This window comes from Streptomyces sp. NPDC037389 (assembly GCF_040636475.1).
Lineage (GTDB): Bacteria > Actinomycetota > Actinomycetes > Streptomycetales > Streptomycetaceae > Streptomyces > Streptomyces hesseae.
In genome coordinates, this window is the sequence record NZ_JBEZUS010000018.1 from 1 (window position 1) to 57,082 (window position 57,082).

Sequence of the window (57,082 nt, forward strand, 5' to 3'; positions counted from 1 at the left end):
GGACGGGCTGACAAAGTCAGCCCGTCCGGCGTTTGAGGACCTACTCCTCCTCGGCGGCGTCCGAGGACTCCGCCGCCCCCGACCCCTCCTCCAGCAGCCGCTGAAGCTGCCGCCCCAGCAACCGCTTGAACTTCCTCTGCTGCGGCCGCTTTCGGTCCAGGACCGCGACCTCCAGCTGCTCGGCCGTCAGCGTCCGCTCGCTCCCGTTCGTGTCGCGGGCGAGCGACTCGACGGCGAGCTTGAGCGCCTCGCCCAGGGTCATCCCGTCCCGATGCCGCTGGTCGAGATAGCTGCTGATCTGGTCCGCGTTGCCGCCGACCGCCACCGAGCCGTGCTCGTCGACGATCGAGCCGTCGTGCGGCAGCCGGTAGATCTGGTCGTCCTCGGGGGCGGCCCCCACCTCGGCGACGATCAGCTCCACCTCGTACGGCTTCTCGCCCGCGCTGGAGAAGATCGTGCCCAGTGTCTGCGCGTACAGATTCGCCAGGCCGCGGGCCGTGACGTCTTCACGGTCGTATGTGTAGCCGCGCAGATCGGCGTAGCGGACGCCGCCGATGCGCAGGTTCTCGAACTCGTTGTACTTGCCGACCGCCGCGAACGCGATCCGGTCGTAGATCTCGCTGACCTTGTGCAGCGCGCGGGACGGGTTCTCGGCGACGAAGACAACGCCATCGTTGTACTGGAGGACCACGACGCTGCGGCCGCGCGCGATGCCCTTGCGGGCGTACTCGGCGCGGTCGGCCATGGCCTGCTGGGGTGAGACATAGAACGGCGTCGACACCGCTATCCGTCCCTTTCTGTGGGTGACGAGGACATCGGAAGCACGGAAGGTCGCTCAGAGGGTCACAGCAGAGCGGCCCGCGGACCGTCCGGCTCCTCGAGCCGGCGCTCGTGGATGGCACGGACGATCTCCGAGCACTCCGCCTCGGTGAGCTTCCGGAGACCCTCGTCGGTGATGACGATGACGATCGGGTAGATGCGGCGCGCGAGGTCGGGACCGCCGGTCGCGGAGTCGTCGTCGGCGGCGTCGTAGAGCGACTGGACGACGAGCGTGGCGGCCTGCCCCTCCGTGAGGTCGTCACGGAACAGCTTCTTCAGCGAACCGCGCGCGAACAGCGAGCCGGAGCCCGTGGCCGCGAAGCCGTGCTCCTCGGAGCGCCCGCCGGTGACGTCGTAGGAGAAGATGCGGCCCTTCTGCCGGTCCACGTCCCAGCCGGCGAAGAGCGGCACCACGGCCAGACCCTGCATGGCCATGCCGAGGTTGCTGCGGATCATCGTCGACAGGCGGTTCGCCTTGCCCTCCAGGGAGAGCGAGACCCCTTCGACCTTCTCGAAGTGCTCCAGCTCCAGCTGGAAGAGCTTGACCATCTCCACCGCCAGCCCGGCCGTGCCGGCGATGCCCACGGCCGAGTAGTCGTCGGCCGGGAAGACCTTCTCGATGTCCCGCTGCGCGATGACATTGCCCATCGTGGCCCGGCGGTCACCGGCCAGCACCACTCCCCCGGGGAACGACGCGGCGACGATCGTCGTGCCGTGCGGGATCTCCAGCGTGCCCTGCACAGCGGGCAGCTGGCGGTTGCGCGGCAGCATCTCGGGCTGGTGCGCGGCGAGGAAGTCCATGAAGGACGACGAGCCGGGCGTCAGGAAGGCAGCCGGTAGACGCCCGATGCTACGAGGGTTGGCTTCCACACGTTTCCTTCCAGGTAATCGGCTGCACGCCTGGCGGCGTCCGGCCGGTCTTTGAGTTGGCCCAGCGCTGCGTTGCAGCTGAAGCACAGTACGCCACGCACGGCACCCGTTTCGTGATCATGATCCACGTGCTCCGGACGAGCAGCAAGGCAGATCGCACATACCCCACCCTGCTGTTCCATCAGGGCCCGTAGCTCCTCCTGGGTGAGACCGTACTTACGACGGAAGTAGCTGTCGCGATTCCGGCGCGCCCTGCACTCACGGCAGTAGCTCGACCATCCGTCCGAAGACGTCTTGTTCCGTTCCCATTCGCTGTGCGGCTTGATCTGCTCACAGTCCGGGCAGCGCTTGTGCCCAGGCGGCACCGACACCTTGGCGCGCACCGTGCGCCCCTTCGCCTCCTGGCGTAGCCGATAGCCCTCCGCTTGACACTCGCGGCACTGACTCTGGAGCCCGTCCTTCAACAACCTGTGGATCGCGAAGGCCGCTCGCGGCTTGCGCTCGCCACACCGCGAGCAGCGCTTCGCTTGTTGTGCGTCAGTCACTCCCCCACCCCTTCGCCTTCAATTCGAAGGCAAAAGGCCTCTACTGCCCACCCTTTTGCACGAAACTTCGAACGAAATCCTCAGCATTCTCTTCCAAGACATCGTCGATCTCATCGAGCACAGAGTCCACGTCGTCCGACAGCTTCTCCTGGCGCTCCTTGAGGTCCTCGGATACCTGCGCGTCCTGCGCCTGCTCCTCGACCTCCTCCGTCGCACGCGTGGCCTTCTGCTGTCCGCCGCCGGTGTCCTTGGTCGCCATACCCCTCACCCCGCTCGGTTTCGACGTACACGTACACGAGACGTTCAAGATCCGACCCTACAAGCAGGGTCGGGGATCGGCCCTGCACTTGCTACAACGTCCCGGAGCCACCGGGATGATTCCCGTTTCCCCCGGCCCTTAAGACCCCGCCGGGGCCCCGCTCAGCCGCCGGACAGCACCCGTACCAGTTCCTCGGCCGTGCGGCAGCGGTCCAGGAGCTCCTTGACGTGGTTGCGGGTGCCCCGCAGCGGCTCCAGGGTGGGGACGCGCTGGAGGGAGTCACGGCCCGGCAGGTCGAAGATCACCGAGTCCCAGGAGGCGGCGGCCACGTCGTCCGCGTACTGCTCCAGGCAGCGGCCCCGGAAGTAGGCCCGGGTGTCCTCGGGCGGGGCGGTGCGGGCGCGGGCCACCTCGGCCTCGTCCAGCAGCCTGCGCATCTTCCCCCGGGCCGCGAGCCGGTTGTACAGGCCCTTGTCGGCGCGCACGTCCGCGTACTGGAGGTCCACCAGCTGGAGCCGGGCCGCGTCCCAGCCCAGGCCGTCGCGGCGGCGGTAGCCCTCCAGCAGCTCCAGCTTGGCCACCCAGTCCAGCTCCCCGGCCAGGCTCATCGGGTCCCGCTCCAGCCGGCCCAGGACGTCCTCCCAGCGGGAGAGGACGTCCTTGGTCTGCTCGTCGGCGTCCACGCCGAAGCGGTCCTCCACGTATTTGCGGGCCAGCTCGAAGTACTCCATCTGGAGCTGGACGGCCGTGAGCGTCCGGCCGCTGCGCAGCGTGACCAGCCGGCGCAGCGAGGGGTCGTGGCTGATCCGGTGGAGGGTGCGGACGGGCTGGTCGACGGCGAGGTCGGCGGCGATGAAGCCGTCCTCGATCATGGAGAGCACCAGGGCGGTGGTGCCGAGTTTGAGGTAGGTGGAGATCTCGGAGAGGTTCGCGTCGCCGATGATCACGTGGAGGCGGCGGTATTTCTCGGCGTCGGCGTGGGGCTCGTCGCGGGTGTTGATGATGGGCCGCTTGAGGGTGGTCTCCAGGCCCACCTCGACCTCGAAGTAGTCCGCGCGCTGGCTGATCTGGAAGCCGTGCTCGTGGCCGTCCTGGCCGATGCCCACGCGGCCCGCGCCGGTGACGACCTGGCGGGAGACGAAGAAGGGGGTCAGGTGGCGGACGATGTCCGAGAAGGGGGTCTCCCGCTTCATCAGGTAGTTCTCATGGGTGCCGTAGGAGGCGCCCTTGTTGTCGGTGTTGTTCTTGTAGAGGTGGATGGGCTGGGCGCCGGGCAGCTGGGCGGCGCGTTCGGCCGCTTCCGCCATGATGCGCTCGCCCGCCTTGTCCCACAGGACGGCGTCCCGGGGGTTGGTGATCTCCGGTGAGCTGTATTCCGGGTGGGCGTGGTCCACGTAGAGCCGGGCGCCATTGGTGAGGATGACATTGGCCAGGCCGATGTCCTCGTCGGTGAGCTGGCTGGCGTCCGCGGCCTCGCGGGCGAGGTCGAAGCCACGGGCGTCCCGCAGCGGGTTCTCCTCCTCGAAGTCCCAGCGGGCACGGCGTGCCCGGTGCATCGCGGCCGCGTAGGCGTTGACGATCTGGGACGAGGTGAGCATGGCATTGGCGTTCGGGTGGCCGGGGACGGAGATCCCGTACTCCGTCTCGATGCCCATTACTCGCCGTACGGTCATGCGGCCCTCCTTGCCCGGCGGCGCCCCCGGGTGGGGTCGGCGCTCCAAGTACCGCTGCGCTTCCGGTCCGTGTACGGTCCCCGATCCCCCACTGCGCTTCGCGGTGGTACCGAAGAGCCTAGAACGGCTTTGCGGCGCTGGGGAGATCATTACAGTCATTGCTCGGGTTGGTGCCCCGCGCGGACGGCGGCATGGTCGGCGTCCCACGAGTGGTGCAACGCGTGGTGCAAAACGCGTCCGGCTGCGGACGCCCCCTCTCCTTCCCCGCCGGAACGGTCGGGGAAGGCACAGCGACAGGGACATCCGCAGCCGGACGGCGGTGTTACAGATACTGGCCGGTATTGGCCACGGTGTCGATGGAGCGGCCGGTGTCCGCGCCCTGCTTTCCGGTGACGAGGGTGCGGATGAAGACGATCCGCTCGCCCTTCTTTCCGGAGATCCGGGCCCAGTCGTCCGGGTTGGTGGTGTTGGGCAGGTCCTCGTTCTCCTTGAACTCGTCCACGCAGGCGGCGAGCAGGTGGGAGACGCGCAGACCCTTCTGGTTGTGGTCGAGGAAGGCCTTGATGGCCATTTTCTTGGCCCGGTCCACGATGTTCTGGATCATCGCTCCGGAGTTGAAGTCCTTGAAGTAGAGGACTTCCTTGTCACCGTTGGCGTAGGTGACCTCCAGGAAGCGGTTCTCCTCGGATTCGGCGTACATCTGCTCGACGACCGACTGGATCATGCCCTCGACCGTGACCCTGGCGTCCCCGCCGTGCTCGGCGAGGTCGTCGGCGTGCAGCGGGAGGGTCTCGGTCAGGTACTTCGAGAAGATGTCCTTGGCGGCCTCCGCGTCCGGACGCTCGATCTTGATCTTCACATCGAGGCGGCCGGGGCGCAGGATCGCGGGGTCGATCATGTCCTCGCGGTTGGAGGCGCCGATGACGATGACGTTCTCCAGGCCCTCCACGCCGTCGATCTCGGAGAGCAGCTGGGGGACGATGGTGTTCTCCACGTCCGAGCTGACCCCGGAGCCGCGGGTGCGGAAGAGGGAGTCCATCTCGTCGAAGAAGACGATCACGGGGGTGCCCTCGCCGGCCTTCTCCCTGGCCCGCTGGAAGATCAGCCGGATGTGCCGCTCGGTCTCGCCGACGTACTTGTTGAGCAGCTCGGGGCCCTTGATGTTGAGGAAGAAGCTCTTCCCCGCGGGCTTTCCGGTGACCTCGGCGACCTTCTTGGCAAGGGAGTTGGCGACGGCCTTGGCGATGAGCGTCTTGCCGCAGCCGGGCGGGCCGTAGAGCAGGACGCCCTTGGGCGGCCGCAGTTCGTGCTCCTTGAAGAGGTCGGGGTAGAGGTAGGGGAGCTCGACGGCGTCGCGGATCAGCTCGATCTGGTTGCCCAGACCGCCGATCTTCGTGTAGTCGATGTCCGGGACCTCTTCGAGGACGAGCTCCTCGACCTCGCTCTTGGGGATGACCTCGTAGACGTAGCCGGAGCGGGTCTCCAGGAGCAGGGCGTCGCCGGGGCGGATGGTGGTGTCCAGCAGGGGCTCGGCGAGCCTCACCACCCGCTCCTCGTCGGTGTGCCCGATGACCAGGGCGCGTTCGCCGTCCTCCAGGATCTCCTTGAGGGTGACGATGTCGCCGTGGCGCTCGAAGGCCATGGCGTCGACGATGTTGAGCGCCTCGTTGAGCATGACCTCCTGTCCGGGCCGGAGGTCCTCGACGTCGATGCTCGGGGAGGCGTTCACCCGGAGCTTGCGGCCGCCGGTGAAGATGTCGGCCGTGCCGTCCTCGTTGCCCTGAAGGAAGACCCCGAAGCCGGCCGGGGGCTGGGCCAGGCGGTCGACCTCCTCCTTGAGGGCCACGATCTGGTCGCGGGCCTCACGGAGGGTGTTCGCGAGCCGTTCGTTCTGCGCGGACACGCCGGCCAGGTTCGTCTGGAGCTCGACGATCCGCTCCTCGAGAATCCTCGTGTGACGCGGAGAGTCGGCGAGCTTGCGTCGCAGGACGGCGATCTCCTGCTCGAGATAGGCAACCTGGCCCGCGGGGTCGTCAGACCCTCGTCCCGGCCGGATGCCGCGGTTCATGTCGTCGTCGTGGGCTGCCACGGTCCTCACCTCCTCCAAGGGGAGCTGGACGCTTCCTGACCCTACCTGGGCCGGTGCAGGTTGAAACCCCTAGATCACAAACCCGGTCGGAGTGTGTCCGATCTTCACCCTTGCGCACGTCCTCACGTGAGGGGGATACCCACCCATCAACATCGGAAAGCGGGCGGTTGTATCGTCGACTCGGTCAACACCCGTCAGTGCTGGCTCCAATTGATTCACGAACGCAGGAAACGGCAGGCGAGATGACCGTGCAGGAAGAAGAGCTCGAAGTCTGGATCGACCAGGACCTCTGCACCGGCGACGGCATCTGCGCCCAGTACGCCCCCGAGGTCTTCGAGCTCGACATCGACGGTCTCGCCTATGTGAAGTCCGCCGACGACGAGCTCCTCCAGGACAAGGGTGCCACCACCCCCGTGCCGCTGACGCTGCTGAACGACGTCCGCGACTCGGCGAAGGAATGCCCCGGCGACTGCATTCACGTGCGCCGTGTCTCCGACAAGGTCGAGGTCTTCGGCCCGGACGCCGAATAACGGATCGTCACGACATGTGACGGATCAGACGCTCTTGGCGACCGGCAGGGCTGTGAGGACGAACTCGCCGTCCCTCCAGTGCCACTTGACCGCCCTGCGCAGGTCCGGGCAGCAGCGCGGTACGCCTGCGCGGGAGTAGCCGAGCAGAGTGGCCGAAACCGTCCGGCCGGTCGCGTCGAGGCCGGTGACGCTCATCCCCTCCTTGGGGTCCACCAGGGTCGCCACGACCCGGGGCGCCCCGCCCCGGGCGGCCGGGGCCGCGAGGACGTACACCCCGCTGGGCCGGGTGCCCGCCCCGGAGCCGCAGCGCACCTCGACGGCCGTCTCCGGCCGCCCGTCGCCGTCCAGGTCGGAGGTGGCCCGCCGGACCACCTCCGGGCGGAAGGGACCGCAGTCGACCGGGTAGCGCGCCGCGCCCGGGTCGGGAGCGGCGGCGGGCGGGCCCGCCGGCGCCTTCGCGGGGGCCGTGGCTCCGGCCGTGGCGTCGCCGGGGCCGGCCAGGGCGGCACCCAGGATCACCGCGGCCAGCGCGGCGGCGGTGGCCAGCCAGTGCGCGGGGCGGGACCGGGTGTGCGGGAGGGGACCGGAGTCGTCGGAACGGTCGGGACCTGCCGGGGGCTGCACGCGCGCTGACTCCTGCCGAAGGCTGCGGGGACCGGGATCGTCCGCATCGTGCCACACGGCCGTGGGCCGGTGAACGGCGGGCGGGGCCCAGAGGATCACCCAACGCACGTGCGCCGCCGCCGAGTTCCGCGGGAGCGGAGCACGGCGACGGCGCGCTGGTGGTTCGTACGGGCGGGTCAGCCCTTGTTGGGGCCCTCGTAGTCGTCGCCGTAGGCGCCCTTGGCGGGACGGCGGCGGCGCATCGGGGGCTCCACGCCGTCGGCGAGGCGACGGGCGGTGACGAGGAAGCCGGTGTGGCCGATCATCCGGTGGTCGGGGCGGACCGCCAGGCCCTCCACGTGCCAGTTGCGGATCATCGATTCCCAGGGCTGCGGCTCGGCGAAGCAGCCGATCTCGCGGATGGACTCCACGGTCCGCGCCAGCTGGGTGGTGGTCGCCACGTAGCAGCAGAGGATGCCGCCGGGGACGAGCGCCTTGGAGACGGCCTCCAGGCACTCCCAGGGGGCGAGCATGTCGAGGATCACGCGGTCGACGTCCGTGTCGGACAGATTGTCCTGGAGGTCGCCGACGGTCAGCTGCCACGCGGGGTGCGGGCCGCCGAAGTAGCGCTCGACGTTCGCCTTCGCGATCTCTGCGAAGTCCTCACGGCGCTCGTAGGAGTGCAGCATGCCCTGATCGCCGATGGCGCGCAGCAGGAAGCTGCTGAGCGAGCCGGAGCCCACTCCCGCCTCGACGACGCGCGCGCCGGCGAAGATGTCGGCGAAGGCCAGGATCTGCCCCGCGTCCTTGGGGTAGACCACGGCGGCGCCGCGGGGCATGGACAGGACGTAGTCGGGGAGCAGGGGACGCAGCGCGAGGTACGCGACGTTCCCCGTGGTGCGGACAACACTGCCCTCGGGAGCGCCGATCAGCTCGTCGTGGGGGAAGGAACCCTTGTGGGTGTGGAAATTCTTCCCGGCCTCGAGCGTGAACGTGTAGTGGCGACCCTTGGGGTCGGTGAGCTGGACCTGGTCCCCGACCTGGAAGGGCCCGCGACGGCGGGCGGCACCGGTCGGTTCGGACATGTGACCAGCCTACCGGTTGCCCTGCGGGCCGCCGACCACTCGTGGTCGCTTTCCCGGGGCGCCGCCCCGGACCCGCTACGACGTGGGCCTGGCCATCGCCGCCACGAACGCGCGCTCCACGTCCGCCGCGGACAGCACCCCGTAGACCTCCCCCGTGTCCTCGACCACCAGGTACTCGGACGCCGGTGTGGCCCGCAGCACCTCCAGGAGCTCCTCGCCCGAGAGGTCGGCGGAGAGCCGTGTGCCGTCGGTGAGGTCCTGGGCGAGCGAGCCGGTGGCGACCCAGGGGCGGCGGTGTTCGGGGACGCCGCCGATGGCGGCCTCGCGGACCAGCGCTCTGGGGGTGCCCTGTCCGTCGACGACGACGAGGGCGCGGGCCCCCGCCTCGTTGGCCCGGCGCAGGGCCTCGGACAGCGGCGTGGCGGCCTCGACGGGCACGGCGCGCCGGGTGAGCGTGCGGGCGCGCAGCTCGGGGAGGTGTTCGCGCAGCCGGGCCATGCGGAGGCTGTTCCCGGCGCCGGTCCAGATGATCGCGGCGAGGATCGCGGCCAGCAGGGCGTCGGTGAGGGTGTCCATGCCGCCGAGGCCCTCGGTGTCGCCGCCGTGGGTGAGCAGGGGCAGGCCGACGAGGACGGCGACGGCGAGGGCGCGGCCCACCCAGGCGGCGGCGACGGTGCCGGTCATGGGCTTGCCGCTGATCTTCCAGACGACGGCGCGGAGCATCCGGCCGCCGTCGAGAGGCAGGCCGGGGAGCAGGTTGAAGGCGGCGACCAGGAGATTGGAGATCATCAGCCCGGCGAGCAGCACGCCGGGCACGGTGCCGGGCTCGACGGCGAGCATGGCGAGGTAGAAGACGCCCGCGAGGACCAGGGAGAGCAGCGGGCCGACGAAGGCCAGGACGAATTCGCGGCCGGGGGTCTCGCTCTCCTTCTCGATCTCGGAGACGCCGCCGAAGAACTGGAGCTGGATGCGGCGCACGGGGAGCTTGAAGCGCAGGGCCGCGACCGTGTGGGCGAGCTCGTGGACGAGCACGGAGGCGTAGAAGGCGACGGCGAAGAAGAGGGCGACCAGATAGCGGACGCCGCCGAGCTCGGGCAGGACGCGGTCGAGCTGGCCGCCGAAGACCCAGGTGATCAGCGCGGCGACGAGGAACCAGCTGGGGGCGACGTAGACGGGCACGCCGAAGGGGCGGCCCATGAGGATCCCGCCGCCCGTCTCCGGCGGGCGCTGCGGCTTGCGGTCCCCGGGCCCGGCCCCGTGGCCGGCGCCCCCCGCGCCGGAATGGCCCTGCCCGCTGTCGTCCACGGTGTCCCCTCGTCCCGTCCGGCCCTGGTCCGGAGCCGGTGTGTTCTCCCGATCATGCAGTGTGATGGGGCTTACCGTCGATGGTATGCGGCCGACTGTCGGTGACGGGCCGTAGGGTCTGTGTCATGGATACCGCCTCCGAGAACCCCGCCGGGCGGGCCGGCGCCGCCCGGCCGGCCTCGCTGTCGCCGTCCCGTGCGGCCGATTTCATGCAGTGCCCGCTGCTCTACCGCTTCCGGGTGATCGACCGGCTGCCGGAGAAGCCCAGCTCGGCGGCCACGCGGGGCACGGTGGTGCACGCGGTGCTGGAGCGGCTCTTCGACGCCCCGGCGGCCGAGCGCACGGTGCCCCGGGCCCGGGGGCTGGTGCCGGGCGAGTGGGAGCGGCTGCTGGCGGCGAAGCCGGAGCTGGCGGAGCTGTTCCTGCGGGAGGACGGCTCGCACGACGCGGACCTGCTGGGTACGTGGCTGGCGGACGCGGAGCGGCTGGTCGAGCGCTGGTTCACGCTGGAGGACCCGACGCGGCTGGAGCCGGCCGAGCGGGAGCTGTTCGTGGAGACGGTGCTGGAGGACGCGGGGCCGTCGGGCCTGAAGCTGCGCGGCATCGTCGACCGGGTGGACGTGGCGCCGACCGGTGACGTGCGGATCGTGGACTACAAGACGGGCAAGGCCCCGGCCCCGCGGTTCCGGGAGACGCCGCTGTTCCAGATGATGTTCTACGCCCTGGTGATCTGGCGGCTGCGCGGGCGGATCCCGCGCCGGCTCCAGCTGGTCTACCTGGGCAGCGGCGATGTGCTGACGTACGACCCGGTGGAGGCGGAGCTGCTGGCGGTGGAGCGCAAGCTGCGCGCCCTGTGGGAGGCGATCTCGCTGGCCACGGAGACGGGCGACTGGCGGCCGCGGCCCACCAAGCTGTGCGGCTGGTGCGACCACCAGGCGGTGTGCCCGGAGTTCGGCGGCACTCCCCCGCCGTATCCGCTGCCCGTCGTCCCGGCCCCGCGGGCGGCGGAGGGCGATGGTCCCGCTGCCCCGGCGGACGGTGCTCAGGGCAGAATGGACGAGGTCTAACGAAGGAGTGTTCCTGTGGCGATCCGCGTCCTATTGGTCGACGACCAGCCGCTGCTGCGCACCGGCTTCCGCATGATCCTGGAGGCCGAGCAGGACCTCGCGGTCGTCGGGGAGGCCGGGGACGGTCTGCAGGCGCTGGAGCAGGTGCGGGCGCTTCAGCCCGATGTGGTCCTGATGGACATCCGGATGCCCCGTATGGACGGTGTCGAGGCCACCCGGCAGATCACCGGCCCGGAGCGGAACGGCCCGGCGAAGGTGCTGGTGCTGACCACGTTCGATCTGGACGAGTACGTGGTGGAGGCGCTGCGGGCGGGGGCCAGCGGCTTCCTGCTGAAGGACGCGCCCGCCCATGAGCTCGTCCAGGCGATCCGGGTGGTGGCGGGCGGCGAGGCCATGCTGGCGCCGAGCATCACGCGCCGGCTGCTGGACAAGTACGCCGGGCATCTGCCGTCGGGCGAGGAGCCGCTGCCGGACACCCTCCACACGCTGACGGACCGCGAGGTCGAGGTCCTGAAGCTGGTGGCCCGGGGGCTGTCGAACGCGGAGATCGCCGCGGATCTGTTCGTCAGCGAGACGACGGTCAAGACGCATGTGGGCCATGTGCTGACGAAGCTGGGTCTGCGCGACCGGGTGCAGGCGGCGGTCTACGCCTACGAGAGCGGTCTGGTGCGCCCCGGCGCCCAGTGAGCGCGGCGGCCCTGTGAGGCGTACGGAAGCGCCCCGGTGCACGAGAGGATCGTGCACCGGGGCGCTTCGTTTCGGCGTGGGGCAGGGTCAGCCCTGGGCGCCCTTGCTGATCTCCCAGAAACGGAAGACGGTCGAGGAGTCGAGGGTCCACTGGAGACCGGAGATCCGCGCGTTGGCGACGGCGTACTGCTTGCCCTGCCACAGCGGGAGGACGGGGACGTCCTGGGCCACGGCGTTCTGGAGCCTGGCGAAGTCGCTGACGGTCGCCGCGCGGCTGCCCTGGGCGGCGGTGGCCGGCAGGATGCCGGAGATGTCCTTCGACTGGTAGTTGTTGGCGAGGACGTTGTCCTCGCCGAAGAACGGCGCGGTGAAGTTGTCGGGGTCCGGGTAGTCGGGGATCCAGCCCTTGACGTAGACGCCGTACTTGCCGGCCGCGATGTCCTTCTCGTACTGATCGAAGGGCACGCTCTGGACGTCCGCCTCGAACAACCCGCTGGCGTTCAGCTGGTTGGCGATCTCCTTGAACTCGGCCACGGTGCCCGGGCCGTAACGGACCGGGGTGGCCCACAGGGTGAGCTTCACCTTGCCGTTGACGCCCGCGGAGGCCAGGGCCGCCTTGGCCTTCTCGGGTTGCGGGCGGTCGCCGTAGACGTCGAAGAACGGCGTCTTGTGGCCGGTGATGCCGCTGGGGACGACCGAGTACAGCGGCTCCGCGGTGCGCTTGTAGACGTCGCGGACGAGGGCGCTGCGGTCGATGAGGTAGGCGATGGCCTTGCGCACGCCGACCTTGCCGACCACCGGGTCCTTGGTGTTGAAGACCAGGTGCTGGACCTCGGCGCTGTTGCCCTCGACGACCTTGACCGCGCCCTTCTCGCCGGAGGCGGCCTCGAGGTCGGCGAGGTCCTTCATGGCGAGGCCTCGGTAGGCGAGGTCGACGTCGCCCTTCTGGACGGCGGACTTCAGCTCCTCCTGCCCACCGTGGAAGAACTTGAGGGTCATGCCGCTGTTCTGTACGACGGCGGGGCCCTTGTAGGAGCCGTTGACCTTGAAGACGGCCTTGGACTTGTCGTAGGAGTCCAGCTTGTAGACGCCGGAGCCCACGGCCTTGCCGTCGGTGCGGAGCTTGTCCGCCGGGTACTCCTTGTGGTCCACGATCGAGCCGGCGCCGGAGGCTATCTTCAGCGGGAAGGTGGCGTCGGGGCGCTTGAGCTGGAAGACCACGGTCGACTTGTCCGGCGTCTTGATCTCCTTGATGGAGGAGAGCATCGAGGACGCCGGACCGTCCTTGTCGTTGATCTTCAGCGTGCGGCGGAAGGAGAAGGCGACGTCCTCGGAGGTGAGGTCGTTACCGTTGCTGAACTTCAGCCCGTCCTGGAGCTCGCACTGGTAGACGGTGCTGTTCTCGTCCTTGAACTTGCAGCTCTTGGCGGCGTCCGGCTCGGGCGTGGTGCCGCCCTTGGGGAAGCTCATCAGCGACTGGAAGACGTTGTTGAAGAGCAGCCAGGTGCCGGGGTCGTAACCGGAGGCCGGGTCGGTGGTCGTCACCTCGTCCGACATCCCCATGACCACCGACTCCCCGGTGCCGGCCGCCTTGCCGTCGTCCGAACCGCACCCGCTCAGCAGGGCGGCGGCAAGCCCCGCGCCAAGCGGGGCGGCGAGCCACTGGTCACGTTTCCTCACGTGCGCATTCCTCACAGTTCTTGGTTCGCTGACGGGATGTCTTGAGCTGTAACGCGTTCTGTGGAGCAGATGAAGCAGGTGGAGCTGGTGAAACAGGTGGTGCGATGGAGCTGTCGGTGATCCGGTAAGACTCCCCGGTGCCCGGCGTTACACGCCGCGCCCGAGCTCCCACGGCTGGAGTTCGGCGGCCGCGTTGAGGGCCCACTCCGCGCCGGTGATCTTGTCCCCGGCCGCGACGTACTGCTTGCCCTGCCACAGCGGGAGCACCGGGACGTCGTCGGCGACGATGTCCTGGGCCTGCTGGAAGAACCGCGCGGCCGCGTCACGCTGCGAGGACAGCCGGGACTGCGGGATCAGCTCGTTGATGATCTTCGGGTTCTTGTAGGGGGACCCGAGGAAGTTGTCCTTGCCCACGAACGGGTCGACGAAGTTGTCCGGGTCCGGGAAGTCGGGGAACCAGCCGATGCCGTAGACGGCGTACTTGCCCTTGGCGGCCTCGGGGCGGAAGTCCGCCCACTTCACGCCCTGGAGCTTGACGTCGAACAGGCCGCTGTTGTTGAGCTGCTTCTGGAGCGACTTGAAGGACTTCTCGGTGGCCTCGCCGTAGTGGTCCGTGGCATAGGTGAGGACGAGCGGCACCGCCGAGGTGACGTTGGCGCCGCGCAGGATGGTCCTGGCCTTCTCCACGCTGGGCTCGCCGTACTTGTTGGAGAAGGAGTTCTGGTGGCCGGCGACGCCGGTGGGCACGATCGAGTACAGCGGCTCGTTCGTCCGGTGGTAGTCGTCGCGGGTCAGCGCCTGGCGGTCGACGAGCTGGGCCACGGCCTGGCGGACGGCCTTGTTCTTGACCGTCGAGTCGTCGGTGTTGAAGGCCAGGAAGCTGGTCTCGGCGCCGGGGGACTCGTGCAGCCGGACGCCCTTGTCGGCGGCGGTGCGCAGGCGGTCGATCTGCTCGGGCAGCAGGGCCCGGTTGATCACATCGATGTCGCCGTCCTTGAGCGCCTTCTCCATCGACGCGGAGTCGTCGAAGAAGCGCATCTCGACCTTGTCGTTCTGCAGCTTCAGCGGGCCCTGGTAGTCGTCGTTCCGCGTGAAGGTGACCTTGGCGACGCGGTCGTCCTTGACCTCGGTCTTGATGGCGTACGGGCCGGAGCCGACCACCTTGAAGCCGTCGTCCAGCTTGTCCTTGGCGTAGGACTCGCTGTCGACGATGGCCGCGGCGGGGGTGGCGATCTTCTGCGGGAAGGTGGCGTCCGGCGTCTTGAGGTGGAAGACGACCTCGAGCTCGCTGGGGGTCTCGACCTTGTCGATGTTGCTCAGCAGGGAGACCGGGCCGTTCTCGAAGTTGATCGCCCGGGCGCGGTCGATGGAGAACTTGACGTCCTCGGCGGTGAGCGCGTGCCCGTTGGTGAACTTCAGGCCCTTGCGCAGCGTGCAGCGGAACTGCTCGCTGTTGCGGTCCCCGAACGAGCACCTCTCGGCGGCGTCGGCGACCGGCCCGGCGCCCGAGCGCGGCAGGCGCAGCAGCGTCTGGAAGCCGCTGTGGAGGACGTTCCACACGCCGACGTCGTACGCGGCGGCCGGGTCGAAGGGCGCGGGCGCGTCGGTGGTCTGCTCGAACCGGTCGGTGGTGCCGATGACGATGGCCTTGTTCCCGCCGGATCCCGCGCTCCCGCCGCAGGCGACGAGTACGGGTGCCAGCAGGCCTGCCACGGTGGGCAGGACCAACGTCTTGCGGTTCATTGTCTGGGGTTCTCCCTGTGGTGCGTTCGGCTGCCCGGACCCTACCGATACCGGATGGGCGGTCATACGGGCAGCCGTGAAGTTCTCGCGAAGAGATTAGTGCGGATGGCCACCGCCGCCGGAACACGATGAAGTCGATGCGATATCACACCGTGATAACGAAAGACGGATGTCCGATATCCGGACGCCGGAACGATTCCGGCACGGGATGATCAATCCGGACACAAGGGTGCGCTTCAGCCCGCGTGAAAGCCCTTCCGAGGGCATACGGAACCCCTCGGAGGGTCTCGGTCCGGTGACCAACGTCACTTCCGGATCGACTTCGGCGGCCGGGTGAATTCAGCCAGCGCATTCGTCACGGAAAACAATCGTTCAAGCGCCCAGAGTTTCTTCACCCGCGAACGGGCCTTGAACGCGCCGCGTTCAGACCGTGATCAATCCGCGCAGAAAAGAGAGATCCACTTCTTCCAGGGAGCCCACGACCGTACGGCCCGCGGCGGCCGGGATCGGCGCCACCGAGGGCACCGCCACCACCCGGCAGCCCGCCGCCTCGGCGGCGGTCACGCCCGTCATGGTGTCCTCCACCACCGCGCAGCGCGCCGGGTCGGCCCCCAGCCGCGCGGCGGCCAGCAGATACGGGTCCGGGTGCGGCTTGGTGCGCGCCAGCTCGTCGCCGGCGACGGTCAGGGTGAAGTGCTCCGGGCCCAGGCTGTGGAGCACCCGGTCGATGATCTCCCGGTGGGAGGCCGAGACCAGGGCCGTCGGCACCCGGTGGGCGGCCAGCTCGGCGAGCAGCCGACGGGCGCCCGGCATCAGCGGCACGCCCTGCCCGATCATCTGGGAGAAGCGTGTGTTCAGCAGCGCGGTGAGCTCGGCGAGGGCGATCTTCGCGCCCGTCGCCTTGATCAGGAAGGAGGCGCTGCGCGTCATCGGGCCGCCGACGACCACCTCGCGCCACTCCTCCAGCAACTGGTGGCCGAGCTCGGCGAAGACCGCCGACTCCACCTCCCACCAGAAGCCCTCGGTGTCGACCAGCGTGCCGTCCATGTCGAGCAGGACCGCCTGCAGGGCCGATGCCGCCGAACGCGTGTCGACCGCGGGAACGCTGCTGGTCATCCGCACACCTCCTGGGGGACGAGAAGGCCGGCCCCCCACCCTCCTCGGGTGGCGAACCGGCCTTCACCGGGCAGACAAGTGTACGGCGGATCATTACGGCGCGTCGCGTCAATAACCCGCGAATTCCGTCGTCGGCGGGGCCTCACGGGCCCGGGAGCGGGCGGTGCGCCCCGCCGGGGCCCTGGGCCTCAGCCGTCGCCCTCCGCGCCGTCGGTGCCCTCCTCGGGGGCCCCGGTGGCGCCGCCCTCCTCGTCCTTGGCCGGGTCCTTGGCCGGGTCCTTGGCCGAGGGGCGCGGCGGCCGGGTCCGGCCGCTGGCGGTGTCCCGGAGGTACGAGGCGTCCCGGCCGCCCTCGGTGAGCCCCGGCTCGGCCGCGACCCCGCCCGGCTGGCCGGGCCCCGGCTGGCCGTCGCGGCGGCGCAGATAGCGCTCGAACTCCCGGGCGATGGCCTCTCCGGAGGCCTCCGGCAGTTCGGCGGTGTCCCGCGCCTCCTCCAGGGACTGGACGTACTCGGCGACCTCGCTGTCCTCGGCCGCCAGCTGGTCGACGCCCAGCTGCCAGGCGCGGGCGTCCTCCGGCAGCTCGCCCTGCGGCACCCGCAGGTCGATCAGGTCCTCCAGGCGGTTGAGGAGCGCCAGGGTGGCCTTGGGGTTGGGCGGCTGGGAGACGTAGTGCGGCACGGCCGCCCAGAGGCTGACCGCGGGGACGCCCGCGTGGGCGCACGCCTCCTGGAGGACGCCGACGATCCCGGTCGGGCCCTCGTAGCGGGACTCCTCCAGATCCAGGGTGCGGGCCAGGTCCGGGTCGGAGGTGACCCCGCTGACCGGTACCGGCCGGGTGTGGGGGGTGTCGCCGAGCAGCGAGCCCAGGATCACCACCATCTCCACGCCCAGCTCGTGGGCGAAGCCCAGGATCTCGTTGCAGAAGGACCGCCAGCGCATGCTCGGCTCGATGCCGCGTACCAGCACGAGGTCACGCGGGGCGCCACCGGAGGCGCGCACCACGGACAGCCGCGTGGTCGGCCAGGTGATCTTACGGATGCCCCCGTCCAGCCAGATCGTGGGCCGGTTGACCTGGAAGTCGTAGTAGTCCTCGGCGTCGAGCGCCGCGAAGACCTCGCCCTTCCACTCCCGGTCCAGGTGCGCCACCGCGCTGGATGCGGCGTCACCGGCGTCGTTCCAGCCCTCGAAGGCACAGATCATGACCGGGTCGATCAGCTCGGGAACCCCCTCAAGCTCGATCACCCAGCGCCTCCTTCCGACCGGGGCTCACGGGCGCCGCCCGTGCCACCGCCGGTTGCCGTTCCGTGCAGTTGCGTTCGTCTTGCGTGTGCCCCAAGCCTACGACTTCGGCGGCCCCCCTTCGCAGCCCCCAAGGGGGAGGGACTTTCAGCCACGTGCTCCCCATCCGGCCCGGTAGGCGTGCCAGTCGGCGTCGGTGGCCGCGAAGTCCACGTACAGCGCCAGCCCGAAGTTCCGCCGGCGGTGGTCCTCGCGGCCGAGCCCCAGCCGGGCGCCGCGCACGGCGGCCGCGGCGGTCTCGGCCCGGCTCTGATGGCCCAGGTTGTCCGTGTGGTAGAAGGGCACGCCCATCAGCAGGTCCGTGCCGGCCGGGGTGGCCTGGAGGGCGAGCCTGGTCTGCTGGGCGACATAGCCGCCGTAGAGGTTCTCCCAGGGCAGCGCGGTGTCGTAGGACATGACGGCGATCTGGTCGACCCGGCGGGCGACGTTGCCGAAATAGCTCTGTGTCCACCACTTGGGGCTGCCGAACGCACCCGACGCGGAGTGCATGGAGGGCAGCGGGTCTATCTGCTGCGCGGCGACGGACAGCGGTCCGCCCTCCGAACGCACCGCCGGGCGCAGGGAGTCCAGCAGGGTGAGGAAGTCGCGGTCGCCGGTGCGCACGGGTTCGACGTCCAGGTGGACGCCCTGGAATCCGGCCCGCATCACCTGCCGGGCGCTGGCGACGACGGCGTCGCGGGCGGCCGGCGAGCCCAGCCACAGGCCGCCGCCCTCGCCCTGGCGGACCAGCTTGTTCCCCAGCCACGCCTGGACCCGGACGCCGGGCAGTTCGCGGTGGACGGCGTTCAGCAGCCAGCCGGCGTTGCGGTACGCCGAGGCGGGCAGGGTGCCGTCGTGCTCCAGCGGCCCGGCGTGCACGTACAGGTCGCGGATGCCGGTCCCGGCGATCTTCCGGCGGAGCCGGGCGAGGTCGGCGTCGCCCTTGCGGCCGTCGATCCAGGCGTGGCCGAGCCAGAGGGCGTCCTTGCCCCGGGTGACGGCGTCGTCGGCGGGCGCCCCGGCGTACGAGGCGCGCAGCGCGCTGCCGGCCGCGACGACCGGTACGAGGACGAGCAGGGCCAGCCCCAGCGCCACCCGCACGGCGACGCGGCGCCATCGCGGCCCGCGTCGCGCGGTGGTCTTCTTCGTGGCCGGCTCGGCCTGTTCCATCGCTGCCCTGTTCATGTGTTCGTCCCCCTCTTCCCTCCAGGGGACGTGCCGGGGGCGGGCGTCGGTTGCCTGTTTCCGCGCATACGTGCGGAAACGGGGAAACGCGGAGAACGGGGAGCGGTGCCGGGCACCGCTCCCCGTTCCGGGGTGTGTTCGCGTCAGCGCTTGTCGCCCAGCATGTCCTTGACCTTGGCGCGGACGTCCTCGTTGTCCAGGCCGCGGATGGTCAGGGTGGTGCGGCGGCGCAGCACGTCGTCGACCGTCTCGGCCCACTCGTGGTCGCGGGCGTAGACGACCTGCGCCCAGATCTCCGGGCCGTCCTCGTGGATCCGCTCGCCGAGCTCGGGGTTCTCGTTGACCAGGCGGGCGATGTCGAAGGACAGCGAGCCGTAGTGGGTGGCGAGGTGACGGGCGGTCAGCGGGTCCATGCGGCTGCCGGGCTCGCGGTCCACGAGCAGGCGGTGGGCGACCGCGTTGGGGTTGGCGACACCGGGCAGCGGGGTGCGGCGGACCAGGCTGGAGACGGGCTCCATGTCCTCGGTCAGCGGGCTGCCCGGGACCTTGGCCAGCTTGGCCATGACCGTACGGCCGATGTGGCGGTAGGTGGTCCACTTGCCGCCGGCGACGGAGAGCATGCCGCCCTTGCCCTCGGAGACGACCGTCTCGCGCTTGGCCTGGGCCACGTCGCCCGGGCCGCCGGGCAGCACGCGCAGACCGGCGAAGGCGTACGTCATCAGGTCGCGGTCGAGGTCGGCGTCCTGGATGGAGAACGCGGCCTCGTCGAGGATCTGCTGGATGTCCTCCTCGGTGGCGCGCACGTCCGCCGGGTCGCCCTCGTACTGGGTGTCGGTGGTGCCCAGCAGCAGCTGGTCCTCCCACGGCAGGGCGAAGGTGATGCGGTACTTGTCGATCGGGGTGGCCATGGCGGCCTTCCACGGCGACTTGCGCTTCATCACGATGTGCGCGCCCTTGGAGAGGCGGATCGACGGCGCGGCGCCCTTGTCTTCCAGCTTCCGCAGGTGGTCCACCCACGGGCCGGTGGCGTTGAGGACGACGCGCGCGTCGATGCCGAACTCCGTGCCGTCGACACGGTCCTTGAGCTCCGCGCCGGTCACCTTGCCGTGGGTGAAGCGCAGGCCGGTGACCTCGGCGTGGTTGAGGACGACCGCGCCGGACTCGACGGCCGCGCGGACCGTCATGACGGCGACCCGGGAGTCGTTCATCTGGTGGTCGTAGTAGACCGCCACGGCCTTGAGGTTGTCCGTGCGCAGACCGGGGTTGTCGGCCTTGGCCTTGGCCGGGGTGATGACCTTGCCGACGCCGTCGCCGAAGGCGGACAGCGCCGAGTAGGCGAACACACCGGCGCCGAGCTTGGCCGCGCCCACCGGGCCGCCCTTGTAGACGGGCAGGTAGAAGGTGAGCGGGTTGACCAGGTGCGGGGCCACGTCCTTGGCCAGCACCCGGCGCTCGTGGTGGTTCTCCGCGACGAGCTTGACCGCGCCGGTCTGGAGGTAGCGCAGACCGCCGTGGACGAGCTTGGAGGACGCGGAGGAGGTGGCGCCGGCGAAGTCACCGGCGTCCACCATCGCGACCCGCAGTCCGGACTGCGCGGCGTGCCAGGCCACCGAGGTGCCCAGGATGCCGCCACCGATCACCAGGAGGTCGTATGTCGCCTTGGACAGTCTCTCCCGGGTCTCGGCTCGGCCCGGGTTGGCACCGGCAGCCGGGTGCGTTCCCAGGGTCGGAACGCTCTGCGGGGTTGTCATGATTACTCCTCGTCCTCGATCCAGCCCATGGTCCGCTCGACGGCCTTGAGCCAGCTCTTGTACTCGCGGTCACGCGTGTCCGCGTCCATGCGGGGGGTCCACTCGGCGGCCCGGCGCCAGTTGGCGCGCAGTGCGTCGGTGTCCGGCCAGAAACCGACGGCCAGGCCGGCGGCGTAGGCCGCGCCGAGGCAGGTGGTCTCGGCGACCATCGGGCGCACCACGGGGGCGTCCAGGAAGTCCGAGAGCGTCTGCATCAGCAAGTTGTTGGAGGTCATGCCGCCGTCGACCTTGAGCGCGGTGAGCTCGACGCCGGAGTCCTTGGTCATGGCGTCGGTGATCTCGCGGGTCTGCCAGGCGGTGGCCTCGAGTACGGCGCGGGCGATGTGCGCCTTGGTGACGTAGCGGGTCAGGCCCGCGATCACACCGCGCGCGTCGGAGCGCCAGTAGGGGGCGAACAGGCCGGAGAAGGCCGGCACGAAGTAGGCGCCGCCGTTGTCCTCGACGGAGCTGGCCAGCGTCTCGATCTCGGCCGCGCTCTTGATGAGGCCCATCTGGTCGCGCATCCACTGCACGAGGGAGCCGGTGACGGCGATGGAGCCCTCGAGGGCGTAGACCGGCTTCTGGTCGCCGATGCGGTAGCCGACGGTGGTCAGCAGGCCGTTGTAGGACTGGACGGGCTCGTCACCGGTGTTCATCAGCATGAAGGTGCCGGTGCCGTAGGTGGACTTGGCCTCGCCCTGCTCGAAGCAGGTCTGGCCGAAGAGGGCCGCCTGCTGGTCGCCGAGCGCGGAGGCGACGGGGACGCCGGCGAGGGCGCCGTCCTTGGCGGTGCCGTAGACCTCGGCGGAGGAGCGGATCTCCGGCAGCACGGCGGCCGGGATCTCCATGGAGGCGAGGATGCGCTCGTCCCACTCCAGGGAGCGGAGGTTCATCAGCATGGTGCGGGAGGCGTTGGTGACGTCCGTGACGTGGACGCCGCCCTCGGCACCGCCGGTGAGGTTCCAGATGACCCAGGAGTCCATGGTGCCGAAGAGGATCTCGCCGGCTTCCGCGCGCTCGCGCAGGCCCTCGACGTTGTCCAGCAGCCAGCGGACCTTGGGGCCGGAGAAGTAGGAGGCCAGCGGGAGGCCCGTCTCACGGCGGAAGCGGTCCTGGCCGACGTTGCGGCCGAGCTCCTTGCAGAGGGCGTCGGTGCGGGTGTCCTGCCAGACGATGGCGTTGTAGACCGGCTCACCGGTGTTCTTGTCCCACATCAGCGTGGTCTCACGCTGGTTGGTGATGCCGATGGCCTTGACGTCGGCGGCGGTGATGCCCGCCTTCTCGACGGCGCCCGCGACGACCTCCTGGACGTTGGTCCAGATCTCCTTGGCGTCGTGCTCGACCCAGCCCGGCTTCGGGAAGATCTGCTCGTGCTCCTTCTGGTCGACGGAGACGATGCGTCCGTCGCGGTCGAAGACGATGCAGCGGGACGAGGTGGTGCCCTGGTCGATCGCGGCGATGAACGGGCCCTGGGCGTGGGTGCCTGTGGTCTCGGTCATTGGGGGTGTGCTCCTGAAGTCGGAAGGGTCTCGGCGGGTGCTGCTCAGAACGCGATCTTGTGGATGCCTGCGGCGAGGGCGGCGCCGATGATCGGGCCGACCACGGGGACCCAGGCGTAGCTCCAGTCCGAACCGCCCTTGTTGGGCAGCGGGAGCAGCGCGTGCACGATGCGCGGGCCGAGGTCACGGGCGGGGTTGATGGCGTAACCGGTCGGGCCGCCGAGCGAGAGGCCGATGCCGACGACGACCAGGGCCACCATCAGGGTGCCCGTGCCGCTGACGGCCAGGCCCTTGGTCAGGCCCATGGTCAGGATGAACAGCACCAGCACCATCGTGGCGATGATCTCGGTCAGCAGGTTCTGCACCGCGTTGCGGACCTCGGGACCGGTGGAGAAGATGCCCAGCACCGGGCCGGCCTGCGGCTCGGCGGTCTGGTCGACCATGCCCTCGTGGGGGTTGAGGGACTTGACGATCTCCGGGTCGGTCAGGTGCGCCTGGAACTGGCCGTAGTAGGCGAGCCACACCAGCGTGGCACCGGTCATCGCGCCCAGCAGCTGGGAGCCGATGTACAGCGGTACGTCGCTCCAGTCGACCGCGCCGTCGAAGGCGAGGCCGAGGGTGACGGCCGGGTTGAGGTGCGCACCGGACTTGGCGCCGATGTAGGCGCCGGCCAGTACGGCGAAGCCCCAGCCGAACGTGATGGCCAGCCAGCCGGCGTTCTGTGCCTTGGAACGCTTCAGGGTGACGGCGGCGCATACGCCGCCGCCGAGCAGAATCAGCACTGCGGTACCGATGAACTCACCGGTGAAGATGTCGGAGCTGGACACCCGCGACTCCTTTGTCCTTCGTCCAGGGGAAGACGAACCGCGGGTTTCCGGCGGTCCGAGCCCTCCGTGAGGGCGGCGATCGGTCCCGTGGCACTGCACACCATAGCGAATATTGTCGGTAGGTGTTCGACAATGCCGACCGATGCACGGCAGTTTTCTGCACGGTTAAGGGCACGTCAAGGGTTCTGTGACCGGAAACTCTCGGCCAACTGGCCGTAAATTTACGTTCGGATACCGACCGGTAACGACCTGGTCTCAGCGGCCTCGAAGAGCCGCTCCCCAAACGCTTTTGCGAACCGGACGGACCGTTTTCCCGGGGGCCGCGAACGCGGGTGCGACCCCTTTCGGAAAAGCGGTCTTCAGAAGCGGCCGGCGCCGAGATCGCGGGAGACGGCGCGGGCGCAGTCGCGCACCGCCGCGACCAGCCGGGCCTGGAGCTCGCCCGCCTCGCAGACGCGCTCGACGGCGCCCGTGATGCCCACCGCGCCGACCGGCATCCGGCGCCGGTCGTGGATGGGGGCCGCGAGCGAGGCCACGCCCGCCCAGGTCTCCTCGACGTCCGACGCCCAGCCGCGGGCCCGGGTCAGGTCCAGCACGCCCTCCAGGTCGGGCATGGCCGTCACCGTCCGCGGGGCGAACGCCTGGCGCTCGGCGTCGGCGACCTCGGCGTGCGCCACCGGGTCGTAGGCGCACAGCACCTTGCCCAGCGCCGTGCTGTGCAGCGGCTGCATCGCGCCGACCTCCAGCACCTGACGGCTGTCGTCGGGCCGGAAGACATGGTGGATGATCAGGACGCCCTGCTGGTGGAGCACGCCGAGATAGACGCTCTCGCCGCTGGAACGGGCCAGGTCGTCCGCCCAGACCAGGGCGCGCGCCCGCAGTTCGTGGACGTCCAGATAGCTGTTGCCCAGCCGCAGCAGCTCGGCGCCGAGCTGGTAGCGCCCCGAGGCGGGGTCCTGCTCGACGAACCCCTCCTGCTGGAGGGTGCGCAGGATGCCGTGGGCGGTGCCCTTCGCCAGGCCCAGCGCGGAGGCCACGTCGGACAGGCCGAGCCGTCGCTCACCGCCCGCGAGCAGCCGCAGCATCGCCGCCGCCCGCTCCAGTGACTGGATGGTCCGTGCCATCGAGCACCCTCCTTACACACCCGCGCCGCCCGGCTGTATCCGTTTGTATCCGTTCGGCAATGCTGAACACTATCGGCCGATGCCGACCAGGGGATACCCGACAGCAGGCCAGACCATGATCACCGACAGGGCTCGTACGGCCGAATCCGGCCGCAGGACCCGGATCGGGCCGACGGTCCACCGGATGGTCCAGACCGTGGACGCCCCTCGGCCTCCCGGCCCCCCGACGGCTAGGCTGGCGACGTGCGCCCTCTTCAGCGAGGGCGCAAAGCCGACAGCCGTCGCACACCCGGGAGCACATCCATGGCCTCGCTTACGCCATCGACCGTCCGTTCCGCCCGAATCGCGCAACTGCGCGAGGCCCTCGCCACCCGCGTGGTGGTGGCCGACGGGGCGATGGGAACGATGCTCCAGGCGCAGGACCCCAGCCTTGAGGACTTCCAGCAGCTCGAAGGCTGCAACGAGATCCTCAACGTCACCCGGCCGGACATCGTGCGCTCGGTGCACGAGGCGTACTTCGCCGTCGGCGTGGACTGCGTGGAGACCAACACCTTCGGCGCCAACCACACGGCCATGGCCGAGTACGACGTCGCGGACCGCGTCCACGAACTGTCCGAGGCCGGCGCCCGCATCGCCCGCGAAGTGGCGGACGGGTACACCGCCGACGACGGCCGGCAGCGCTGGGTACTGGGCTCGATCGGTCCCGGCACCAAGCTGCCCACCCTCGGCCACATCGGCTACGCCACGCTCCGCGACGGCTTCCAGGCCAACGCGGAGGGCCTGCTCGCCGGCGGCGCCGACGCCCTGATCGTCGAGACCACCCAGGACCTGCTGCAGACGAAGGCGTCGATCCTGGGCTCCCGGCGCGCCATGGCGGCCACCGGCCTCGAGGTGCCGCTGCTGTGCTCGATGGCCTTCGAGACCACCGGCACCATGCTCCTCGGTTCCGAGATCGGCGCCGCGCTGACCGCGCTGGAACCGCTCGGCATCGACATGATCGGCCTGAACTGCTCGACCGGCCCCGCCGAGATGAGCGAGCACCTGCGCTATCTCACCCGCCACTCCCGCATCCCGCTGCTGTGCATGCCGAACGCGGGCCTGCCGATCCTCACCAAGGACGGCGCCCACTTCCCGCTCGGCCCGGAGGGTCTGGCCGACGCGCAGGAGAACTTCGTCCGCGACTACGGCCTGTCGCTCGTCGGCGGCTGCTGCGGCACCACCCCCGAGCACCTGCGCCAGGTCGTCGAACGCGTCCGCGGCGTCACCCCGCCCGAGCGCAGCCCCCGGCCCGAGCCCGGTGCCGCGTCCCTCTACCAGACGGTCCCCTTCCGCCAGGACACCTCGTACCTGGCCATCGGAGAGCGCACCAACGCCAACGGCTCGAAGAAGTTCCGCGAGGCCATGCTGGACGGCCGCTGGGACGACTGCGTGGAGATGGCCCGCGAGCAGATCCGCGAGGGCGCCCACATGCTCGACCTGTGCGTGGACTACGTCGGCCGCGACGGCGTCGCCGACATGGTGGAGCTGGCCGGCCGCTTCGCCACCGCCTCCACCCTGCCGGTCGTGCTGGACTCCACCGAGGTCGACGTCATCGAGGCGGGCCTGGAGAAGCTCGGCGGCCGCGCGGTGATCAACTCCGTCAACTACGAGGACGGCGACGGCCCCGAGTCCCGCTTCGCCAAGGTCACCCGGCTCGCGCGGGACCACGGAGCCGCCCTCATCGCGCTCACCATCGACGAGGAGGGCCAGGCCCGGACCGTCGAGAAGAAGGTCGAGATCGCCCAGCGGCTCATCGCCGACCTCACCGGCAACTGGGGCATCCTCGAGGACGACATCCTCATCGACTGCCTGACCTTCACCATCTGCACCGGCCAGGAGGAGTCCCGCAAGGACGGCGTCGCCACCATCGAGGCCATCCGCGAGCTCAAGCGCCGTCACCCGGCCGTACAGACCACGCTGGGCCTGTCGAACATCTCCTTCGGCCTCAACCCGGCCGCCCGCATCCTCCTCAACTCCGTCTTCCTGGACGAGTGCGTGAAGGCCGGCCTGGACTCGGCGATCGTCCACGCGAGCAAGATCCTGCCCATCGCCCGCTTCGACGAGGAGCAGGTCACCACCGCCCTCGACCTGATCCACGACCGGCGCGCCGAGGGCTACGACCCGCTGCAGAAGCTGATGGCGCTGTTCGAGGGCGCCACCGCCAAGTCCCTCAAGGCGGGCAAGGCCGAGGAGCTGGCCGCCCTGCCGCTGGAGGAGCGGCTCCAGCGCCGCATCATCGACGGCGAGCGGAACGGCCTGGAGGCCGACCTCGACGAGGCCCTGGGGGCCCGCAGGGCCCTCGACATCGTCAACGAGACGCTGCTGGCCGGCATGAAGGTCGTCGGCGAGCTCTTCGGCTCCGGCCAGATGCAGCTGCCGTTCGTGCTCCAGTCGGCCGAGGTGATGAAGGCGGCGGTGGCCCACCTCGAACCGCACATGGAGAAGTCCGACGCCGACGGTAAAGGCACGATCGTCCTGGCCACGGTGCGCGGCGACGTCCACGACATCGGCAAGAACCTCGTCGACATCATCCTGTCCAACAACGGCTACAACGTCGTCAATCTCGGCATCAAGCAGCCGGTCTCGGCCATCGTCGAGGCCGCCGAGGAGCACCGCGCCGACGTCATCGGCATGTCCGGCCTGCTGGTGAAGTCCACCGTGATCATGAAGGAGAACCTGGAGGAGCTCAACCAGCGCAAGCTGGCGGCCACCTACCCGGTGATCCTCGGCGGGGCCGCGCTCACCCGCGCGTACGTCGAGCAGGACCTCCACGAGATCTACGAGGGCGAGGTCCGCTACGCCCGGGACGCCTTCGAGGGCCTGCGCCTGATGGACGCGCTCGTCGCCGTCAAGCGCGGGGTGCCGGGCGCGACGCTGCCGGATCTCAAGCAGCGGCGCGTACCCAAGCGGGACGTGGCCGTACCGGAGGTGAAGGAGCCCGAGGGCGCCGTCCGCTCGGACGTGGCGGTGGACAACCGCATCCCCGAGCCGCCGTTCTGGGGCACGCGCGTCATCAAGGGCATCCCGCTGAAGGACTACGCGTCCTGGCTGGACGAGGGCGCGCTCTTCAAGGGCCAGTGGGGCCTGAAGCAGGCCCGCACGGGCGGCCCGACCTACGAGGAGCTGGTCGAGACCGAGGGCCGCCCCCGGCTGCGCGGCTGGCTGGACAAGCTCCACACGGAGAACCTGCTGGAGGCGGCCGTCGTCCACGGCTACTTCCCGTGCGTGAGCAAGGGCGACGACCTCATCCTCCTCCACGAGGACGGCACCGAGCGCACCCGCTTCACCTTCCCGCGCCAGCGCCGCGGCCGGCGCCTGTGCCTGGCGGACTTCTTCCGCCCGGAGGAGAGCGGCGAGCCGGACGTGGTCGGCCTTCAGGTCGTCACGGTCGGCTCACGGATCGGCGGGGCGACGGCGGAGCTCTTCGCGTCGGACTCCTACCGCGACTACCTGGAGCTCCACGGCCTGTCGGTGCAGCTGGCGGAGGCCCTGGCCGAGTACTGGCACGCGCGCGTCCGGGCGGAGCTGGGCTTCGGGGGCGAGGACCCGGACGACGTGGAGGGCATGTTCGCCCTGAAGTACCGGGGCGCCCGCTTCTCCCTGGGCTACGGGGCGTGCCCCGACCTGGAGGACCGCGCGAAGATCGCGGCCCTGCTGGAGCCGGAGCGGATCGGGGTGCACCTGTCGGAGGAGTTCCAGCTGCACCCGGAGCAGTCGACGGACGCGATCGTGATCCACCACCCGGAGGCGAAGTACTTCAACGCGCGTTAGCGCGGTGGAGGGGCCGGGGGTCCGGGGGTTGCCCCCGGGTGAGCACGGCAACGCGCGGTAGGGGGAGCCGTCTCACACCTTGGGAGGACGCCGGGAGCGGCCGCGCCGCCTAGCGTGACGATCATGTCGATGATCACTACACGCAGGTCGCTCCTGGCGGCCGCGCTGCTCACCGCCTTCGTGGCCCCGCAGATACCGTCCGCCGCCGTCGCGGCGTCCCGTCCGGCCCCCGTCGGCGAGGTCCCCGCACCGGCGACGCGGGCACCGATCGGCACGCGGACGCTGCACCTGGTCGACACCTCGCGGACCGACCCTTGGAAGCCGGCCGCCGGCCACCGTGAGCTCATGGTGTCGCTGTGGTACCCGGCGCTCCCCTCGGCCGGGCCCAAGGCCCCCTACGTATCAAAGGAGTTGTCGAAGAAGGTCCTCGGCACCGAGGCCGCCGCCTGGGTGCGCACCCACGCGATCCTCAACGCGCCGGTCGCCCCGAAGGCGCGGCCGCTCGTCGTGCTGTCCCCCGGCTTCGGGATGAGCCGCTTCACGCTCACCGCGCTGGGCGAGGACCTGGCCTCGCGCGGGTACGCCGTGGCCGCGGTCGACCACACATACGAGGCCCCGGTGCAGTTCCCCGACGGCCGTATCGAGGACTGCCTGCTGTGCGGGAAGCCGGACGCGGGTGCCGTGATATCCAACCGCGCCAAGGACATCTCGTTCGTCCTCGACCGCCTGACGGCCCCCGGCAGCGGCCTGCGCGTCGACCGCGACCGCATCGGCGTGGCCGGTCACTCGATCGGCGGGGCGAGCGCGGTGGAGGTCGCGCGCACCGACCGGCGGGTGAAGGCCGCGGTGAACATGGACGGCAACTTCTTCAGCGAGCCGTCCACCGACCTGAAGCGCCCGGTCCTGCTGCTGGGCGCCCAGCGGGCCGGCGACGCGGAGAACCGGGACGACTGGGAGCGGACCTGGCGGCATCTGACCGGCTGGAAGCGCTGGCTCGACGTCGCCCAGGGCGGCCACCTCACCTTCACCGACGGGCCCTGGCTGGTGGAGCGCTTCGGCATGCCGCCGGCCGTCCCGCCGGAGGCCGTTCCCGGTTCCTTCGGCACCCTGAAGGCGGACCGGGCGACGGCCCTCACGCGGGCGTACGTGAACGCGTTCTTCGACCGGCACCTGCGCGGTGTGCGCAGCCCCCTGCTGGAGCGGCCGTCGGCGGCGTACCCCGAGGTGACGTTCCTGAAGTAGGGCTCAGTCCCCCGGCCCGAACCACCGCTCCAGCGCCGCGAGAAGCGACGCGTCACCGCCCGCCGGGCCCGCCCAGCACACGTGCCCGTCCGGCCGGACCAGCACCACCTCGGCGCCGTCGACGCCCTCGGGCGCCGGCCCCGCGTCGACGCGCCCGGCCCACCCCCGCGCCGCCCCGCCCTCGGGTCCGAGCAGGGCGCCTCGCCCCGCCGCCAGGCGGACGGGCAGCCGCGCGCCCAGCAGCGGGTGCCCGGGCGCGTCCGGCATGTCGTAGCGGATGTCGATGCCGGAGATCATTCCGGCGATCCGCCGGTTCGCCTCGGGCATCGCGAGGACGTCGCCGAGGATGCCGCGCAGGGCGCGCACGTCGTCGTCCGGCCACATCAGGGCGCCCTGGGCCCGGGTGTTCGCCAGGACGCCCTCGCCCACGGGGTGCCGTTCGGAGTGGTAGGTGTCCAGGAGCCGTTCGGGCATCCGCCCCTGGACGACCGCGGCGAGCTTCCAGCCGAGGTTGAAGGCGTCCTGCACTCCCAGGTTCATGCCCTGGCCGCCCGCCGGGAGGTGGACGTGCGCGGCGTCGCCGGCCAGCATGACGCGGCCGGTGACATAGCGCTCGGCCTGCCGGGCGGCGTCGGTGAACCGCGACGCCCAGCGCACCTCCAGGAGTTGCGGCCGGAAGCGCTTCGCGGTCGCCAGCGCCGCCCGGACCTCGTCGTCGGGGACCGGGTCGTCCCGGTCGTGCTTCTGCTGCTCCGGGCCCGCGAAGAGGAAGCGGTGGACGCCGTCGCCGAGCGGGATCAGGAACACGTCGTCGCCGTCGGGCTCGTCGGGGTTCGGCAGCCGCCAGTCGGTGGGCAGCGCGCTGTCCTCGGCGAGCACCACGTCGGCGACGACGAGGGAGTAGCGGCCGTCCCGGCCGGGGAAGCCCACGCCGAGCTCCTTGCGGACCCGGCTGCGGCCGCCGTCCGCGCCGACGAGATAGGCGGCGCGCAGCCGCCGCTCGCTCCCGTCCGGCCCGGTGACGGTCGCGGTGACGCCGTCGGCGTTCTGGGTGAACCCGGCGAGCTCGTGGCCGCGCAGTACGGGGATGCCGTATGTGGCGAGGTGCGCTACCAGGAACTCCTCGACCCGGGCCTGCGGGATGCCCACCTGGTACGGGAAGGCGGTGCCCAGGGTCGTGTAGTCCAGGGGCATCCCGGCGAAGTGGCCGCCGGGCAGGGTGGTGACGGCCCGGTCGAGGACGGGGTCCAGCCAGCCGCGCATGTCCAGCATCTCGGCGGTCCTGGGCTGGAGGTTGAGCGCCTTGGACTGTCCGGTGCGCTCGGGCAGCCGTTCCAGGACGACGGCGCGGACGCCGGCGAGGCCCAGTTCGTTGGCGACGGTCAGACCGGTGGGTCCGGCCCCGACGACGATGACGTCCGTATCCATGTTCTTCTCCCCCGTATCCACGTTTCCCCCTAGACCTTCAGCCCGTGCCGGGTGATGTACCGGTTGTGGAAGACGAGCAGCCCGGCCAGGACCACCAGCCACTGGACGGTGCTCAGCGTCGGCACCAGGTCGACCGGCGCGGTGAGGGCCAGTACGACGCGGACCCCCGCGTCCAGGGTGAGCACGGTCCCCCACACGGCGGTGATGACCCGGATGGCGCGGCGGAAGGCGGGCTCCGCCCCCCAGCGGGCCTCCCACTCGCGCCGGCCGGCCTCGCCGACCTTCGCCGCCACGATCGTCTGGGCCATCGTCATCATGAACGGCCGCCGGGTCAGGAGCGTTCCGAGCACCCAGAACCCGGCGAGGGCAGCGATCCAGCTGTCCCGGACGAGCAGCGTGCGCGGATCGCCGGTCACCACCGACATCAACGCGCCGACGGCCATCAGCGTCAGCGTGAAGACCGCCATGACCTCCACCCGGCGGCGCTTGACCATCCCGTGCACGAGCCACGGCACGGCCAGGAGGCTGCCGATCGCCAGCGCCGCCCACTGGCTCACGCCGGCGGCGCGCAGCCCGTAGTAGCCGCCGAGCGGCAGGGCGAGCTCGATGACGAGCTGAAGGACGATCAGTTTGCGGAGGGCGGCGGTCTTCTGCGCCTGTGTCCGCGTCTCCGCCGCCCCGTCGACGGACTGGCTTGTCTGCTCTTGTGTTCCCATCATTCCCCCCGTTTGTCCTTCCTTGTGGCGCGCTCGAACAGGTCGGCGAGCTCACGGCCGCAGACGACGGCGTCGAAGTCCGGGTCCTTGGCGGCGCGGGTCACCACGCCGTCGACGGCCCCGCGGATCGCGAGGGCCATCACGCGCGGGTCGAACTCCCCGAATTCGCCGGCCTTCTGGGCCTCATGGATCAAATGCGTGTGCATGTCCACGAGCGAATCCATCGAGGCACAGAACTCCCGCATCGTGGAATCCTCGCCCCGGACGTTGGCCAGTACCTCGACCACGGCGGGGAGATGCTTCGGGAATTCACCGACGAGCTCGATATTCGACTCGATGTACGCGCGGAGCCGCCCGGAAGCCGTCGCCTGTGCCTCGATCCTCGGGATCATGTACCCGTCCGCCACCCGGAACACCTCGGCGACGACCTCCCGCATGAGGTCACCCTTGCCGGCGAAGTGGTACGAGATCATCCCCGTGCTGCTCAGCCCCGCCCGCTTGGCGATCCGGGTGAACGTCGCCTTGGCGTAGCCCACTTCGGCGATGACCTCGATGGCGGCCTCCACGATCTGAGCCCGCCGGGCCGCCTCGGTGAACGTCCGGGACGCACCCCCCGTCTCCTGCTTGGCCGCACTGTTCCTTGCTCGCATGAGCAAAAGGTAGCGCGTGTTTGCTCAACCAAGCAAGAGTTGGCTTGCGCATCGGTCAGCATCGGGTCAACTGGCCGTCCCGACCAGCCCTCCGTTGACGAAGAGGGTCTGCGCCGTCACCCATTTGGCCTCGGGCGAGACCAGGAACCGGACGACGGGCACGACGTCGTCGGGGTCGCCGATGTCGCCGTTGACGCTCATGCTCTTCAGCCAGGCGATGTTCTCGTCGGTCTCCGCCGGATAGAAGAAACTGGTCTTGAGCGGCCCGGGCGCCACGCAGTTGACGGTGATCCCGCGCCCGCCGATCTCCTTCGCGAGCGACTTGGTGTAGTGCTCGACGGGGCTCTTGCTGCCGGCGTAGCCGCCGTAGGTGGGGGCGGTGACGCCCACGATCGTCGTGATGAGGTTCAGGACGCGGCCGTGGTCGGCCATCTTCGTGGCCGCCTCCTTCATCAGGAAGAACGGGATCTTCGCGTTGATCGCGAACATCCGCTCCCACTCGTCCTCGGTGAACTCCGCGATGGGTTTACGGACGATCATCCCGGCGGTGTTGACGAGGATGTCCCACTGCCCGAACGTGTCGATCGTCGCGTCGACGAGCCCCGTCACCTCCTCGACCCGGGTGAGATCACCCTGCCGGGTGGCGGCCTTCACCCCGTGCCCGGTGAGCTTCCGGGCCACGTCCTCGGCCTGGTCCCGTTTGGAGTCGCTGTTGTAGTGCACCATGACGTTGGCGCCGTCCTCGGCGAGCGCGGCGGCGAACCGCGCCCCGAGATTCGCGGACCCTCCGGTCACGATGGCGGTCTTGCCGTCCAGGGCACGGGGCATGAGGCTCTCCTCGCGGGCGTGATCGGGGACCCCCGGCCCATTGTTGGCCAGGTCCACGCGTCGCGCACCATTTCGCCCGGCTGCCGACTGATCGCCGCGCTGCCGAGCCAATGCGGAATCTCCATCGATGGCGGCGCCGGAGAGCGGGAATCGCTGGCGGAGTACTGAGCTCAGCCGTTGCGCCCCTCTACCGGGATCTCATAGACGATCTCCCAACGCGCGTCCGGCACCGCGATGTCGGCCGTCTCCACCGGGCGTCCGTCCGAGTCGTAATACGTGCGCTCGATCTCCGTGATCAGGTCACCGAGGCTGATCCCCAGCAGGTTGGCCTGCGCCTGGGTGGCACGAGCCGGGCGGGGAATCTCAACCGCCGTTTCGATGACGACGCCGATGGAACGCATCCGCTCCACCACCCCCATCCCCGCGAACGGGCCGAGTTCGGGCAGGACGATCGGGGTGCTGCCGGTGACGGCCATCGGCTCCCAGCTCTCGGAGAGCTGCACGGGCTGCCCGTCGGCCAGGAACTCGTAGACGGTCCGCACGCACGGATCGCCGACCTCGATGGCCAGACGCTGCGCGATGCGCTCGGGCGCGGGCACCCGCGCCTCGGAGTGGGACTCCCATGACTCCCGACGTCCTTGCTCGCGCATGCCGGACCGGAAAGGCGAACCCCCGCGCCGCTCACGACGCCGAGACCGCACCATGCGCAACCGTTCACGAGGCATGCGCACGTACGTGCCGGATCCGGCACGCCCCTCCAACAGGCCTTCGACGATGAGGCGTTCCTGAGCCTTCTGCAACACGTTCGAGCCCACGCCATACTCGGCCGCGAGCCGGGCACGCGAGGGAAGCCGCTCCCCCACCGCCCACTCACCTGCGGCGATCCGGCGACGCAAGTCATCGGCGACGCGCATGTACGGCGGCTGTTCTGCGGCCATGAGCCTCTCTCCGTGCTGCCCGTGAGGCTTGGGTTACCGACGGTGTTGGCAACCTAATGCACTAGCTGGATGCTAATGCATTAGAAATACGTCAGGTGATCAGTCGCTCACCCGGGGGCATCCGTTGTGTACCGCAAAGACCCAGGCCACAGCGCTGGCCGCACTCCTTGCGGCAGCCACCGGGCGCGCGCCGCGCACCGACGAGACCCGTCAGCGGATCCGTATCGAAGTGGATCTCCCGGCGGATCTGAGCGAACAAGCCCGGCGAGCCGTACTTGCCGGCCTCATCGACACGGATCGCTACGGACACGACCGCACTCGGCACGGCGCGGTCGTCTGGGCCGAACTCGACTACAGGAGGAACGCATGACCCCGAACGCGATGGCTCACTGGCTCGCCAAGGCCGCCACCGACCCCGAGGGCACCATCCGGCTCTGGGCGATGGGAGGCACAGTCCCGCTCCTGACCGGCCGCCGGTGGGACGCGATCCGGCTGGACTTCACGCTTGCCATGGCGGCCGTGTCCCAGCTCAAGGCCGACGCCCACCCCCTCGGGCCGTACCTCATGAGCGACACCGAACGCGCCATGCGGTGGCTGCTCCCCCTCGGAACGAGCTACCGCTTCGCCGGAATGGACGGCGTCGTCGCCTACCCCACCGGCTGGGCGATCCTCGCCCCGCCGCCCACCCGGTGCGTGGGCGGTCGCGCATGGGTCCTCCCACAGGAGCGACCCGTCCTCACCCACGCCGAACGCCTCCTCGCCGCGATCGACGCCGCCCAGCACCGGCTCGCCCACAAGCCATAACGCCACACCCAGCGCGTCGTGCCACCCCGCGCGCCCCGCCTCCGCTACGACCGTGTGACAGCGGAAATCACCGCTCCCCCACCTCCACCCCTTGAGGAAACCGATGGCGCTGCCCAAGGAGGAGCCGGAGCTCTCCGGCTCGACGCCCCGGCCGCTGTCGCCGAGGTGCGGCACCTGGCCTACGACGCCGAGGGCGGCCCCTCGCCTACGAGGTGGGCATCAGCCCGGCCGGCCACTGGACGCGTACGGAGGAGTACGCGCCGGGGAGGTGAATCGGGCGGAGTCGGCGTCGTAACGCATGCAAGCGCCCTGCGCGACCGGTACGGTGGTGGTGGCCCGTTGGGGCTCACTACCGAGGGCAATGCAATACGGTAGCGGGCACCCGCCGCCGAGGGCTCGGTAGCGGCAGCGGGCACCCTGCAAGAAGGATCATGACACCCGGTGTTCCCCCATCAGTGGGTCGGATGGGGGAACACCGGCGGCGTCACTTCCGGAACCTCACCTCCAGCCATCACCGCACTGCCGCCGCGACGGCCGCTCCCAGGAACGGAGCAACCCAGCGGTACAGCCGGGCCCTCAGGCAAGACCGGTCCTTCTTCTTGCGATGACGCACTCGCACGCCTCTCTCCGGAGTGGGCTCAAGCCCACCGGTGGTCAGGCCCTCCGGACGGAGGGCCCGGCCATGGGCGCGGCCGTTCCCGGCGTACCGGGTGGCCGCGCCCCAGTCAGGCCCTCCCCCGAATGGGGCAGGCTGACCGGCGGCGGGCCCCCCAGACAGGCAGGCGCGGCAATCGCGTCGTCGCGCAGCGACTGTATCGCTTATCGCCGAGCAACTCCGCCTGAATCAGCGGAAATTGCCAGCCTCAGATTGAAGGAACGATCCGTCGGCCGCGTCCCCGTCTTCACCCGCGCCACGCCGCCCCGGTCTTCGGCGTCGTACCACCAGCCCGCCTCCGCCGCCTCGAATGCCGCCTTCGACTCCAGGCGCGGCAGCTCCCGGCCGTCCAGCGAAGCACCGTGCGGCGCCGTGCCCGTGTGGACCGTGAAGTCGTACGGGCGGGCCGCCTGTTTGCCCCGGAAGTCGCCGCGGGACGCGTCCAGGGACAGGGTGATGTCACCCTCCTCTCGGACCGTCAGTTTCTGTTCCGCGTAGGCGCCCGCGCGGTGGGCGCGGGTGGCGCCGTCGTCCTCGTAGAGCGTGAAGGAGGACGTGCCCTGCGGGTAGACGTCCCAGGCCACAGGGGAATCCGCCGTGCGGTCCTCGGCGGAGCGGATGCCGGGCCACATGGGGATGTTCGCGCCCGCCTTCACGAAGAGCGGGAGGGTGTCCAGCGGGGCTCGATAGCCGTTCAGCGTCGTCGGGCCCTCGTGGACGCGGCCGGTCCAGTAGTCGGTCCACTTTCCCTTGGGGAGGTAGATGCCGTCGCGGACGTCCGTGTCCTCGTAGACCGGGGCCACCAGGAAGTATTCGCCCGTCAGGAATTCGTATTTCGCCGCGTCCGACGCCGCCTTCGGGTCGTCCGGGTATTCCAGCGCCAGCGGGCGCACCGGGCCGACGCCCGTGCGGTTCGCCTCCGCCGCGTAGGAGTACATGTACGGCAGCAGGGATTCCTTCAACTTGAGGTATTTGCGGTTGATGGAGGTGTACGGATCGCCGTACCGCCAGGGCTGTTTGTCGCTCGGCGCCCAGCCGTCCATCGTCATCACGGCGGGCAGGAACGCCTTCCACTGGAGGTCGCGGACGTAGGTGCGGGGGCTGCCGCCGAAGATGCCGTCGACGTCGCCCGTGGTGTAGGCGAGTCCGGACATCGTGGCGCCCGCGTAGGTCGGGATCTGCCAGCGGATGTAGTCCCAGGAGCCCTTCTGGTCGCCGGACCACTGCACTCCGCAGCGCTGGGCGCCGGACCAGCTCTCGGGGGCCCAGGTGAAGCCGCGGGCGTCGCTGTTGTCCTCGATGCCCTTGTAGGCGTCCTTGCAGCCGTCGAGGGCGAATTTGTAGCCGTCGCCGACCCAGGCGACGTCGAGTTTGGCCACGCGCTGGCCGGCCTTCACCTGGTCGGCGAGTTTCCCCAGGCCGTCCTCGGTCCACAGGCCCATTTTCATCCGGCGGTCGCCGAGGCCCTTGTTGGCGTCGGCCAGGTTCTCGTAGCCGCAGCCGTAGCCGTCGTTGACGAGCATCCAGCCGAGCGGCATGTCGTTGTCGACATATCCGTCGGCGACCTTCAGGGCGTCCAGCGTGCGCCGCTCCCCGCGGTTCTTGTTGTGCAGATAGCAGTCCGAGTCACCGATCTCCAGGCCGTACAGCGGCGGCAGGAACGGACGGCCGGTGAGGCGGGTGTACTGCCCGATGACGGCCTTCGGTGAATTCCCCGGATTCCCCGCGAAGTAGTACGCGTCGAAGCGGCGTTCCTTCTCGCTCGTGGTCACCGGGTCGGTGAAGGAGTACGTACCGGGGGCGTAGGTGTTGCGGTAGACGCCGTAGCCCGCCGAGGAGAGGTAGAACGGGACGGAGTTCGGGTGGCCCCCGTCGTTCCAGTTGTAGTCGACACCCACCTCGACGGTCTTTCCCCGGTGCGAGGTGCTGCCGCGCCCGTTCTGCATTCCGGCGCCGTAGAACTGCTCGTCGGCCCCGCGGGCGAGGCTCTGGGTGGTGGTGTCGTCCGTCCAGGTGATGCCCTTGGTCTCGGCCCACAGGCGGCTGCCGTCGGCGCGGTGCAGGGCGAAGCGCAGGGGCTTCTTGTACGCGCGCAGGGTGACCGCCGACGTGCTCAGCTCGTAGCGGTCGCCCCGGTCCCGCCAGCGGGTCACCGGGGGCGGGCCCTGCCGCTGCACGATGTCCTTGCCGGCCGGGTCGGTGAAGGTGCCGTCGGGCGCCAGCTCGATGCGGAAGGTGTCGGCCGCCACGAAGCTCACCCGGGCCGCGGCCTCGCCCGCGCGGAAGTGGAAGACGGGGCCGGCGGTCGAGAAGCCCGTGACGTTCCCGACGGTCCGCTCGCTCACGGTGGGGGCGGCCTGTACGGTCCCCACCGGCCCGGCCATGGCCGCCGCCAGGCCCAGGAGGGCGCCGGCCACCGCCGTTCTCAGACGTAATCGATGCCTCATGCCCGCGTGCTTAACGCACCCGTCACCCGCGTCACCATGGACTCGCGCATCGCACCCGTGGACTTTACGTACGAAGGGGCGCCCCGCACGTACGAAGGGGCGCCCCGCGTCGCCGCGGAGCGCCCCGTGGGAACGGTTGGACTCAGCCCGTCAGAGCGCCACGCCCAGCAGCGCGTCGACCGCGCGGGAGGCCAGGCCCGGCGCCCCCTCGTCCGTACCGCCGTCGGCGGCCTGGGCGGCGGCCCAGCGGTCGACTGCGGCCAGGGCGGCCGGGGAGTCGAGGTCGTCGGAGAGGGCCTCGCGGATCTCCGCCACCAGCGCGTCGGCGGAGGGGCCGTCCGGGCGCGAGACGGCGGCGCGCCAGCGGTCCAGGCGCTCCACGGCCTCGGTCAGGACGGCGTCCGTCCACTCCCAGTCGGCGCGGTAGTGGTGGGCGAGCAGCGAGAGGCGGATGGCGGCCGGGTCGACGCCGTCGCGGCGGAGCGCGGAGACGAATACCAGGTTGCCCTTGGACTTCGACATCTTCGCGCCGTCGAGGGCCACCATGCCGGCGTGGACGTACGCCTTGGCGAAGGGGTGCTCGCCGGTGAGCGCCTGGGCGTGCGAGGCGCCCATCTCGTGGTGCGGGAAGATCAGGTCGGAGCCGCCGCCCTGGACGTCGAAGCCCATGCCCAGGTGCTCCAGGGCGATGGCGACGCACTCTATGTGCCAGCCGGGCCGTCCGGGGCCGAGCGAGGCGCCGTCCCAGCTGGGCTCGCCCGGGCGGGCGGCCATCCACAGCATCGGGTCGAGGGGGTTCTTCTTGCCCGGACGGTCCGGGTCGCCGCCGCGCTCGGCGGACAGCAGGCGCATCGCCTCGGCGTCGAGGTGGGAGACGCCGCCGAAGGCGGGGTCGGCCGCGACGGAGAAGTAGATGTCGCCCTCGAGCTCATAGGCGGCACCGGCGTCGCGCAGCCGCTCCACCAGCGGGACGATCTTGGGTATCGACTCGACGGCGCCCACGTAGTGGCGCGGCGGGAGCATCCGCAGGGCGGTCATGTCCTCGCGGAAGAGCGCGGTCTCGCGCTCGGCGAGGGCGGTCCAGTCCTCGCCGTCGCGCACGGCCCGCTCCAGCAGCGGGTCGTCCACGTCGGTGACGTTCTGGACGTAGTGCACCTGCCGCTTGGTGTCGAGCCACACGCGCTGCACGAGGTCGAACGCGTTGTAGGTCGCCGCGTGCCCCATGTGGGTGGCGTCGTACGGCGTGATGCCGCACACGTAGATACGGGCGACGGGACCGGGAGCGAGGGTCACTCGCTCACCGGTCGCGGTGTCGTGGATCCGGAGGTCGCGGCCACTGCCGGGCAGGGCGGGAACCTCAGAAGCGGGCCAGGCATGCATGTCCTGAGCGTAACCGGATGCGAGTTCCGGATACGAACCGGGCGGGTGGGTTTGGCCGAAGTTCCGTTCTTGCGCGGGGCTTCCCACATGTGTATTCCCATGCGTCGGACCGAAAGGATCACACCGGGACGATCACACCGGCGGCCAGGGGATCGCCGGCCACTGCCCGCTCGGCTCTCGGTGGCGTCCCGTCCGCAGCAGGTCCGCCACCCGGCCCCGCAGTGCCTCCAGCTCTGCTGGAGTGATCAGTTCCGCCAGTCGGCCGGCCAGTGGCCGCCCCTCCTCCAGATCGGCAGAGAGCCGCCGCAGCGCCTCCAGAGCCTCCTCCGGCAGCGGTTCCCCCGCCCATCCCCACAGCAGGGTGCGCAGTTTGTCGTCCGCGTTGAAGGTCACACCGTGGTCGATGGCGTAGAGCCGGCCGCCGGGGGCGGGCAGCAGGTGGCTGCCCTTGCGGTCACCGTTGTTGATCACCGCGTCGAGCACGGCCAGCCGCCGCAGCCGTTCGTCGTCGGCGTGGACGAGCAGCGCGGTGCGGTCCTCGCCCACGTCGGCGAAGCCCACGGCCTTCCAGCCGGGGCCCGGTTCCTCGCCCTCCACCAGGGCGAGGAGGGCTTCCTCGTCGGCCGACGCCTCTATCCACAGCTGGCACATGCCCTCGCCGTAGGGCCCGTCGCGCAGCACGGTGGGCGGGATCAGGCCCCACCCCATGGCCTCGGAGAGCTCGTACGCGGCGACCTCGCGCTGGGCGAGGGTGCCGTCGGGGAAGTCCCACAGGGGCCGCTCCCCCGCGACGGGCTTGTAGACGCAGGCGGCGCTCACGCCCTCGTACTCGACCGTGCAGTACAGGACCGCGTTGGAGGCCTCGCCGACCCGGCCCCGGACCGTCAGCTCGCCCTTGGCCAGGAGCTCGTGCGGGGTCACGCTCCCCGGCGGTATCCGTTCTGGCGCGGGCATACGTGTCCCTCCGGGTCGAGCGGCAGGCTGCACAGCGGGCAGGGCGGCCGGCCCGCGTTGACGACTTCGAGCGCGCGCTTGGCGAAGGCGCGGGCCATGGTGCCGGTCAGCCGGACGCGGAGCATGGGCGGGCCGTTCAGCTCGTCCTGGAGCAGCCGCTCCTCGGCCTCCGCGAGGTCCTCGTCGGTGCCGGCCTCCAGCTCGACGAGGGCCTGGGCCTCCACCACCATGCGCTCGCCGTCGCCGTCCCAGGCCAGGGCCATGGTGCCGACGCGGAACTCCTCCTCGACGGGGGTGTCCAAGGGGGCTGCGTCGGCGAGCTCGACCGGGGCCACGGCCGGCACCGGGGCGTTGCCGCCGGTGCGCCGGACGACCTCGTCCAGCAGCTCGTCGATGCGCTCGGCGAGGGCTTCGACCTGGGCCTTCTCCAGCGCCACGCTGGTGACGCGGCCGGCCGCGCTGGCCTGGAGGAAGAAAGTACGGCGGCCCGGCAGCCCGACCGTACCGGCGACGAATCGGTCCGGAGGGTCATAGAGGAACACCTGACGGGACAACGTCCTGCTCCATGGGGTTCGGAGGGCACTTGGGGTTTGCGTTCCGGTGCGGGAGCAGGGGCGGTGGCCCCGGAGTTCCCGCGCCCACCACCCTACTGCTCGCGACGATCACGGTGCTCCCGCACCGCCCCCGACGGCCGCGTCCGCGCCCTCGCCGCCCGGGGCGGCCGGCCGCGGCGCGAGGCCCGCGAGGTCGCCGGTGTCGCCCAGGCGCAGCAGATAGGGGCGCAGCCGGGTGTAGCGGATCGCGGTGACCGAGCAGGGGTCGGCGGTGATCCGCTGGAACTGGTCGAGGTGGAGGCCCAGGGCGTCGGCGACCACGGCCTTGATCACATCGCCGTGGGTGCACATCAGGTAGGCCGCGTCATCGCCGTGCTCGCGCTCGACGCGCTCGTTCCACCCCTGGACGGCGTCCACGGCGCGCGTCTGCACGGCGCGCAGGGACTCGCCGCCGGGGAAGGCCGCGGCGGAGGGGTGGCGCTGGACGACCTCCCACAGCGGTTCGCCGGACAGCTCGCTGAGCTTGCGGCCGGACCAGTCGCCGTAGTGGCACTCGGTGATCCGCTCGTCGGTGTGGAGCGGCAGCCCGGGCCGGGCGGCGAGCAGCGGGGCGAGCGTCTCCCGGCAGCGCAGCAGCGGGCTGGAGACGGCGGCGGCGAGCGGGACGTCCGCGAGGCGGGCCGGGAGGGCGGCGGCCTGGGCCGTACCCCGTTCGTCCAGGGCCACACCGGGCGTCCGTCCGGCGAGCACTCCCCCGGTATTGGCGGTCGACCGGCCGTGCCGGACCAGGATCAGCGTGGGCATGACCGTCAGCCTACGACCACCGTCCGGGCCTCGACGGGTGTACGGCGGACGGATGAGCGGCAGAATGGCCTGCGTGATCGTGGATTGCGCCATCTACCGGCACGGGGAGCGCACCGAGACCCCGGCCGAGCTGGCGGACGCGCTGGAAGCGGCCCGCGCCGAGACCGAGTCGTTCGTCTGGATCGGGCTCTACGAGCCCACCGAGAAGGAGTTCGGCCTGGTCACGAGCGAGTTCGGGCTGCATCCGCTGGCCGTGGAGGACGCGCTCAACGCGCATCAGCGGCCGAAGCTGGAGGTCTACGACGACTCGCTGTTCATGGTCCTCAAGCCCGTGGTCTACGACGACGTACGGGACACCGTGACCACGGACGAGGTGATGGTCTTCATCGGGAACTGCTTCGTGGTGACCGTCCGGCACGGCGAGGGCAGCCCGCTGGGGGAGGTGCGCCGGCGGCTGGAACGGGATCCGGGCATATTGCGGCACGGGCCGACGGCGGTGCTGTACGCGGTGTGCGACGCGGTCGTGGACCACTACACGGACGTGGCGATCCTGCTCCACGCGGATCTGGACGAGCTGGAGGCCGAGGTCTTCGCGCCGCTGGGCGAGGACGTGCGGCACACGGCGTCGCGGATCTACTCCTTCAAACGCCAGGTCGTGGAGTTCCGCCGGGCGATACTGCCGCTCGTCGAACCGATGGCGCGGCTGTCCGCGACGGAACTGCCGTTCGTGGACGAGAAGTCCTGGCCGTTCTTCCGCGACGTGAGCGACCACCTGGCCCGGGCGAACGAATCGGTGGAGGGCCTGGACCGGCTGCTTTCGGACATTCTCTCCGCTCATCTCGCGCAGATGGGGGTCCAGCAGAACGACGACATGCGCAAGATCTCGGCGTGGGCGGCGATGGCGGCCGTACCGACGATGATCGCCGGGATCTACGGGATGAACTTCTCCCACATGCCGGAGCTCCGGCAGCCGTGGGGCTATCCGGTGGTGGTGGTCCTGATGGCGGGGCTGGTCGGCTGGCTGTACCGGCTGTTCAAACGGCGCGGGTGGCTGTGAGCCGTGGCCCCGGGGTGAGCCGGGCGGCTCAGACCGGCTCCGGGGCCGCCGTCGCCGGGCCGCCCAGGGCGTCGCGGTGCTCCGGCATCCGGAGGGTGACCATCCGGCGCCAGCCGCCCAGGCGCTCGTAGGCGTAGAGGGCGTGGATGCCCGCCGTGAGCGCCGCCGACTTGGCCGCCGGCCAGCGCAGGACGCGGCCCATGCGGGCCATGACGGCGAGGCCGACGTCGCGGTGGACGGCGATCTCGGCGAGGGCGCTGCGCCGGAGGAGGTCGTGGATGACGCGGCCGTGTCCGGCGGCGGCCAGGCGCAGCAGCTCCTCGTGGCAGTAGGCGAGGTGGTTGACCTCGTCGGCGTGGATGACGTGAATGGCCGCGCCGATCTCGGGGTGGTCGCCGAAGTGCCGGGTGAGCGCGTCCATCCGGTCGGACGCGCGCTGCTCGGTGACCCGGCTGTGGGCCAGGTAGGCGATGATGTCCCGCTCGGTCAGCGGCTGGTCGGCGCGCAGTTTGGCGTGCGGGAGCCCGATGCCGCGGCGTTCGAGGATCAACGTGTAGTCGGTCTCGGCCGGGACGGTGCAGGGTTCCAGGCCGCGGCGGCGCAGCAGGCCGTTGAAGATCCGGCCGTGCTTGTCCTCGTCCGCGCCGTGCCGGGCGATCTTCGGTGCGAGGTGGCGCCGGCTCTCGGGCGCCAGGGCGGCGATGCGGCCGTTCTCCCAGCCGCCCTGCGCCGCGCCGGCGGCGGCGATCGAGCAGAAGAGCCGGTACGCCTCGTCGTTGCCGAGGATCTCCTGGAACAGACTGCGGGCCGTGAGCATGGCCTTCACCTCCGTGGGCACCCAGTCAAGTGCGGTGCCCGGGAGGCGGCAATCAGGAGGCCCGCGAGGCTCGGCCGAACGAAGGACGGCGGTTAAAGATTCCGGATCGTCCCGGCGCGTAACCACGCGGGCACCCGGGCGTTGTGTTCGGTGTCGGCCGTGGCGGGGAAGACGACCCCCGAGCCCCCGCCACGGCCGCGGACCTCCCGGTGCGGGCTCGTGGGCTCGTTACGCGAGCCCGGCCCGCTCCAGGGCCTCGACACCGGTGCGCAGGGCGGCGATCCGCTCGTCGAGGGTGAGCCCGGCCGGGGCCAGCGACAGGGTGGTGACCCCGGCGTCGGCGTAGGCCTGCATCCGGTCGGCGATGCGCTCCACGGGGCCCAGCAGGGTGGTGGAGTCGATCAGCTGCCGGGGGATGGCCGCGGCGGCGCCCGCCTTGTCGCCGGAGAGGTACTTCTCCTGGATCTCGGCGGCCTCCTTCTCGTAGCCCATGCGGCGCGCCAGCTTGTTGTAGAAGTTCTGCTTGGCGCTGCCCATGCCGCCCACGTAGAGGGCGGTGTACGGGCGGAAGAGGTCGGCGAGCGCGTCGACGTCCTCGCCGACGGCCATGGGCACGGTCGGGACGATGTCGAAGCCCTCCAGGGTCTTGCCCGCCTTCTCGCGGCCCGCGCGCAGGGCGCCGAGGGTGGTCTCCTCGGCGTGCTCGGGGGCGAAGAAGATCACCAGGGCGCCGTCGGCGATCTCGCCGGTCTGCTCCAGGTTCTTCGGGCCGATCGCGGCGATGTACAGCGGGATGTGCTCGCGCACCGGGTGGACGGTGAGCTTGAGGGGCTTGCCCGGGCCGCCGGGCAGCGGCAGCGTCCAGTGCTCGCCGGCGTGGGAGACGCGCTCGCGGGCCATGGCCTTGCGGATGATCTCGACGTACTCGCGGGTGCGGGCGAGCGGCTTGTCGAACTTCACGCCGTACCAGCCCTCGGAGACCTGCGGGCCGGAGACGCCGAGGCCCAGGCGGAAGCGGCCGCCGGAGAGGGAGTCGAGGGTGGCGGCGGTCATCGCCGTCATCGTGGGCGTACGGGCGGGGATCTGGAAGATCGCCGAGCCGACGTCGATCCGCTCGGTCTGCGCCGCGACCCAGGACAGCACGGTGGGCGCGTCCGAGCCGTAGGCCTCGGCGGCCCAGCAGACCGCGTAGCCCAGCCGGTCGGCCTCGCGGGCGACCGCGAGGTTGTCGGCGTCCATCCCGGCCCCCCAGTAGCCGAGGTTGATCCCGAGCTTCATCCGGCCCATGTCCACGCCCCTTACTGATCAGTAACGTCGTCGTTGCCGGGACTCTAGCGCGCGGACCCGTGCCGCGTCACCGGTCGGCCGGGCGGGGGCCGTGGCGGGATGCCGTCGGGGCGGGGCACGGCCAGTACTCTCAGCGCTCATGGAACAAAGGCATCTCGGCCGTACGGGCCTACGGGTGTCCCGGCTCGGGCTGGGCACCCTCACCTGGGGCCGGGACACGGGGGAGCACGACGCGGCCGAGCAGCTCAAGAACTTCTGGGGCGCGGGCGGCACGCTCGTCGACACCGCCGACGTCTACGCGGACGGTGGCGCGGAGTATCTGCTCGGGCGGCTCCTGGACGACCTCGTGCCGCGCCGGGACCTGGTCATCGCGACCAAGGCGGGCAGCGTCCTCGACCCGGCGCGCCGCGTCGACTGCTCGCGCGGCCACCTCCTCGCCGCGCTCGACGCCTCGCTGGACCGGCTCGGCACGGACCACGTCGACATTTGGCAGATCCACGCCTTCGACACCACGACTCCCATCGAGGAGACGCTTCAGGCCGTCGACCTCGCCGTCAGCAGCGGACGGGCCCGCTACGCGGGCGTCGTGGGCTTCAGCGGCTGGCAGCTCGCCAGGGCCGCGACCTGGCAGCTCGCGGCGCCGGGGGCACGGACGCGGCTGGCGTGCGCGCAGATGGAGTACTCGCTGCTCCAGCGCGGCATCGAACGGGAGGTGCTGCCCGCCGCGCTCGACCTGGGCGTCGGCATCCTGCCGTCCTCGCCGCTCGGCCGGGGCGTGCTGACGGCCAAGTACCGCCACGCGACCCCCGCCGACTCGCGCGGCGCCTCCGAGTACCTCGCCGCCTTCGTCGCCCCGTACCTGGACGACGCGGCGCAGCGGGTGGTCGAGGCGGTGCGCACGGCGGCGGACGGGCTCGCCACGACGCCCCTCCAGGTGGCCCTGGCGTGGGTCCGCGACCGCCCCGGCGTCGTCGCCCCGCTCCTCGGCGCGCGCACGGCGCAACAGCTCAAGGCGGCGTTGTCAGTGGAGACCCTTACGCTTCCGGACGAGATCTGCCGAGCGCTCGACGACGTGTCGGCGCCCGTGCACCGCTACCCGGACCACGACTGGAGCACGCTGTGAGTACCGATCGCCCCGCCGGCGAGGCCGAGCCGGAGCCCCCTGGCGGGGAGCGCGCGAACGGAGAGGGCACGGTGGCGGACGCCGCGTCGGCCGCCCCGGAGGACGTCGCCGGGTCCCCTGACGGGGGGCACGGGGCGCCGGAGGCGGCACCGGATGCCGGGCCCGCCGGGGAGGCGGGCACGCCCGGCCCGGCCGGGGCCGACACAGGCGAGGGCCCGACGGATGCCCCGCGTGACGGTGGCGCTCCCGCAGGGAACGGGGCGCGGTCCGCTGTCGCCGAGGCGCTGGCCGCGGCTGTGCGTGCCGTGGAGAGCGGGGAGCGGGACGCGGCGTCGTTCTTCAACGAGCCGAAGGCGAAGCCCGCCGCGCGGCGCCCCGCGCCCGCTCCGGCCGCCGCCGGGCCCGCCGTGGCCGGGCCCGGCGCCGGCGCCGGGCCCGTGCGGGCCGCGCGAATCACGCCCAGCGCCGGGCTCACCGAGGTGCTCGCCGCCGGAGGGGCGCCCGAGGCGCTCGCCGGTCAGGTCGCCGAGGCACTCGGCGAGAACGCCGCCGAGGAGCTCCGAGAGGACCCGTGGCGGCTGCTGGCCGTCCCTGCGGTGCAGCCCGAGCAGGCCGACGGGTTCGCGCGGGCGCTGCTGGGCGACGCGTGCGGGCCGGACGACGAGCGTCGGGCGCGGGCCCTGGTGGGCCGGTTCCTGGAGCGCGCCGCCCTTGCCGGGCACACCGTGCTCGAGTCCTCGGCCGTGCTCGCCGAGCTCTCCCGGCGCTCCGTCCCCGACCCGGAGGCCGCGCTGCGCGACGTCCTCGCCGAGGGCTCCGTGCTGGTGTTCCGGGAAGGGCCGGAAGGCGAGGGCGAGCAGGAGGAGGAAGAGGCCGCTGAGCCGGTGCGGCTGCTGCTCGGGCTCGACCGGTACGCCATGGCCGAGGAGAGCCTCGCCGACGGCCTCGCCCGGCTGGTCAACGCCACCCCCGAGCCGGGGCCCGACTGGGCCGCCGCGGCGGAGGGCGCCCCCTCCCCCTCGGCCGCCGAGCTGATCCGTGCCGTCGCGGCCGCCGGCCTCGTGACGCACAGCGGCGGCGAGGCCGCCCGCGCGGAGCCCGCCGCCCTGGTGACGGCCGCCGCCGGCCTGGGCCTGCGGGCGTGGGCCGCCGCCCATACCGAGGACGGCAGGCGCCGCCTGACCGAGTTCGGCGTGGCCGACGCCGTGACCGTCGCCGGCCTGCTGTCGGGCCAGGAGGGCCCGGGACGGGACGCGGACGGCGCGCTGGCGCTCGACGTACTGGCCGTCCTGGACGCCCCGCAGCTCGACGTGGAGACCGCCGCGCTGCTCGTGGAGTCGCTCGCGGACGGCACCCGGCTGGTGCTCGGCGGCGACCCGGGCGTGCTGTGGTCGGCCGGGCCGGGCCGCGTCTTCGCGGACGTGCTGGCGGCCCGCGCCTGCCCGGCGGTCGTCTCGCGCACCCCGGACCCGGGCCCGATCGGCGAGCTGGTCTCCGGCATCGGCGTCGGCGAGCTCGGCCAGGTGGCCGCCCCGGGCAAGGAGGTCGTGATCGTCCCGGTGCGGGAGCCTGCCGAGGCCGTGCACCGCGCGGTGCAGCTCGTCGTCGAGTCCGTGCCGCGCGCGTTCGGCGTCGAGCCCGGCGCCGCCCAGGTGATCACCCCGGGCCATGGCGGCCCCGCCGGGACCCGCGCGCTCAACGCGGCCCTCAAGGAGCGGCTCAACCCGGGCCCCGGCCGCTTCGGCGGCTTCGACCCGGGCGACCGCGTCGCCTATGTGCCCGCGCCCGGCCGGATGGTTCCCGGCACGGTGGTGTCGGCGGACGCCGAGGGGCTGCGGCTGGACTGCGGGGGCGCCCCCGTCGTCGTACCGCGCGAGCGCGTCGGCGACGAGGTGCGCCACGGCTGGGCCGTGACGGCCCATCAGGCGGCCGGTACGCGCTGGCCGGCGGCCGTCGTCGTACTGCCCGGTGACGCCGCTCCGACGCTCACCCGGTCCTGGGTCTACACGGCCTTCGGCCGGGGCGAGCGGCATCTGTCGGTCGTGCACGGCGTGGAGCAGGCCCTGCCCCGCGCGGTCGCCGAGGTGCCGGCGAAGGAGCGGACCACCCGGCTCAGGGCGCTGCTGGAGGCGCAGACGCGACCGGCCGACTGACCGGACGTCCGACGGGCCGGCCGGCCGGAAGCGGGCCCCGGTTCTCCCGGGGCCCGCGTGATGTCCGGGGTCAGCGCCCCGGCGCCCGCCCGGCGTCCTTCTCCGGAGCCCCGTCGGTGCCGACGTCCACGTCCTCCGCGTCCTCCACGTCCAGGTCGTCGTCGACGCCGTCGTCGCCGTCGATGTCGTCCTCGTCGAGGTCCCCGTCACCGTCGTCATCGTCGTCGTCGGCGCCCTCGTCGTCGCCGTCCTCGTCGAAGACGGCACTGGCGTCGAAGCGGCAGACGACCGTCTGCGGGTCCGGCTGGTCGAAGGGGGCCGACAGCCACTCCCCCGGGTCGGGGAGCTCCTCCGCCGCGGTCACCCACAGCGTGGAGTCGCCCTCGACGAGGCCGAACTCCTTGTGGCGGGAGGCGATCTCGTCGGCCTCGTACTCCTCGAAGATCACCCCGAGCGCCGTATGCACACTGCTCCCGGCGGAGCCCTTGCCTCCGCCGGACGCCCCCGCGCGCAGGTCCGCGTCCACGTCCGGATCGAGGTCCGCGACGCGCTGTGCCTGGGCGAGCAGCCGCTGGGGCTCGGCCACCGCGTAGTCCCTGCGGATCAGCACGCTCACCGCGCTGGGCTCCTCCGGCCCGGCGTAGGCGGGCAGGGTGTCGTCGCCGGGGATCTCGAAGGGGGTGACCTCGTCGTAGGCGTCGTAGAGAAGCTCGTCATAGGCCTCGGCTGTCGCGGCCAGCTCGTTGAACGCGGCGTAGACGGCCGGGTCGTCCTCCCCCGAACGGCGTTCGACGGCCTCGAGGTGGCGGTCCAGAGCGGCTTTGACCGCCTCGGCGGCGGCCCGTACCTCGGCAGCGGTTGGCTGCGCAGCATCAGACATAGTGCAGACGCTATCCGCACCGGACCCGTTCCCGCACAATAGATGCGATGCCGGAATACGAATTCTGCGATGTGTATGTGCCCCGGGGGGTCTCCCGGAAGGCGGCCACACGCTTGCTGACCGACCATGCCGAGTACGGACACTGGGAGTTGGACCGACTACGTCTCTATCCGGACGGCAGCCGCAGGGTGCGGCTGCGGCGCAGGATCATCCGTCAGCTCCGCGCCACATGGTGACGGCCGAACGGTGAGCCGACGGCCGGCCGGCGAGCTCCTGGGCTCGCCACCACGGGCCGCGGCGGGGAGGGAAAGCGAAGGGAGCGGGCCCCGCGATCGCGGGGCCCGCTCCTTTTCCGGTTCCGCCGGGGGCGGGGTCAGCCCTGGGCACCGCGCGAGCGGCGGTAGAGCATCGCGCCGCCGACCAGCAGGCCCGCGCTGGCCGCGCCGGCCGCGCCGAGCTGGCCCGCGCCGGTGTGCGCGAGCTCGGCGGCCCGCTGGGCGACCGTGGCCGGACGGTGCTCGGCGAGGACGGCGGGGGCGCGGTGCGCGTCCTTCACCTCCATGGCCGGCTTGGTGTGGTGCTCACCCGAGGTCTGCGGGTGGGTGCCGGGGCCGTTGTGGTGCTCACCGGCCGGCGGCTGGTGGCCCGGCTTGTGCTCGGTGGGCGGGTTGTGGTGCCCACCGGGGTTGTGCTCACCGGGGTGACCCGGCTTCCCGGGGTGCCCGGGGTGGCCCGGGTGGTCGCCCTGCGGCGGCTTGTGGTCGTGACCGGAATCGCCGGGAACGCCGTGACCGTCGTTGACACAGGTGTTACCCGTGGCCGGGTTGCCGATGCCCACGACGTCGACGCTGTTGCCGCAGGCGTTGACCGGGACGCTGACCGGCGCCTGCACGGTGTTGCCGGACGCCACACCGGGCGAGTCCTCGCTCACGCCCTGCGCGAGCGCGCCGCCGTGGCCGCTGCCGCCGTGCCCGTGGCCCTTGTGGCCGTGTCCGCCGCCGCCGTTGAAACACCGGTTGCCCGTGGCCGGGTTGAGCAGCCCGATCACGTTCACGGTGTTGCCGCAGGCGTTCACCGGCACATGGACCGGAACCTGGACGGTGTTCCCGGACGCGACGCCCGGGGAGTGCGCCGAAGCGCCGGTGGCACCCGAGTCCGCCATCGCGTAGCCGCCGGTCACGGCGAGCACACCGCTCGCCGCCGCTACGGAGAGCAGGCCCTTCTTGGTGACCTGTCGCATTATTCGTCTTGCCCCTCTGCTTTTTGCCATTGCCGAATGCGCGGAACGATCGTCCTATCGCGCCCGGAATGACCCAGTCGAAAGCCCAACGGCTCCGGAGTACGTGCGACGTACCCCGGAGCCACCCTGGTTCAATCCCTTACGGGACCGGACAGAACGTCACTTGTTGACGCAGACGTTGCCCGTGGCAGGGTTGAGCAGCCCGACGACATTGATCGTGTTACCGCACACGTTGACCGGCACCTCGACGGGCACCTGGATGACGTTGCCCGAGACGACGCCGGGGCTGTGCACGGCCGCACCCTGGGCTCCGTCGCTGGCGGCGGCCATACCGGCACCCGCGAGGACGAGACCACCAGTGGCAGCCGCGGCGGCGACGACCTTCTTGAGCATTGTTTCCTCCTTGTTGGCAATGCGGTCCCAGCCGCGGACCGCACACCTGTAACGACGAGGAGGGAATGGGGCTACGTAAGCCTCCCTGCGTTCACTCTTTCCGGCTACGGAAGTGCCGAATACCGACACACCGGCCCGAGTTCAGGACAGGGCTCAGCACTGATCCAGGAAGCGGTCGAGCACACGCACACCGAATTTCAGACCGTCGACGGGCACCCGCTCGTCCACGCCGTGGAACATTCCGGCGAAGTCCAGCTCGGGCGGCAGCTGGAGCGGCGCGAAGCCGAAGCAGCGGATGCCGAGGTCGTCGAAGGACTTGGCGTCGGTGCCGCCGGAGAGCATGTACGGCACGGCGCGCGCGATGGGGTCCTCGGCCCGGAGCGCCGACTGCATCGCGTCGACGAGCCGGCCGTCGAAGCTGGTCTCCAGCGCCTTGTCCGCGTGGACGTCCTCCCGCTTGACGCGCGGTCCGAGGATCCGGTCGAGGTCCGCGAGGAACTCCTCCTCGTAGCCCGGCAGAAACCTTCCGTCCACGTGGGCGACGGCCTGGCCGGGGATCACATTGACCTTGTACCCGGCGCCGAGCATCGTCGGGGCGGCGGTGTTGCGCAGGGTGGTGCCGATCATCTTGGCGATGCCGCCGAGCTTGGTGAGCGTCGCCTCCATGTCCTCCGGGTCCAGCGGGGTGCCCAGGGCGTCGGACAGCTCGTCGAGGAAGGACCGCACGGTCTTGGTGACCCGCACGGGGAACTCGTGCCGCCCCAGCCGGCCGACGGCCTCGCAGAGCTCGGTGATCGCGTTGTCCTTGTTGGTCATGGAGCCGTGGCCCGCCGTGCCGTCCACGGTGAGCCGCATCCAGTGCATGCCCTTCTGGGCGGTCTCGATCAGATAGAGCCGCAGGTTCTCGTTGACCGTGAAGGAGAAGCCGCCGACCTCGCCGATCGCCTCGGTCACACCGTCGAAGAGCTCCGGGTGCTTGTCGACCAGGTGGCGGGCGCCGTAGGTGCCGCCCGCCTCCTCGTCGGCGAGGAAGGCCAGCACGATGTCGCGGGGCGGCTTGCGGCCCGACCGCAGCCGGTCGCGGACGACCGCCAGCGTCATCGCGTCCATGTCCTTCATGTCGACCGCGCCGCGACCCCACAGGCAGCCGTCCGCGATCTCGCCCGCGAAGGGGTCGTAGGTCCAGTCCGCCGCGTTGGCGGGCACGACGTCGGTGTGGCCGTGGATGAGGAGCGCCGGCCGGGACGGGTCCTCGCCCTCGATCCGCGCCACCGTCGAGGCCCGGCCCTTGTGCGACTCGATGATCCGCGGCTCCAGCCCCACCTCGGCCAGCTTCTCGGCCACGTACTCGGCGGCGAGCCGTTCACCGGGCCCGGAGTGGTCGCCGTAGTTGCTGGTGTCGATCCGGATCAGGTCGCGGCAGAGGTCGACGACCTCGTCCTCGCCGCTCCTGGCGGTGCCGGTCCCGGCCTGCTTCGACTCGCTCACGCTGCCTCCTCGTGGTTCGCCGCCGGGACCGCGCCCGTAGGACGCGGGCGGCCCCGGCGTTGGGTCCACGGCCATCCTCCCTCTCCCGTTCGCCCAGCCCAAGGCCGCAATACCGCCGACATACGCCCGCAACGATCACGCGCCGGGAAGCCCGGGGAGGTGCGGGCGGGGGCGCGGGCGGTGGTGATCGAGCGCCTCGAATGTTTGGTATTGTTTTCCATGTCGCCGCGGGGAACACCCCGCAGAGACAAACACCCGGTCCGGGTGGCGGAATGGCAGACGCGCTAGCTTGAGGTGCTAGTGCCCTTTATCGGGCGTGGGGGTTCAAGTCCCCCCTCGGACACCAGCTAAGACCCCAGTTCATCTGGGGTTTTTTGCTTTTCTGGGCAGTGGCGTGACCAACCACGTGACCAACGGCCCAGCGAACCTCCTGGTCAGACCAGGGATGGCAGGCCGATCCGGCCCGCTCCGGAGGCGGCCAGGCGCCGCGCTCCGTCCTTCCGTGAGTGCCCGTACCGGGCCATGGTGTAGCCCGGCGAGTGGTGCCGGACGTTCGCGGAGACCTCGACGGGGTTCTCCCCGGCCTCCAGATCGTTCGTGACCTTGCTGTGCCGCCAGTCGTGAATGCGGAATTCCTCGGGGAGCTTCAGCCGGGTCCGCAGGGTCCGCCAGCGGGCGGAGACCTTCTCCGGGTCCTGGGGGCCTCCGGCCTCGCCCCGGTAGAGCTTGAAGCCGTCCCGGGCGAACACCAGGTCGTGATCGACCCACGCGGTCCCGAGGCGCTCCCGCTCGGCGTCCTGGCGCTGCTTCTGCCACTTCAGGACGTTCATCACGGACTGATCCACGTAGATCACCGCGTTGTCGTCACCGTCCTTGGTCAGCTTCCGCAGCCGGTAGGAGTTGCCCTCCTCGACCACGACCCAGCCCAGCTCGATGGCACCCTCGTCCCAGCGGACAAGGGACCACTTCATGCCCAGGGCTTCGCTGCGCCGGACGCCGGTGGCGACGTAGACGCTCCACAGGGGCGCGTCCCGGAGGCAGTGATGGGTCAGGCCACCGTCACAGGCCCGGTTGCCGCAGGGCTCCCACACGGCCGACAGGAACCGGCTCGACTGGTCGTCGTCCAGCGTCGGATATCTCGACTCCTGGGCTTTAATCTGCCGCTGGGTGGGCGGGTGTGCCGTGGAGGCCGGGTTCGTCGGTATCAGCTTCGGCACGGCCGCCCCAAGGGCCCCGGAGAGGATGTTGTGCACGTGCCGGACGCTCTTGGCCCCGAGCGGCTTGCCCCTGTTGGTCGGGCACGGCGCGGTCTCCAGCAGCCGGTACAGGTCGTCCAGGGTGTCGTCCGTGACCTCGCACAGCTTCACGCCGCCTATGTGCGGCTTGATGTGCAGGCGGATCTTCGTCTCGTACCCGGCCATCGTCGTCCCCTCCTTCCTGTGGTTCGCCAGCCACTTGTCCAGCCAGTCACCCAGCTTCATGTCCGAGCGGGCCGCGATCTTTCCCGCCTCGTGATCGCTGTGCCACTGCCGCAGCGCCTTCTCAGCTTCGGTCTTGGTCCTGTACTCCCGGCCTATCCAGTAGCGCTCCTTCTTCCCGGTCGCCTTGTTGAAGTGCAGGGGCGTGCGGACGCCCCAGGTGTTCGGTCGGCCTTTCCGGGGGATTTCCACGGGGGTGCCGCCGAGGCCGTTTCCTCGCTTGGCCAAGGTGCTAGTCGCCTTCCTGGTCCTGGTATCGCTGGGTGAGGATGGCCAGCGCCTTGGCGGTGAGCCGCTGCCCGTCCCACAGGCCAAGTTCCTTAGACCGTTTGACGCGTTCGGACATGGTGGCCTTGCCAATGCCCAGACGGCCGGCCAGCTCACCCTGGGGGGCAGTGGTGCCAGTGGCTCGCATCCGTGCCAGCTCTGCGACGAGCAGCGTGTAGTCCTCCTCCGTCCGGCATCGCGTGGGGACGGGGTAGGGCTCGTTCATTGCGCGGTCCTCTTGCTTGGCGAGTGCCGCGCGTGCCCCAGCCTTGATCTCCGCCAGCGGGATCTGACGGAGCAGGCTGGCAGGGATGCCGTCAGTCTCCTCGGCCTCGTTCATCAGCCTGTCGATGGTTTCCAGGTCACCGCCCACGTTGAGCTTGATAGACAGCTCGGAAGGACCGTTGAACGGCGCGGCGACAGGGCAGCGGGCCTCAACGCGCCAAGGGCCGTAGACCTCCGCCCAGACGATCTCTGAGCCGTCGCGGCGCCACTCTGGGGTGTGTGGTGTTGGTGTGTTCACATGATCGAGACTAACAGAACACGAACTCAATGCAGCAAGTTCGGAAAGTGTGACGATCACCACCACTCCGAACATGGCGCAATCGGTTCGGTATGGGTAAGGCTGGGAACAAGCCGGATGGCAGCAGGGCGAAGTGGTCGCCCACCGGTCAACAGAGGAGCCCAATGCACGTGAAGCTGATGACCGTTGACGACGTGGCCAACTACCTGAATGTCCCCGAGTCCTGGGTGTACGGGAACTGGAAGTCCCGGGAGATCCCCTTCCGGAAGGTAGGCCAGTCCCTCCGGTGCCGTCCGGCGGATCTGGAGAGGTGGTTCGACCGGCAGAACTAAACAGCACCGACGGCAACGCCCCCCGAGGTAACCGGGGGCTTTCTTGTTTCACGAGGGGGACTGTGTGGGCGCTTCGCGCTACGACTATGTGAACGAGACCATTCCGCCGTCCGACGAAAAGAAGCGGGCCCGCTTGGAGCGTGAGGCGGATGCCCTCCTGGAGGGAGTGGGCGACGGCGCAAGGGAGAGGTGGCCGGGCCCGTGGCCGCGACGGGAGGAATCGGAGTTGGACCGAATCGCTGCGGCCCATGCTGGGATGGTGCCGCTGCCGCTGGTGCCGCTTGTCGCGTCACTTCCGGACTTCGACCCGGAGGCGGCTTGCAGCGCCACGCAGGATCTGATGCGGGGATGTTCTAGTGCCGAAGCGCCGGATGCCCTGGCGCAGATCCTTGAAGGGGCTGTGCTGGCATCGGGGTACGGCTTCGGGTTCACGCTGGAGCGGCGGAGCTCCCCGTCTGAGACGTGCCGGTGGCAGGGCTGCAAGAAGGCCCTGATTGGCGCTGGGCGGCCTCGCAGGGCGGGTAGGCCGTCCAAGCATTGCGATGCCCACAAGAAGGCGGCTCAGGCTCGCACGCGGCGGCTGAGGTACCGAGGAGTCCGGACAGGCAAGAACAGGAACTTGGTCTACTGCTTTGACGGTTGGCGGGAGCAAGACCTGACGGGCTACCGGCAAGTCTGGGCGCCGGTCAACACGGCCAGGACGTGACAGGAAGGGGCTGCTTCGGCGGCCCCTTCTGCCGTGTCGCATTAATTCAGAGCTAGTGGAGGAGCGATCCTCTGGGGCCATGCACACTCGGCGGTGTGCCTCTGGCACGGCCTACCGGCCGGGCAGTTCCCAAGTCGTCATGGGGCTCTGCGGACACCTCCCTGTGAGAGGGACGACGTAGAGAAAGACTCCTCCCCTTACCGCCTGCTGAACTCGTCCACAGTGGGGGGTAAGGGGGGCAGTGTTTCTCTTACGTTGTCCTCTTGTGAGGGCCAGGGGCCGCATTGAGAGCGGCCCTTTCCTGCCTCTACTTCCTTGTTTGTTAGATCTTGAGGAGGTGTCGCCTGTGAGCGACTCCCAGACTATTTCCGATTCCATGGGGCCTATTCCGGCTGACCCGGCCGAGGCCATCCGGGCCGAGGTGGAGCGCGAGTACGCGGCCAAGCTCGCGATCTCTGAACTCAAGGCTCAGGCCGCCCGGGACGGGGCCAAGGTGTCCGACACGTTCTTCGACTACGTAGACCCCTCCAAGCTCCTGGGCGATGACGGCTGGCCCTCGGCCGAGGTCATCAAGCGCGCACTGGAGCCGTACCAGCCGACCCCGGCATCCGAGTTCCCGCGACTCATGGGTGCCGGATACCACCGAGGCGGCTCATTCCCCGCCGAATCGCGGGTCTCCCTCGACGTCCGCAAGCGCTAACCAGGAGCTAATTTGCCCTTTGCCTATCAGAACTCTGCCTCTCATACCTTCGTCCCGGAACTTTGGGATGCCGAACTCCTCGTAGCCTTCGACCCCTTGCTGGTCTGGGCTTCCCCTCTCGTTTCAAACAATAAGTACGAGGGCCAGATTCGGAAGCGAGGCGACGTTGTCCACATCAACTCGCTTCTCCGTCCCACGGTGGGGGACTACAAGCTCCCGGACGGCATGACCGCCCAGCGGCCGGAGACCGTTGACCAGAAGCTGCCGATCACCGAGGCCAAGTACCTCCAGGTCCTCGTGGAGGACGCGGAGCGTGTCCAGCTAACGGCCAAGGGCCTTGATTCCCCGATCAACCAGCAGATGATCCGCTCTCTTGCTCGTGAGGCGGACACGTTCATGGGCGACATCATCGCCAAGAGCGCCACCGCTCTGCCCACGGTCAAGGCGACGCCGGGGGCCGCCCCCCAGGCGCTTTACGGCGCCATCCTGGACATGATGCTGGCGCTGGACGACAACGACATTCCCGCAGGCCGGTACGTGGTCGTCTCGCCCCGCGTGAAGCGCTACCTCGTCGAGCACCCGGCCGTGGCCAACGCTGCCGCGTACGGCGAAGGCGGCGTGACCGCCAACGGCGTTGTGGCCAAGCTCGCTGGCTTCACGATCCTGTCCACCACGGCCATGCCCAAGGGCGTGGACATCGTGGCCGGACACTCCGAGTTCGCCACGTACGCGAGCCAGTTCTCGGGCTTCCGCGAGGGCCAGTCCGAGAAGTACCGCGCCGACTACATCGACACCCTCCACCTGTACGGCGGCAAGATTGTCCGCTTTCCGCAGCTGGATACCAAGTTGCCGGACAACACCTTCGATGAGTCGAAGCCGTCCAAGGGCATCGTCAAAGCCACCGTGGAGTGGCCCAAGGCTGCCTGACCACGCCAACTGTAGGGGCCCTGCCGTCATGGCAGGGCCCCATTTGTTCACGCTCGGTGGGCGAGTCGCCGCGCCGGCCATCGACTACTCGTATCTGAAATAGGAGGAACCATGCCGAAGATGCGAAATCCAAACTCGCCCCATTCCCGCTACAAGGGACTGATGGAGCTTCCCTGGAACCACGGGCTTCCTGTGCCGGATCTCCCCGCCATCCGGGAGTGGAGTGAGGCTGAGCATGACCAGTGGCAGCAGTGGTGGGAGTCGCCGCAAGCAGCCATGTGGGATGAGTCGTTCATCCCCACCGTCGCCGTGATGCTGACGTACTTCAGCAAGATCCTCGACGGTTCCGCGAACGCCACGCACCAGATGGAGTTTCGGCATCTAACCACCGCCTTGGGCCTGACCGCAGACGGCATGAAGCGGCTCGGGTGGACCTTCCAGAGCGGCGGCGAGCAGTGAGCGCCCGCCGAGCAGCCAAGGCCGGGGCGGCAGGGGCCAATGACGGCGTGCATCGTCCCGGCGTCGAGTGCCCGTGGGGAGAGCCGCAGTGCGGCGGTTGCGTCCTGGAGTTCGGTGTCCACGTGGGCTGGCAGCTATCAGGCGCCGAACAGCCTTGGGATGACGATCTTTGGCACCACTCGTCGAGCTGCTACGTGTGCCAAGTCCAGGCCTGACCTGCTGTCAGTGGCAGCCGCTACGGTGCCTTCACTTGAGACAGGAGGTCT

The 57,082-nt window shown here is 70.6% G+C and carries 50 protein-coding genes and 1 tRNA gene; 15 read left to right on the plus strand and 36 right to left on the minus strand.

The window, feature by feature from the left end; all coding sequences use genetic code 11:
• Positions 1-40: 40 nt before the first annotated feature.
• The 6 genes from prcA to arc all read right to left on the minus strand — a co-directional run bounded on the left by prcA (position 41) and on the right by arc (position 6,255).
• Positions 41-781, minus strand: coding sequence for a proteasome subunit alpha (gene prcA / locus AB0E98_RS29615; RefSeq protein WP_361708522.1), 741 nt, complete (start codon positions 779-781; stop codon positions 41-43).
• A gap of 62 nt (positions 782-843) precedes the next feature.
• On the minus strand, positions 844-1,689 hold the full coding sequence (prcB, locus tag AB0E98_RS29620) for a proteasome subunit beta (protein WP_361708524.1): 846 nt from the start codon (positions 1,687-1,689) through the stop codon (positions 844-846).
• Positions 1,641-2,234 (minus strand): endonuclease VII domain-containing protein, encoded by a 594-nt coding sequence (locus AB0E98_RS29625; RefSeq protein WP_361708526.1) that lies wholly within the window; start codon positions 2,232-2,234, stop codon positions 1,641-1,643. The genes prcB and AB0E98_RS29625 overlap by 49 nt, the downstream gene beginning before the upstream one ends.
• Before the next feature lie 40 nt (positions 2,235-2,274).
• Positions 2,275-2,493, minus strand: coding sequence for a ubiquitin-like protein Pup (locus AB0E98_RS29630; protein ID WP_126913432.1), 219 nt, complete (start codon positions 2,491-2,493; stop codon positions 2,275-2,277).
• Between the two features lie 161 nt (positions 2,494-2,654).
• Positions 2,655-4,166, minus strand: coding sequence for a depupylase/deamidase Dop (gene dop / locus AB0E98_RS29635; protein ID WP_311612652.1), 1,512 nt, complete (start codon positions 4,164-4,166; stop codon positions 2,655-2,657).
• 322 nt (positions 4,167-4,488) lie between these two features.
• Complete coding sequence (arc, locus tag AB0E98_RS29640; RefSeq protein WP_361708529.1) at positions 4,489-6,255, minus strand: proteasome ATPase; 1,767 nt, start codon at positions 6,253-6,255, stop codon at positions 4,489-4,491.
• A gap of 242 nt (positions 6,256-6,497) precedes the next feature.
• Between arc and AB0E98_RS29645 the strand changes: the two genes are divergently transcribed.
• Positions 6,498-6,785, plus strand: a complete 288-nt coding sequence (locus tag AB0E98_RS29645; RefSeq protein ID WP_311612647.1) for a ferredoxin — start codon at positions 6,498-6,500, stop codon at positions 6,783-6,785.
• Positions 6,786-6,809: 24 nt separating this feature from the next.
• On the opposite strand, the gene AB0E98_RS29650 is transcribed toward AB0E98_RS29645, so the two are convergent.
• From AB0E98_RS29650 to AB0E98_RS29660, 3 genes are all read right to left on the minus strand, one after another.
• Positions 6,810-7,409: a hypothetical protein gene (locus AB0E98_RS29650; RefSeq protein WP_361708532.1), complete on the minus strand. Its 600-nt coding sequence runs from the start codon at positions 7,407-7,409 to the stop codon at positions 6,810-6,812.
• Between the two features lie 176 nt (positions 7,410-7,585).
• The gene (locus AB0E98_RS29655) at positions 7,586-8,473 is read right to left on the minus strand and encodes a tRNA (adenine-N1)-methyltransferase (RefSeq protein WP_311612644.1); all 888 of its coding nucleotides are present in this window, start codon (positions 8,471-8,473) and stop codon (positions 7,586-7,588) included.
• A gap of 75 nt (positions 8,474-8,548) precedes the next feature.
• Positions 8,549-9,778 carry a site-2 protease family protein gene (locus tag AB0E98_RS29660; protein WP_361708535.1) on the minus strand — a complete coding sequence of 410 codons (1,230 nt, stop codon included), beginning with the start codon at positions 9,776-9,778 and terminating at the stop codon, positions 8,549-8,551.
• A 125-nt stretch (positions 9,779-9,903) separates the two neighbouring features.
• Between AB0E98_RS29660 and AB0E98_RS29665 the strand changes: the two genes are divergently transcribed.
• Both AB0E98_RS29665 and AB0E98_RS29670 read left to right on the plus strand, forming a co-directional pair.
• On the plus strand, positions 9,904-10,845 hold the full coding sequence (locus AB0E98_RS29665) for a PD-(D/E)XK nuclease family protein (RefSeq protein WP_361708537.1): 942 nt from the start codon (positions 9,904-9,906) through the stop codon (positions 10,843-10,845).
• Positions 10,846-10,860: 15 nt separating this feature from the next.
• The gene (locus AB0E98_RS29670; RefSeq protein ID WP_126913439.1) at positions 10,861-11,532 is read left to right on the plus strand and encodes a response regulator transcription factor; all 672 of its coding nucleotides are present in this window, start codon (positions 10,861-10,863) and stop codon (positions 11,530-11,532) included.
• Positions 11,533-11,619: 87 nt separating this feature from the next.
• Here the strand turns inward: AB0E98_RS29670 and AB0E98_RS29675 are convergent, their stop codons facing one another.
• The 9 genes from AB0E98_RS29675 to AB0E98_RS29715 all read right to left on the minus strand — a co-directional run bounded on the left by AB0E98_RS29675 (position 11,620) and on the right by AB0E98_RS29715 (position 23,776).
• The gene (locus AB0E98_RS29675; RefSeq protein ID WP_361708540.1) at positions 11,620-13,212 is read right to left on the minus strand and encodes an ABC transporter substrate-binding protein; all 1,593 of its coding nucleotides are present in this window, start codon (positions 13,210-13,212) and stop codon (positions 11,620-11,622) included.
• Positions 13,213-13,359: 147 nt separating this feature from the next.
• Positions 13,360-14,955, minus strand: a complete 1,596-nt coding sequence (locus AB0E98_RS29680) for an ABC transporter substrate-binding protein (RefSeq protein WP_361708541.1) — start codon at positions 14,953-14,955, stop codon at positions 13,360-13,362.
• 423 nt (positions 14,956-15,378) lie between these two features.
• Positions 15,379-16,071, minus strand: a complete 693-nt coding sequence (locus AB0E98_RS29685; RefSeq protein ID WP_361708544.1) for an HAD family phosphatase — start codon at positions 16,069-16,071, stop codon at positions 15,379-15,381.
• Positions 16,072-16,259: 188 nt separating this feature from the next.
• Complete coding sequence (locus AB0E98_RS29690; RefSeq protein ID WP_361708546.1) at positions 16,260-17,315, minus strand: PAC2 family protein; 1,056 nt, start codon at positions 17,313-17,315, stop codon at positions 16,260-16,262.
• A gap of 144 nt (positions 17,316-17,459) precedes the next feature.
• Positions 17,460-18,536, minus strand: a complete 1,077-nt coding sequence (locus tag AB0E98_RS29695; protein WP_361708549.1) for a glycosyl hydrolase family 18 protein — start codon at positions 18,534-18,536, stop codon at positions 17,460-17,462.
• A 143-nt stretch (positions 18,537-18,679) separates the two neighbouring features.
• The gene (locus tag AB0E98_RS29700; protein ID WP_361708552.1) at positions 18,680-20,287 is read right to left on the minus strand and encodes a glycerol-3-phosphate dehydrogenase/oxidase; all 1,608 of its coding nucleotides are present in this window, start codon (positions 20,285-20,287) and stop codon (positions 18,680-18,682) included.
• Positions 20,288-20,289: 2 nt separating this feature from the next.
• A complete protein-coding gene (glpK, locus tag AB0E98_RS29705) occupies positions 20,290-21,825 on the minus strand; it encodes a glycerol kinase GlpK (protein ID WP_361708554.1) in 1,536 nt (511 codons plus the stop codon).
• 44 nt (positions 21,826-21,869) lie between these two features.
• The gene (locus AB0E98_RS29710) at positions 21,870-22,652 is read right to left on the minus strand and encodes an MIP/aquaporin family protein (RefSeq protein WP_311612628.1); all 783 of its coding nucleotides are present in this window, start codon (positions 22,650-22,652) and stop codon (positions 21,870-21,872) included.
• Between the two features lie 359 nt (positions 22,653-23,011).
• Positions 23,012-23,776, minus strand: a complete 765-nt coding sequence (locus tag AB0E98_RS29715) for an IclR family transcriptional regulator (RefSeq protein ID WP_361708556.1) — start codon at positions 23,774-23,776, stop codon at positions 23,012-23,014.
• A 303-nt stretch (positions 23,777-24,079) separates the two neighbouring features.
• On the opposite strand from AB0E98_RS29715, the gene metH reads away from it, so the two are divergent.
• Both metH and AB0E98_RS29725 read left to right on the plus strand, forming a co-directional pair.
• The gene (metH, locus tag AB0E98_RS29720; RefSeq protein ID WP_361708558.1) at positions 24,080-27,586 is read left to right on the plus strand and encodes a methionine synthase; all 3,507 of its coding nucleotides are present in this window, start codon (positions 24,080-24,082) and stop codon (positions 27,584-27,586) included.
• A 123-nt stretch (positions 27,587-27,709) separates the two neighbouring features.
• Positions 27,710-28,828 carry a dienelactone hydrolase family protein gene (locus tag AB0E98_RS29725; RefSeq protein ID WP_361708560.1) on the plus strand — a complete coding sequence of 373 codons (1,119 nt, stop codon included), beginning with the start codon at positions 27,710-27,712 and terminating at the stop codon, positions 28,826-28,828.
• 3 nt (positions 28,829-28,831) lie between these two features.
• On the opposite strand, the gene AB0E98_RS29730 is transcribed toward AB0E98_RS29725, so the two are convergent.
• From AB0E98_RS29730 to AB0E98_RS29750, 5 genes are all read right to left on the minus strand, one after another.
• Positions 28,832-30,256, minus strand: coding sequence for an FAD-dependent monooxygenase (locus tag AB0E98_RS29730; protein ID WP_361708562.1), 1,425 nt, complete (start codon positions 30,254-30,256; stop codon positions 28,832-28,834).
• A gap of 29 nt (positions 30,257-30,285) precedes the next feature.
• Positions 30,286-30,975, minus strand: a complete 690-nt coding sequence (locus AB0E98_RS29735; protein WP_361708563.1) for a VC0807 family protein — start codon at positions 30,973-30,975, stop codon at positions 30,286-30,288.
• Positions 30,972-31,622: a TetR/AcrR family transcriptional regulator gene (locus AB0E98_RS29740; protein ID WP_361708565.1), complete on the minus strand. Its 651-nt coding sequence runs from the start codon at positions 31,620-31,622 to the stop codon at positions 30,972-30,974. Before AB0E98_RS29740 ends, AB0E98_RS29735 begins: the two co-directional genes overlap by 4 nt.
• Positions 31,623-31,688: 66 nt before the next feature.
• Entirely contained in the window at positions 31,689-32,450 is a 762-nt protein-coding gene (locus AB0E98_RS29745; RefSeq protein ID WP_361708567.1) for an SDR family oxidoreductase, read from the minus strand.
• Positions 32,451-32,620: 170 nt separating this feature from the next.
• A complete protein-coding gene (locus AB0E98_RS29750; RefSeq protein ID WP_361708569.1) occupies positions 32,621-33,388 on the minus strand; it encodes a GntR family transcriptional regulator in 768 nt (255 codons plus the stop codon).
• Positions 33,389-33,754: 366 nt separating this feature from the next.
• Here AB0E98_RS29750 and AB0E98_RS29755 point away from each other — a divergent pair, with 366 nt between their 5' ends.
• Complete coding sequence (locus tag AB0E98_RS29755) at positions 33,755-34,192, plus strand: hypothetical protein (RefSeq protein ID WP_361708571.1); 438 nt, start codon at positions 33,755-33,757, stop codon at positions 34,190-34,192.
• 819 nt (positions 34,193-35,011) lie between these two features.
• Here AB0E98_RS29755 and AB0E98_RS29760 read toward each other — a convergent pair.
• The 5 genes from AB0E98_RS29760 to AB0E98_RS29780 all read right to left on the minus strand — a co-directional run bounded on the left by AB0E98_RS29760 (position 35,012) and on the right by AB0E98_RS29780 (position 40,986).
• Positions 35,012-37,294: a TIM-barrel domain-containing protein gene (locus tag AB0E98_RS29760; RefSeq protein ID WP_361708574.1), complete on the minus strand. Its 2,283-nt coding sequence runs from the start codon at positions 37,292-37,294 to the stop codon at positions 35,012-35,014.
• 150 nt (positions 37,295-37,444) lie between these two features.
• Entirely contained in the window at positions 37,445-38,674 is a 1,230-nt protein-coding gene (mshC, locus tag AB0E98_RS29765) for a cysteine--1-D-myo-inosityl 2-amino-2-deoxy-alpha-D-glucopyranoside ligase (protein ID WP_361708576.1), read from the minus strand.
• A gap of 132 nt (positions 38,675-38,806) precedes the next feature.
• Entirely contained in the window at positions 38,807-39,628 is an 822-nt protein-coding gene (locus AB0E98_RS29770; RefSeq protein ID WP_361708577.1) for an SCO1664 family protein, read from the minus strand.
• Entirely contained in the window at positions 39,592-40,182 is a 591-nt protein-coding gene (locus AB0E98_RS29775; protein ID WP_311612609.1) for a DUF3090 domain-containing protein, read from the minus strand. The genes AB0E98_RS29770 and AB0E98_RS29775 overlap by 37 nt, the downstream gene beginning before the upstream one ends.
• 108 nt (positions 40,183-40,290) lie before the next feature.
• Positions 40,291-40,986, minus strand: a complete 696-nt coding sequence (locus AB0E98_RS29780; protein ID WP_361708579.1) for a histidine phosphatase family protein — start codon at positions 40,984-40,986, stop codon at positions 40,291-40,293.
• A 64-nt stretch (positions 40,987-41,050) separates the two neighbouring features.
• On the opposite strand from AB0E98_RS29780, the gene corA reads away from it, so the two are divergent.
• The gene (corA, locus tag AB0E98_RS29785; protein WP_361708733.1) at positions 41,051-42,043 is read left to right on the plus strand and encodes a magnesium/cobalt transporter CorA; all 993 of its coding nucleotides are present in this window, start codon (positions 41,051-41,053) and stop codon (positions 42,041-42,043) included.
• Positions 42,044-42,071: 28 nt separating this feature from the next.
• Here corA and AB0E98_RS29790 read toward each other — a convergent pair whose 3' ends face one another.
• Together AB0E98_RS29790 and AB0E98_RS29795 are read right to left on the minus strand one after the other, a co-directional pair.
• Complete coding sequence (locus AB0E98_RS29790) at positions 42,072-42,860, minus strand: ferritin-like domain-containing protein (RefSeq protein ID WP_361708736.1); 789 nt, start codon at positions 42,858-42,860, stop codon at positions 42,072-42,074.
• A gap of 228 nt (positions 42,861-43,088) precedes the next feature.
• Positions 43,089-44,138: an LLM class F420-dependent oxidoreductase gene (locus AB0E98_RS29795; RefSeq protein ID WP_361708738.1), complete on the minus strand. Its 1,050-nt coding sequence runs from the start codon at positions 44,136-44,138 to the stop codon at positions 43,089-43,091.
• 148 nt (positions 44,139-44,286) lie between these two features.
• Here AB0E98_RS29795 and AB0E98_RS29800 point away from each other — a divergent pair, with 148 nt between their 5' ends.
• Both AB0E98_RS29800 and AB0E98_RS29805 read left to right on the plus strand, forming a co-directional pair.
• Positions 44,287-45,270, plus strand: a complete 984-nt coding sequence (locus tag AB0E98_RS29800) for an aldo/keto reductase (protein WP_361708582.1) — start codon at positions 44,287-44,289, stop codon at positions 45,268-45,270.
• Positions 45,267-47,423 carry a helix-hairpin-helix domain-containing protein gene (locus tag AB0E98_RS29805; protein WP_361708583.1) on the plus strand — a complete coding sequence of 719 codons (2,157 nt, stop codon included), beginning with the start codon at positions 45,267-45,269 and terminating at the stop codon, positions 47,421-47,423. The genes AB0E98_RS29800 and AB0E98_RS29805 overlap by 4 nt, the downstream gene beginning before the upstream one ends.
• Before the next feature lie 70 nt (positions 47,424-47,493).
• Here the strand turns inward: AB0E98_RS29805 and AB0E98_RS29810 are convergent, their stop codons facing one another.
• Complete coding sequence (locus tag AB0E98_RS29810; RefSeq protein ID WP_361708586.1) at positions 47,494-48,303, minus strand: hypothetical protein; 810 nt, start codon at positions 48,301-48,303, stop codon at positions 47,494-47,496.
• A gap of 47 nt (positions 48,304-48,350) precedes the next feature.
• On the opposite strand from AB0E98_RS29810, the gene AB0E98_RS29815 reads away from it, so the two are divergent.
• Entirely contained in the window at positions 48,351-48,539 is a 189-nt protein-coding gene (locus tag AB0E98_RS29815) for a DUF5703 family protein (protein ID WP_311612600.1), read from the plus strand.
• Positions 48,540-48,676: 137 nt separating this feature from the next.
• Here the strand turns inward: AB0E98_RS29815 and AB0E98_RS29820 are convergent, their stop codons facing one another.
• From AB0E98_RS29820 to AB0E98_RS29830, 3 genes are all read right to left on the minus strand, one after another.
• Entirely contained in the window at positions 48,677-49,543 is an 867-nt protein-coding gene (locus AB0E98_RS29820; RefSeq protein ID WP_361708588.1) for a chaplin family protein, read from the minus strand.
• A gap of 159 nt (positions 49,544-49,702) precedes the next feature.
• Positions 49,703-49,936, minus strand: a complete 234-nt coding sequence (gene chpH, locus AB0E98_RS29825) for a chaplin ChpH (protein WP_361708591.1) — start codon at positions 49,934-49,936, stop codon at positions 49,703-49,705.
• Positions 49,937-50,089: 153 nt separating this feature from the next.
• Entirely contained in the window at positions 50,090-51,424 is a 1,335-nt protein-coding gene (locus tag AB0E98_RS29830) for a M20/M25/M40 family metallo-hydrolase (protein WP_361708593.1), read from the minus strand.
• A gap of 258 nt (positions 51,425-51,682) precedes the next feature.
• Between AB0E98_RS29830 and AB0E98_RS29835 the strand changes: the two genes are divergently transcribed.
• Positions 51,683-51,770: transfer RNA gene (locus AB0E98_RS29835), tRNA-Leu, on the plus strand.
• 88 nt (positions 51,771-51,858) lie between these two features.
• Here AB0E98_RS29835 and AB0E98_RS29840 read toward each other — a convergent pair.
• Both AB0E98_RS29840 and AB0E98_RS29845 read right to left on the minus strand, forming a co-directional pair.
• On the minus strand, positions 51,859-53,130 hold the full coding sequence (locus tag AB0E98_RS29840; protein ID WP_361708595.1) for a tyrosine-type recombinase/integrase: 1,272 nt from the start codon (positions 53,128-53,130) through the stop codon (positions 51,859-51,861).
• Positions 53,131-53,134: 4 nt separating this feature from the next.
• Entirely contained in the window at positions 53,135-53,767 is a 633-nt protein-coding gene (locus AB0E98_RS29845; protein WP_361708597.1) for a hypothetical protein, read from the minus strand.
• Positions 53,768-53,856: 89 nt separating this feature from the next.
• Between AB0E98_RS29845 and AB0E98_RS29850 the strand changes: the two genes are divergently transcribed.
• The 4 genes from AB0E98_RS29850 to AB0E98_RS29865 all read left to right on the plus strand — a co-directional run bounded on the left by AB0E98_RS29850 (position 53,857) and on the right by AB0E98_RS29865 (position 56,816).
• Positions 53,857-54,024: a helix-turn-helix domain-containing protein gene (locus AB0E98_RS29850; RefSeq protein WP_361708600.1), complete on the plus strand. Its 168-nt coding sequence runs from the start codon at positions 53,857-53,859 to the stop codon at positions 54,022-54,024.
• Between the two features lie 1,052 nt (positions 54,025-55,076).
• Positions 55,077-55,430, plus strand: a complete 354-nt coding sequence (locus tag AB0E98_RS29855) for a hypothetical protein (RefSeq protein ID WP_361708602.1) — start codon at positions 55,077-55,079, stop codon at positions 55,428-55,430.
• 198 nt (positions 55,431-55,628) lie between these two features.
• Entirely contained in the window at positions 55,629-56,357 is a 729-nt protein-coding gene (locus tag AB0E98_RS29860; RefSeq protein WP_361708604.1) for a hypothetical protein, read from the plus strand.
• 111 nt (positions 56,358-56,468) lie between these two features.
• Complete coding sequence (locus tag AB0E98_RS29865; RefSeq protein ID WP_361708607.1) at positions 56,469-56,816, plus strand: hypothetical protein; 348 nt, start codon at positions 56,469-56,471, stop codon at positions 56,814-56,816.
• Positions 56,817-57,082 lie beyond the last annotated feature (266 nt).

Coding starts and splice junctions, on each gene's coding strand:
- dop (WP_311612652.1), bottom strand. CDS start 4,166: ATGACCGTACGGCGAGTAATGGGCATCGAGACGGAGTACGGGATCTCC.
- AB0E98_RS29695 (WP_361708549.1), bottom strand. CDS start 18,536: ATGAACAGGGCAGCGATGGAACAGGCCGAGCCGGCCACGAAGAAGACC.
- AB0E98_RS29845 (WP_361708597.1), bottom strand. CDS start 53,767: ATGTTCGGAGTGGTGGTGATCGTCACACTTTCCGAACTTGCTGCATTG.
- AB0E98_RS29715 (WP_361708556.1), bottom strand. CDS start 23,776: ATGGCACGGACCATCCAGTCACTGGAGCGGGCGGCGGCGATGCTGCGG.
- corA (WP_361708733.1), top strand. CDS start 41,051: ATGGCCTGCGTGATCGTGGATTGCGCCATCTACCGGCACGGGGAGCGC.
- AB0E98_RS29755 (WP_361708571.1), top strand. CDS start 33,755: ATGACCCCGAACGCGATGGCTCACTGGCTCGCCAAGGCCGCCACCGAC.
- mshC (WP_361708576.1), bottom strand. CDS start 38,674: ATGCATGCCTGGCCCGCTTCTGAGGTTCCCGCCCTGCCCGGCAGTGGC.
- AB0E98_RS29865 (WP_361708607.1), top strand. CDS start 56,469: ATGCCGAAGATGCGAAATCCAAACTCGCCCCATTCCCGCTACAAGGGA.
- AB0E98_RS29630 (WP_126913432.1), bottom strand. CDS start 2,493: ATGGCGACCAAGGACACCGGCGGCGGACAGCAGAAGGCCACGCGTGCG.
- AB0E98_RS29810 (WP_361708586.1), bottom strand. CDS start 48,303: ATGTCTGATGCTGCGCAGCCAACCGCTGCCGAGGTACGGGCCGCCGCC.
- glpK (WP_361708554.1), bottom strand. CDS start 21,825: ATGACCGAGACCACAGGCACCCACGCCCAGGGCCCGTTCATCGCCGCG.
- AB0E98_RS29645 (WP_311612647.1), top strand. CDS start 6,498: ATGACCGTGCAGGAAGAAGAGCTCGAAGTCTGGATCGACCAGGACCTC.
- AB0E98_RS29685 (WP_361708544.1), bottom strand. CDS start 16,071: ATGACCAGCAGCGTTCCCGCGGTCGACACGCGTTCGGCGGCATCGGCC.
- AB0E98_RS29655 (WP_311612644.1), bottom strand. CDS start 8,473: ATGTCCGAACCGACCGGTGCCGCCCGCCGTCGCGGGCCCTTCCAGGTC.
- AB0E98_RS29730 (WP_361708562.1), bottom strand. CDS start 30,256: ATGGATACGGACGTCATCGTCGTCGGGGCCGGACCCACCGGTCTGACC.
- AB0E98_RS29820 (WP_361708588.1), bottom strand. CDS start 49,543: ATGCGACAGGTCACCAAGAAGGGCCTGCTCTCCGTAGCGGCGGCGAGC.
- metH (WP_361708558.1), top strand. CDS start 24,080: ATGGCCTCGCTTACGCCATCGACCGTCCGTTCCGCCCGAATCGCGCAA.
- AB0E98_RS29735 (WP_361708563.1), bottom strand. CDS start 30,975: ATGATGGGAACACAAGAGCAGACAAGCCAGTCCGTCGACGGGGCGGCG.
- AB0E98_RS29790 (WP_361708736.1), bottom strand. CDS start 42,860: ATGCTCACGGCCCGCAGTCTGTTCCAGGAGATCCTCGGCAACGACGAG.
- AB0E98_RS29795 (WP_361708738.1), bottom strand. CDS start 44,138: ATGAAGCTCGGGATCAACCTCGGCTACTGGGGGGCCGGGATGGACGCC.
- AB0E98_RS29760 (WP_361708574.1), bottom strand. CDS start 37,294: ATGAGGCATCGATTACGTCTGAGAACGGCGGTGGCCGGCGCCCTCCTG.
- AB0E98_RS29680 (WP_361708541.1), bottom strand. CDS start 14,955: ATGAACCGCAAGACGTTGGTCCTGCCCACCGTGGCAGGCCTGCTGGCA.
- AB0E98_RS29740 (WP_361708565.1), bottom strand. CDS start 31,622: ATGCGAGCAAGGAACAGTGCGGCCAAGCAGGAGACGGGGGGTGCGTCC.
- AB0E98_RS29850 (WP_361708600.1), top strand. CDS start 53,857: ATGCACGTGAAGCTGATGACCGTTGACGACGTGGCCAACTACCTGAAT.
- chpH (WP_361708591.1), bottom strand. CDS start 49,936: ATGCTCAAGAAGGTCGTCGCCGCCGCGGCTGCCACTGGTGGTCTCGTC.
- AB0E98_RS29815 (WP_311612600.1), top strand. CDS start 48,351: ATGCCGGAATACGAATTCTGCGATGTGTATGTGCCCCGGGGGGTCTCC.
- AB0E98_RS29700 (WP_361708552.1), bottom strand. CDS start 20,287: ATGACAACCCCGCAGAGCGTTCCGACCCTGGGAACGCACCCGGCTGCC.
- AB0E98_RS29800 (WP_361708582.1), top strand. CDS start 44,287: ATGGAACAAAGGCATCTCGGCCGTACGGGCCTACGGGTGTCCCGGCTC.
- AB0E98_RS29770 (WP_361708577.1), bottom strand. CDS start 39,628: ATGCCCGCGCCAGAACGGATACCGCCGGGGAGCGTGACCCCGCACGAG.
- AB0E98_RS29745 (WP_361708567.1), bottom strand. CDS start 32,450: ATGCCCCGTGCCCTGGACGGCAAGACCGCCATCGTGACCGGAGGGTCC.
- AB0E98_RS29665 (WP_361708537.1), top strand. CDS start 9,904: ATGGATACCGCCTCCGAGAACCCCGCCGGGCGGGCCGGCGCCGCCCGG.
- AB0E98_RS29750 (WP_361708569.1), bottom strand. CDS start 33,388: ATGGCCGCAGAACAGCCGCCGTACATGCGCGTCGCCGATGACTTGCGT.
- AB0E98_RS29780 (WP_361708579.1), bottom strand. CDS start 40,986: ATGCCCACGCTGATCCTGGTCCGGCACGGCCGGTCGACCGCCAATACC.
- AB0E98_RS29725 (WP_361708560.1), top strand. CDS start 27,710: ATGTCGATGATCACTACACGCAGGTCGCTCCTGGCGGCCGCGCTGCTC.